The 57,671-nt window shown below is 70.7% G+C and carries 49 protein-coding genes, 2 pseudogenes and 1 riboswitch (1 of these 52 running past the window's edge); of the genes and pseudogenes, 19 read left to right on the top strand and 32 right to left on the bottom strand.

Annotation, left to right across the window (positions count from 1 at the left end; genetic code table 11):
• Positions 1–44 precede the first annotated feature (44 nt).
• Positions 45–338, top strand: a pseudogene (locus LZ604_RS36555) (IS1634 family transposase); the annotation flags it as partial.
• Between the two features lie 257 nt (positions 339–595).
• A complete protein-coding gene (locus LZ604_RS08255) occupies positions 596–1,804 on the top strand; it encodes a phospholipase D-like domain-containing protein (RefSeq protein ID WP_372482108.1) in 1,209 nt (402 codons plus the stop codon).
• 932 nt (positions 1,805–2,736) lie between these two features.
• On the opposite strand, the gene LZ604_RS08250 is transcribed toward LZ604_RS08255, so the two are convergent.
• Positions 2,737–2,907, bottom strand: coding sequence for a hypothetical protein (locus tag LZ604_RS08250; protein WP_037952753.1), 171 nt, complete (start codon positions 2,905–2,907; stop codon positions 2,737–2,739).
• A gap of 139 nt (positions 2,908–3,046) precedes the next feature.
• Between LZ604_RS08250 and LZ604_RS08245 the strand changes: the two genes are divergently transcribed.
• Together LZ604_RS08245 and LZ604_RS08240 are read left to right on the top strand one after the other, a co-directional pair.
• Positions 3,047–3,220, top strand: coding sequence for a CsbD family protein (locus tag LZ604_RS08245; protein WP_079102926.1), 174 nt, complete (start codon positions 3,047–3,049; stop codon positions 3,218–3,220).
• 421 nt (positions 3,221–3,641) lie between these two features.
• A pseudogene (locus LZ604_RS08240) lies at positions 3,642–4,532 on the top strand (YihY/virulence factor BrkB family protein).
• A gap of 374 nt (positions 4,533–4,906) precedes the next feature.
• On the opposite strand, the gene LZ604_RS08235 reads toward LZ604_RS08240, so the two are convergent.
• The 3 genes from LZ604_RS08235 to LZ604_RS08225 all read right to left on the bottom strand — a co-directional run bounded on the left by LZ604_RS08235 (position 4,907) and on the right by LZ604_RS08225 (position 9,208).
• A complete protein-coding gene (locus LZ604_RS08235) occupies positions 4,907–5,749 on the bottom strand; it encodes an RNA polymerase sigma factor SigF (protein ID WP_372482114.1) in 843 nt (280 codons plus the stop codon).
• 98 nt (positions 5,750–5,847) lie between these two features.
• Positions 5,848–7,611, bottom strand: a complete 1,764-nt coding sequence (locus tag LZ604_RS08230; RefSeq protein ID WP_234513763.1) for a thiamine pyrophosphate-dependent enzyme — start codon at positions 7,609–7,611, stop codon at positions 5,848–5,850.
• A gap of 13 nt (positions 7,612–7,624) precedes the next feature.
• Positions 7,625–9,208, bottom strand: a complete 1,584-nt coding sequence (locus LZ604_RS08225; RefSeq protein ID WP_234513760.1) for an FMN-binding glutamate synthase family protein — start codon at positions 9,206–9,208, stop codon at positions 7,625–7,627.
• 30 nt (positions 9,209–9,238) lie between these two features.
• On the opposite strand from LZ604_RS08225, the gene LZ604_RS08220 reads away from it, so the two are divergent.
• Positions 9,239–9,430, top strand: a complete 192-nt coding sequence (locus LZ604_RS08220; RefSeq protein ID WP_234513757.1) for a hypothetical protein — start codon at positions 9,239–9,241, stop codon at positions 9,428–9,430.
• Positions 9,431–9,712: 282 nt separating this feature from the next.
• Here the strand turns inward: LZ604_RS08220 and LZ604_RS08215 are convergent, their stop codons facing one another.
• Both LZ604_RS08215 and LZ604_RS08210 read right to left on the bottom strand, forming a co-directional pair.
• Positions 9,713–11,041, bottom strand: a complete 1,329-nt coding sequence (locus LZ604_RS08215; RefSeq protein ID WP_234513754.1) for a class I SAM-dependent RNA methyltransferase — start codon at positions 11,039–11,041, stop codon at positions 9,713–9,715.
• A 121-nt stretch (positions 11,042–11,162) separates the two neighbouring features.
• Entirely contained in the window at positions 11,163–13,214 is a 2,052-nt protein-coding gene (locus LZ604_RS08210) for an APC family permease (RefSeq protein ID WP_234513749.1), read from the bottom strand.
• Positions 13,215–13,408: 194 nt separating this feature from the next.
• On the opposite strand from LZ604_RS08210, the gene LZ604_RS08205 reads away from it, so the two are divergent.
• Both LZ604_RS08205 and LZ604_RS08200 read left to right on the top strand, forming a co-directional pair.
• The gene (locus LZ604_RS08205; protein ID WP_234513984.1) at positions 13,409–14,080 is read left to right on the top strand and encodes a potassium channel family protein; all 672 of its coding nucleotides are present in this window, start codon (positions 13,409–13,411) and stop codon (positions 14,078–14,080) included.
• Positions 14,080–14,757, top strand: a complete 678-nt coding sequence (locus tag LZ604_RS08200; RefSeq protein WP_234513746.1) for a potassium channel family protein — start codon at positions 14,080–14,082, stop codon at positions 14,755–14,757. The genes LZ604_RS08205 and LZ604_RS08200 overlap by 1 nt, the downstream gene beginning before the upstream one ends.
• Positions 14,758–14,972: 215 nt before the next feature.
• Here LZ604_RS08200 and LZ604_RS08195 read toward each other — a convergent pair whose 3' ends face one another.
• From LZ604_RS08195 to LZ604_RS08165, 7 genes are all read right to left on the bottom strand, one after another.
• Entirely contained in the window at positions 14,973–15,728 is a 756-nt protein-coding gene (locus LZ604_RS08195) for a DUF3159 domain-containing protein (RefSeq protein WP_234513743.1), read from the bottom strand.
• Between the two features lie 3 nt (positions 15,729–15,731).
• Positions 15,732–16,130, bottom strand: a complete 399-nt coding sequence (locus LZ604_RS08190; RefSeq protein WP_234513739.1) for an OB-fold nucleic acid binding domain-containing protein — start codon at positions 16,128–16,130, stop codon at positions 15,732–15,734.
• Positions 16,131–16,193: 63 nt separating this feature from the next.
• A complete protein-coding gene (locus LZ604_RS08185) occupies positions 16,194–16,877 on the bottom strand; it encodes a response regulator (protein WP_234513737.1) in 684 nt (227 codons plus the stop codon).
• On the bottom strand, positions 16,874–19,417 hold the full coding sequence (locus LZ604_RS08180; protein WP_234513735.1) for an ATP-binding protein: 2,544 nt from the start codon (positions 19,415–19,417) through the stop codon (positions 16,874–16,876). Before LZ604_RS08180 ends, LZ604_RS08185 begins: the two co-directional genes overlap by 4 nt.
• Positions 19,418–19,626: 209 nt before the next feature.
• A complete protein-coding gene (locus LZ604_RS08175; RefSeq protein ID WP_234513734.1) occupies positions 19,627–20,388 on the bottom strand; it encodes a DUF3710 domain-containing protein in 762 nt (253 codons plus the stop codon).
• A gap of 1 nt (position 20,389) precedes the next feature.
• Positions 20,390–20,905 (bottom strand): dUTP diphosphatase, encoded by a 516-nt coding sequence (gene dut / locus LZ604_RS08170; protein ID WP_234513732.1) that lies wholly within the window; start codon positions 20,903–20,905, stop codon positions 20,390–20,392.
• The gene (locus LZ604_RS08165; RefSeq protein WP_234513731.1) at positions 20,902–21,486 is read right to left on the bottom strand and encodes a PaaI family thioesterase; all 585 of its coding nucleotides are present in this window, start codon (positions 21,484–21,486) and stop codon (positions 20,902–20,904) included. Before LZ604_RS08165 ends, dut begins: the two co-directional genes overlap by 4 nt.
• 58 nt (positions 21,487–21,544) lie before the next feature.
• On the opposite strand from LZ604_RS08165, the gene LZ604_RS08160 reads away from it, so the two are divergent.
• The gene (locus LZ604_RS08160) at positions 21,545–22,006 is read left to right on the top strand and encodes a DUF3093 domain-containing protein (protein WP_234513727.1); all 462 of its coding nucleotides are present in this window, start codon (positions 21,545–21,547) and stop codon (positions 22,004–22,006) included.
• A 39-nt stretch (positions 22,007–22,045) separates the two neighbouring features.
• On the opposite strand, the gene LZ604_RS08155 is transcribed toward LZ604_RS08160, so the two are convergent.
• The 4 genes from LZ604_RS08155 to LZ604_RS08140 all read right to left on the bottom strand — a co-directional run bounded on the left by LZ604_RS08155 (position 22,046) and on the right by LZ604_RS08140 (position 25,542).
• Complete coding sequence (locus LZ604_RS08155) at positions 22,046–22,945, bottom strand: hypothetical protein (protein WP_234513725.1); 900 nt, start codon at positions 22,943–22,945, stop codon at positions 22,046–22,048.
• 13 nt (positions 22,946–22,958) lie between these two features.
• Positions 22,959–23,255 carry a DUF4193 domain-containing protein gene (locus LZ604_RS08150; RefSeq protein ID WP_003993510.1) on the bottom strand — a complete coding sequence of 99 codons (297 nt, stop codon included), beginning with the start codon at positions 23,253–23,255 and terminating at the stop codon, positions 22,959–22,961.
• 395 nt (positions 23,256–23,650) lie between these two features.
• Complete coding sequence (locus LZ604_RS08145; protein WP_234513982.1) at positions 23,651–24,883, bottom strand: sensor histidine kinase; 1,233 nt, start codon at positions 24,881–24,883, stop codon at positions 23,651–23,653.
• 5 nt (positions 24,884–24,888) lie between these two features.
• Entirely contained in the window at positions 24,889–25,542 is a 654-nt protein-coding gene (locus LZ604_RS08140) for a response regulator transcription factor (RefSeq protein ID WP_234513723.1), read from the bottom strand.
• A 429-nt stretch (positions 25,543–25,971) separates the two neighbouring features.
• Between LZ604_RS08140 and LZ604_RS08135 the strand changes: the two genes are divergently transcribed.
• Entirely contained in the window at positions 25,972–26,145 is a 174-nt protein-coding gene (locus LZ604_RS08135; protein ID WP_234513720.1) for a hypothetical protein, read from the top strand.
• Between the two features lie 135 nt (positions 26,146–26,280).
• Here the strand turns inward: LZ604_RS08135 and LZ604_RS08130 are convergent, their stop codons facing one another.
• Both LZ604_RS08130 and LZ604_RS08125 read right to left on the bottom strand, forming a co-directional pair.
• The gene (locus tag LZ604_RS08130; RefSeq protein ID WP_234513717.1) at positions 26,281–27,099 is read right to left on the bottom strand and encodes an inositol monophosphatase family protein; all 819 of its coding nucleotides are present in this window, start codon (positions 27,097–27,099) and stop codon (positions 26,281–26,283) included.
• Between the two features lie 8 nt (positions 27,100–27,107).
• A complete protein-coding gene (locus LZ604_RS08125; protein ID WP_234513715.1) occupies positions 27,108–28,235 on the bottom strand; it encodes a ferrochelatase in 1,128 nt (375 codons plus the stop codon).
• 293 nt (positions 28,236–28,528) lie between these two features.
• Between LZ604_RS08125 and LZ604_RS08120 the strand changes: the two genes are divergently transcribed.
• The 3 genes from LZ604_RS08120 to sepH all read left to right on the top strand — a co-directional run bounded on the left by LZ604_RS08120 (position 28,529) and on the right by sepH (position 32,667).
• The gene (locus LZ604_RS08120; RefSeq protein WP_234513712.1) at positions 28,529–29,767 is read left to right on the top strand and encodes an MFS transporter; all 1,239 of its coding nucleotides are present in this window, start codon (positions 28,529–28,531) and stop codon (positions 29,765–29,767) included.
• Positions 29,727–31,046, top strand: coding sequence for a D-arabinono-1,4-lactone oxidase (locus LZ604_RS08115; protein WP_234513710.1), 1,320 nt, complete (start codon positions 29,727–29,729; stop codon positions 31,044–31,046). The genes LZ604_RS08120 and LZ604_RS08115 overlap by 41 nt, the downstream gene beginning before the upstream one ends.
• Positions 31,047–31,629: 583 nt before the next feature.
• On the top strand, positions 31,630–32,667 hold the full coding sequence (gene sepH / locus LZ604_RS08110) for a septation protein SepH (RefSeq protein ID WP_234513707.1): 1,038 nt from the start codon (positions 31,630–31,632) through the stop codon (positions 32,665–32,667).
• Positions 32,668–32,863: 196 nt separating this feature from the next.
• On the opposite strand, the gene LZ604_RS08105 is transcribed toward sepH, so the two are convergent.
• Entirely contained in the window at positions 32,864–33,709 is an 846-nt protein-coding gene (locus tag LZ604_RS08105) for a sulfurtransferase (protein ID WP_234513705.1), read from the bottom strand.
• 318 nt (positions 33,710–34,027) lie between these two features.
• On the opposite strand from LZ604_RS08105, the gene LZ604_RS08100 reads away from it, so the two are divergent.
• Positions 34,028–34,831 carry a VOC family protein gene (locus LZ604_RS08100; protein WP_234513702.1) on the top strand — a complete coding sequence of 268 codons (804 nt, stop codon included), beginning with the start codon at positions 34,028–34,030 and terminating at the stop codon, positions 34,829–34,831.
• Positions 34,832–34,855: 24 nt separating this feature from the next.
• Here LZ604_RS08100 and LZ604_RS08095 read toward each other — a convergent pair whose 3' ends face one another.
• The 4 genes from LZ604_RS08095 to LZ604_RS08080 all read right to left on the bottom strand — a co-directional run bounded on the left by LZ604_RS08095 (position 34,856) and on the right by LZ604_RS08080 (position 40,221).
• A complete protein-coding gene (locus tag LZ604_RS08095) occupies positions 34,856–35,506 on the bottom strand; it encodes a thymidine kinase (RefSeq protein WP_234513701.1) in 651 nt (216 codons plus the stop codon).
• Positions 35,507–35,587: 81 nt separating this feature from the next.
• Positions 35,588–36,778, bottom strand: a complete 1,191-nt coding sequence (locus tag LZ604_RS08090; RefSeq protein ID WP_234513699.1) for an alkaline phosphatase family protein — start codon at positions 36,776–36,778, stop codon at positions 35,588–35,590.
• Positions 36,778–37,365 (bottom strand): DUF5998 family protein, encoded by a 588-nt coding sequence (locus LZ604_RS08085; RefSeq protein ID WP_234513697.1) that lies wholly within the window; start codon positions 37,363–37,365, stop codon positions 36,778–36,780. The genes LZ604_RS08090 and LZ604_RS08085 overlap by 1 nt, the downstream gene beginning before the upstream one ends.
• Before the next feature lie 51 nt (positions 37,366–37,416).
• Positions 37,417–40,221: a bifunctional acetate--CoA ligase family protein/GNAT family N-acetyltransferase gene (locus tag LZ604_RS08080; protein WP_234513695.1), complete on the bottom strand. Its 2,805-nt coding sequence runs from the start codon at positions 40,219–40,221 to the stop codon at positions 37,417–37,419.
• Positions 40,222–40,396: 175 nt separating this feature from the next.
• On the opposite strand from LZ604_RS08080, the gene LZ604_RS08075 reads away from it, so the two are divergent.
• Positions 40,397–40,678: an HPr family phosphocarrier protein gene (locus LZ604_RS08075; protein WP_234513693.1), complete on the top strand. Its 282-nt coding sequence runs from the start codon at positions 40,397–40,399 to the stop codon at positions 40,676–40,678.
• A gap of 237 nt (positions 40,679–40,915) precedes the next feature.
• Here the strand turns inward: LZ604_RS08075 and LZ604_RS08070 are convergent, their stop codons facing one another.
• The 4 genes from LZ604_RS08070 to LZ604_RS08055 all read right to left on the bottom strand — a co-directional run bounded on the left by LZ604_RS08070 (position 40,916) and on the right by LZ604_RS08055 (position 45,775).
• Complete coding sequence (locus LZ604_RS08070) at positions 40,916–41,614, bottom strand: GntR family transcriptional regulator (RefSeq protein ID WP_234513691.1); 699 nt, start codon at positions 41,612–41,614, stop codon at positions 40,916–40,918.
• A gap of 220 nt (positions 41,615–41,834) precedes the next feature.
• Entirely contained in the window at positions 41,835–42,587 is a 753-nt protein-coding gene (locus LZ604_RS08065; RefSeq protein WP_234513688.1) for a M23 family metallopeptidase, read from the bottom strand.
• A 12-nt stretch (positions 42,588–42,599) separates the two neighbouring features.
• Positions 42,600–42,778, bottom strand: a riboswitch (cyclic di-AMP (ydaO/yuaA leader).
• 235 nt (positions 42,779–43,013) lie between these two features.
• On the bottom strand, positions 43,014–44,402 hold the full coding sequence (locus LZ604_RS08060; protein ID WP_234513685.1) for a M16 family metallopeptidase: 1,389 nt from the start codon (positions 44,400–44,402) through the stop codon (positions 43,014–43,016).
• Positions 44,399–45,775, bottom strand: a complete 1,377-nt coding sequence (locus tag LZ604_RS08055) for a M16 family metallopeptidase (protein WP_234513683.1) — start codon at positions 45,773–45,775, stop codon at positions 44,399–44,401. Before LZ604_RS08055 ends, LZ604_RS08060 begins: the two co-directional genes overlap by 4 nt.
• Before the next feature lie 299 nt (positions 45,776–46,074).
• Here LZ604_RS08055 and LZ604_RS08050 point away from each other — a divergent pair, with 299 nt between their 5' ends.
• Positions 46,075–48,531 carry a DNA gyrase/topoisomerase IV subunit A gene (locus LZ604_RS08050; protein ID WP_234513680.1) on the top strand — a complete coding sequence of 819 codons (2,457 nt, stop codon included), beginning with the start codon at positions 46,075–46,077 and terminating at the stop codon, positions 48,529–48,531.
• Position 48,532: 1 nt separating this feature from the next.
• Here LZ604_RS08050 and LZ604_RS08045 read toward each other — a convergent pair whose 3' ends face one another.
• Positions 48,533–49,696, bottom strand: coding sequence for a CobW family GTP-binding protein (locus LZ604_RS08045; protein ID WP_234513676.1), 1,164 nt, complete (start codon positions 49,694–49,696; stop codon positions 48,533–48,535).
• 128 nt (positions 49,697–49,824) lie between these two features.
• Positions 49,825–50,988, bottom strand: coding sequence for a citrate synthase/methylcitrate synthase (locus LZ604_RS08040; RefSeq protein ID WP_234513673.1), 1,164 nt, complete (start codon positions 50,986–50,988; stop codon positions 49,825–49,827).
• Between the two features lie 96 nt (positions 50,989–51,084).
• Here LZ604_RS08040 and LZ604_RS08035 point away from each other — a divergent pair, with 96 nt between their 5' ends.
• From LZ604_RS08035 to LZ604_RS08020, 4 genes are all read left to right on the top strand, one after another.
• A complete protein-coding gene (locus LZ604_RS08035; RefSeq protein WP_234513670.1) occupies positions 51,085–52,341 on the top strand; it encodes a citrate synthase in 1,257 nt (418 codons plus the stop codon).
• Between the two features lie 157 nt (positions 52,342–52,498).
• The gene (locus tag LZ604_RS08030; RefSeq protein ID WP_234513665.1) at positions 52,499–53,449 is read left to right on the top strand and encodes a ferredoxin family protein; all 951 of its coding nucleotides are present in this window, start codon (positions 52,499–52,501) and stop codon (positions 53,447–53,449) included.
• Between the two features lie 115 nt (positions 53,450–53,564).
• A complete protein-coding gene (locus tag LZ604_RS08025) occupies positions 53,565–55,298 on the top strand; it encodes an ATP-binding protein (protein ID WP_234513663.1) in 1,734 nt (577 codons plus the stop codon).
• Entirely contained in the window at positions 55,295–55,984 is a 690-nt protein-coding gene (locus LZ604_RS08020; RefSeq protein ID WP_234513659.1) for a response regulator, read from the top strand. The genes LZ604_RS08025 and LZ604_RS08020 overlap by 4 nt, the downstream gene beginning before the upstream one ends.
• A 14-nt stretch (positions 55,985–55,998) precedes the next feature.
• On the opposite strand, the gene LZ604_RS08015 is transcribed toward LZ604_RS08020, so the two are convergent.
• Together LZ604_RS08015 and LZ604_RS08010 are read right to left on the bottom strand one after the other, a co-directional pair.
• Positions 55,999–57,060 carry an ABC transporter substrate-binding protein gene (locus tag LZ604_RS08015; protein WP_234513656.1) on the bottom strand — a complete coding sequence of 354 codons (1,062 nt, stop codon included), beginning with the start codon at positions 57,058–57,060 and terminating at the stop codon, positions 55,999–56,001.
• Between the two features lie 112 nt (positions 57,061–57,172).
• Positions 57,173–57,671, bottom strand: partial view of an ABC transporter permease gene (locus LZ604_RS08010; protein ID WP_234513655.1) — the 3' portion only. Its footprint extends 365 nt past the window's final position; 499 of the gene's 864 nt are visible here — the last part of the coding sequence; its start codon lies off the right edge, out of view; the stop codon is at positions 57,173–57,175.

The following is a 57,671-nucleotide window of genomic DNA, read 5'->3' as shown; positions in this document are numbered from 1 at the left end:
CACGCAAAATACTGAGCGCGGCCTCGCAGGCAACCGGCCGATTCCCGAAGGTGCTTTTCTCGTTAGGCCGTGAGGACGACCTCGACCGGGACGCGGTGAAGCGCCTGGTCGCGTCTCTTGCGAGGCTGCTGGAGCCGGGCGAGGCGCTGGCGTCGACCGCGGCGGGTGACCTGGAGTTCGTCTCCTCGGTCCCGTTCGGCGGAACCTATGTCCTCGATCATCTGTGGCGGCGGTTGAAGATCGACCGAATCGTCGGGCAGGTCGGGCAGCCCAAGCGGGGCCGGCGCCGGGACATGTCGGTGACCGAGCGGGTGCTGTACTCCCTGGAACAGCAGCGCCTAGAGAAACGCCTCTCAGGCGCCCTCACCCCTGTCCGCGCAGGTCAGGCCCCAGATTCGTGACTCTAGGCCGCTGAATTACGCGGAACGCAGGGAGTGACCTCCTCAGCAAGGACTGTGCGGCTGGCGTCGCGGTGTCGGTGGGCTCGGTCCAGGCAGACTGCTGGAGTGCCGCGGTGCCGGCCGGGAATGTGGTTGTTCGGGTTCGCCCAGCGGCCCGTGACGTTCTGTCTTCATGATCCAGTGGGAGATTCGGCGTGATACTCGACGGCATACCGGCACCCCCTGCGCGCGACACCGTGCCTGACGCAGCAGCGCGCAAGCAGCGCCTACGCCGTCGCCTGGAGCGACTGATCGGCGTGGCTGCCACCGAAGGCAATGACCTCGTGCCCCTGCGCAACGGTGATGAGATCTTCCCCGCAATGCTCGGGGCGATCCGTTCGGCTCGGCACACCGTCGACATGATGACGTTCGTGTATTGGCGGGGTCAGATCGCCCACGACTTCGCCGTCACTTTGGCCGACCGCGCCCGCGCGGGGGTGCGCGTGCGACTGCTGCTCGACGGCTTCGGCGCCAAGGAGATCGAGCGGCGGCTGCTGGACCTCATGAGCGCCGCGGGCGTGCAGGTGGCCTGGTTCCGCAAACCCGTGTGGCTGTCACCGTTCAAACAGAACCACCGTTGCCACCGCAAGGCCCTCATCGTCGACGAACACACCGCCTTCACCGGCGGCGTCGGCATCGCCGAGGAATGGAGCGGCAATGCCCGCAACCCTGCCGAGTGGCGCGACACCCACGTCCAGGTGCGCGGCCCGGCCGTGGACGGCATCGCCGCCGCGTTCGCGCAGAACTGGGCCGAGTGTCATGACGAACTCTTCGATGACCGCGACCGTTTCACGGAACACCCACAGGCCGGCTCGTCGGTGGTGCAGGTCGTGCGCGGCTCCGCAAGCATCGGCTGGCAGGACATGCAAACCCTCATCCGGGTCATGCTCACCTCCGCCGAGGAACGCTTCCGGCTGGCCACCGCCTACTTCGCCCCTGACGCCTACTTCATCGACCTGCTGTGCCAGACCGCACGTCGCGGCGTGCATGTCGAGATCCTGCTGCCCGGCCCCCACACCGACCAGCGCGCCTGCCAGCTCGCCGGTCAACACCACTACACGCGCCTGCTGCAGGCCGGCGTGCACATCCGCCAGTACCAGCCGACCATGATGCACGCCAAGATCATCACCGTGGACTCGGTCGCCTCCCTGATCGGATCCACCAATTTCAACCGCCGGTCCATGGACCACGACGAAGAGGTGATGCTCGCCGTCCTGGACGAGGAGTTCACTGCCTCCCTCGACCGCGACTACGAGGAGGACCTGCGCTACAGCGTGGGCATCGAGCTCACTCGATGGAGACGACGGGCAGTGCTGCAACGCGCCAAGGAAGCCGCCGTCACCCCGATCCGGCGCTTCCTGTGAGCCGACCGGCACCCCTGGCACAATGGCGAACCGCAGGATCCGCGCGAGCCAGCCAGCGCCGCACGCGTGAAGCGAAGACACGCCGTACCCGCGGTCCCACAGACCGATCGCCCCCCGACAGCACGCGAAAGCCGCTCACCGGGGCGGTTCCAGGGCCGGTCGGCGGGGCCGCTCGGCCCCAGGTAGGCGCCCCCCTGGCGACCCTGCCGCAGAACGAGACGTAGCGCACCGCGAGTTGCCGCATCTGGCCGCTGAGAACCGGAAACGGCTCCGGTCACCGGTGGACATGCTGCCGCGACGGCCCACCGCATGGTCGTCCGCGACCTTGCTCACCGCGATCCATGCCCAGATCTGTCGGGTCAAGCCGGCCCGCACGGGCGGCGTTGAGGACGGGCGCATACAAGAAGCCGGCCTCGTGGTACAGGAGCCCTGGAGGAGGAGGCCCCGCCCCTGCCCGGCTCTGAGCCGCTCTCCGCATCCAGGTATCGAAGCACTGTTACGTCTCCCCAGGGTCAGGCTTCGAACGGAAGCCGACGCTGAAAGACAACGGGAGGTCCGTACGGGCATGGTCGGGGCTGCGACGGATCAGCTCGGCCGTGGTCGCTTTCTGCCTGGCCACGTCCGTAGCCGCGTCCCGGTCGCCGGCCACTGCGTCCGGGAGTCGCGCCACGGGACCTCCGCACGTCGCCGCAGCCCGGCTGGGAGCACGGCCGCCGGTAACGCCGGAGGCGGGGACACGGCAGGAGGTCGCGCGGGTTCCATCGCGCGTGCGTGTCCCGCCCCCGACTGCAACACGCCTACCCCGCTGCCGTTTGGGACACCTATGGGCTGTACGGTCTCTTACGTCCCAGGTCGCCTCACGTCCGGCATGCGCACGGGGCCCGGCCGTCATATCGGCCGGACCCCGTGATGAAGGCGCGCTGCGGGTCAGATCACCATCGGTACCAACGACCTCGGCCGCCACCGGCGGTGGTGGAGCGCATGACGAAGCCGAGAAGCCACAGCACCAGGACGGCGACGGCGACCCACCAGAGGATCTTGATGGCGAAGCCGGCACCGAAGAGGAGCAGTGCAAGAAGCAGAACAAGCAGCAGGGGAACCATGTTTATCAACCTCCTGCACGCTCGTCTGCCCTGCAATTCCGTCGCCATTCACCGACTACGCTTTGTTTGTGAAAGGAACGCCGGGGCACAAGCGGGTTACCGCGACAGCGGTACACCAGCTATCAGGAGGTACTCTTCCATGACTGCCGGCGAGAAGGCCAAGGCAAAGAGCGAGCAGGCCGAGGGCAAGGCCAAGGAAGCCGTGGGAAGCGCCATCGGAAACGACCGTATGGCTGCTGAGGGGCAGACTGAGAAGAGCACGGGTGATGCCCGTGAGGCCAAGGAAAAGGCGAAGGACGCGTTCAAGCACTAAACCTGCGGTCTCCACCGAGAATTCGAAAGGGGCCTGCCCGGCGTGACTCCGGGAAGGCCCCTTTCGACGGATCGCCGAGGGCGGAACACGCAGGCACTGAGTCTCGCCTCAACTGCTCATCGACCTTCTCACCCGCCACCATGCCGACGATTTCCCGTCCATGGCCGTCGCCCAGGTCGCCACCAGGCCCGCACCCACAAGTCCCCGGCGGACACGGCCAACGTGCCGACGGCTCTGTTCACCGCACGGTGGCTGAGAGGGGCAAGGGGGCCGTGGCCCCCTGTGACCGTCCGCCGGCCAGAGCGGCTGCTCGAAAAGCGTGCCGGGCATGCGTACAGTGAGGGCCAGAGTGTCTCGGGCAGCAGGCACTTGGTGCGGTACGCGACACACGCGGCCGGGTGGTGTCGCACCGTAGTGCTGGATGAGGCGGCCCGAGGACGGGGGTGAGAGCGTCCGCGTCATGGATGATGCAGACGGTCACACGACTCGATGGTGGGCGGCGCTGCGCCGGACGCCGGTGGCCGTCTGGAACGACGACGTCACGGACTGGGCCGCTGCGCTGACCTACTACGCGGTCCTGGCCCTGTTCCCCTTGCTGCTGGTGATCCTCTCGATCCTGGGTCTGACCATGCCCACGGCCAAGCCGGAGGTCATCGACCGCATGTCGCAGGCCGCTCCGGTCGCGTCCCGCGCCCTGCTGCGCAGCACCCTGCGGCAGATGGCCGGACAGTCGTCGGCGGCATGGACGTTGATCGTCCTCGGAGGGGCGGGAGCGCTGTGGTCGGGGTCCAGCTATCTGAGCGTCTTCCGCCGGGCGTTGCACGCCATGCATCGGACCAGCGCGCACCGGCCGGTCTGGCGCACTGCTCCGCGTATCATCGCCACGGCCCTCCTCCTGATCTCCCTGCTTCTCGCGTCGACCCTCGCGCTGTTTCTCACTGGCAGCCTGGCCCGGCGTCTGGGCCGGGTGCTGTCTCTGGATACCTGGCCCCAGGCCGCCTGAGACACACTGCGGTGGCCGGTCGTGGCCGCCGTCGCCGTCGCCCTGGTACTCGTCCTGTACCGTTCGGGCCCGGCGCCCTCCCGCCCTGTAGGGAAGATGGCGCCCGGCGGCACATTGGCGGTAGTGCTCCTGTTGGGGGTCTCACTCGGATTCGCCGTCTACACCTCCCATGTCGGCACCTATCAGCGTCTGTACGGTTCACTGGCAGGCGTCGTGGTCTTCCTGGTCTGGCTATGGCTGTCCAACCTGTCCCTGCTGGTCGGCGCTCAGTTCAACGCAGAGCTGGCAAAGCCCGTGCACGGCGAATGAGCCGGTCTTCCAGTACCTGCGGCGGGACCGCCCGCAGCCTTCCCTTCGGCCGGTTCGCTCAGTACGGCACGCGCGCGCCGACACCGCACGAACCGTGAGCAGGCCGCTCGGTTGACCTGTGGCGGTATCTGCCCGTCGGCCGCGTGGGCAGTCGCGGCCGCCGGCCTCGCGCGGTGCGCCGCGTCTCGGGGCAGGAACGGTGCTCGGAGCGCCGTGTCTGTCATCGGCCCGTACCCGATCGCGGGGAGTGTGGAGGCGGGCCGCACCCCTCAGCCGCGGGGCCCCGCCCGATCGGCAGGACCTCGCGAAAGTGAGGCACTACACCCGGCATCTCCCCCGCTCCGCAGGACGCCCGGCTGCCGGGCCCCCGACCGTCAGACGGTGCTGAGCATGCCTTCACGCAGGCGGGCCAGGAGACGGGAGATCAGCCGGGAGACGTGCATCTGGGAGACACCGAGACGTTCACCGATCTGGGCCTGGGTGAGTTCCTCCACGAACCGCCAGTGGATGATCTTGCGGTCGCGTTCGTCGAGTTCGGCGATCATCGGGGCGAGGGCATGGAAGTCCTCGATCAGGCCGAGGGCGGCGTCCTCGTCGCCGATGAAGTCCGCCAGCGCAGCCTCGCCGTCCTCGCTGCCGTTGATCGCCGCGTCCAGGGAGGCGGACTTGTAGCCGTTGGAGGCCAGTTGGGCCTCGACGACCTCGTCCTCCGGAAGGCTCATCAGCTCGGAAAGCTCTTTGGTGGTCGGTGTCCGGCCCAGTCGGCTGCGCAGTTCCTCGTTGGCGCGGGCGAGTTGGACGCGGGCTTCCTGGAGCCGGCGCGGGACGTGTACGGCCCAGGAGGTGTCGCGGAAGAACCGCTTGATCTCGCCGACGATGTACGGCACGGCGAAGGAGGTGAACTCGACCTCCCGGGTCAGCTCGAAGCGGTCTATCGCCTTGATGAGTCCGATCATGCCGACCTGGACGATGTCCTCCATCTCCTCCGGCCCGCGGCTGCGGAACCGGCCGGCCGCGTAGCGGACCAGGGACATGTTCATCTCGATCAGCGTGTTGCGCGCGTACTGGTACTCGGGCGTTCCCTCCTCCAGGACGGCCAGCCGGTCGAAGAACGGCTTCGACAGCTCCCGCGCGTCCTTCGGCGCGACCTTGGAAGGGTCCGTGATCTCCGGCACATCCACCGTCTGCCCGGCGGTCTGCGCGGTCGTCGTCGGCATCATGGCGCCCTCCCAGTCGATCAGCCTCGCCTCGCCGGTCCATCGTCCGGCAGGCACGCGCCTGCCCCGTCCGCCGAGCGGCATTCCTCGAACTGCTGTCAGTCCCCGCCGGACTCTCCGTGGCTGCGTACGATTTCCTTCACCTTGGCGACCGCGAAACCCCAGCCCTGCTCGACGGTCGGCTTGGCCGGGACGGCGATCTCGTCGGGGTTGGTGAGGACGTCCAGCAGGACCGGGCCCGGACTGCCCAAGGCGCGTCGCACGGCGCCCTCCACGTCGGCCGGGTCGGTCACACGGATGCCGGTGATGCCCATGGCTTCGGCTACGGCGGCGAAGTCGGGGTTGTCGAGCACGGTGCCGAACTCGGGCAGGCCGGCCTGCTCCTGTTCGAGTTTCACCATGCCCAGCCGGCGGTTGTCGAAGACGACGAGCTTGACGGGAAGCCGGTACGTCTTCAGGGTCATGAGGTCGCCAAGGAGCATGCTCAGTCCGCCGTCGCCGCAGAAGGCCACGACCTGGCGCTCGCGGTCCAGGCACTGGGCGCCCAGGGCCTGGGGCATGGCGTTGGCCATCGAGCCGAGGTTGTAGGAGCCGATGAGGCGCCGCTCGCCGCGCATCTCGACGAAGCGCGAGAGCCACACGGTGGCCATGCCCGTGTCGGAGGTGAAGACGGCGTCATCGGCCGCGATCCGGTCGACGGCCGCGGCCAGCGCCTCGGGGCGGATGTCATGGGCCCGGTTGTCCAGCGCGGAGCGGATACGGCCCACCACGCCCCTGTCGTGCGACGGATCGGCGAGCCGGGCCTGACCGGTGCGCCACTGGTCGAAGCGTTCACGCGCCTTCTCCAGGTGAGAGCGGTCACGTGCGCCTTCGGACCCGGCGGGCGCGGCGGCGAGGTCATCCAGGAGGTCGCGTACGGTGGCGCCGGTGTCTCCCACGAGCCCGACGTCGACCGGTACCCGGCGTCCGATATGGGTGGCCTCGGTGTCCACCTGGATGACGGTCCGGCCCTCGGGATACCAGTCCCGGTAGGGGAAGTCCGTGCCGAGCAGCAGCAGGGTGTCCGCGTCCTGGAGGGCCGCAGCGGCGGCGGGGTTGCCGATCAGCCCCGTCTGGCCGACCTGGAAGGGGTTGTCGTCGCCTTCGAAGCCCGCCTTGGCCTTCAGGGTGAGCACCATCGGTGCGGCCAGGCGGTCGGCGAGGGTGAGGACGTCCTTGCGAGCGGCGCGGGCGCCCTCACCGACGAGCAGGGTGACCCGTTCCGAGCGGTCGAGGAGTTCCGCGGCGCGGTGGACGGCCGACCCGTCCGGCCGGCTCACCGGGGCGTTCAGGGAGAACCGGGCCGGCCGGTCGGCGGTCAGTTTCCGCTCGCCCAGGTCACCCGGCACCGTGAGAACGGCGACGCCCCTGCGGCCCAGTGCGTGACGCACCGCCGTCTCCAGCATCTGCGGAAGCTGGTCGGGAGAGGTGATGGTCGCGCGGAACACGGCCACGTCCCTGAAGAGGGCGTCGTTGTCCACCTCCTGGAAGTAGTCGCTGCCGAGTTCGGCGAGCGGCACCTGGCCGGCGATCGCCAGGACCGGGGCGTGGCTCTTGGCCGCGTCGTACAGCCCGTTGAGGAGGTGGACGGAACCGGGTCCGACCGTGCCCATGCACACGCCGAGGGTGCCGGTGAGCTGCGACTGGGCGCTCGCGGCGAAAGCCGCCGCCTCCTCGTGCCGGCAGCCCACCCATTCCAGGTTCTCGGTGGTGCGGATGGCGTCGGTCAGGGGATTGAGCGCGTCTCCCACGACGCCGAACACCTGGCGCACGCCGAGCTCGCTCAACGCGTCCACGATGACGCGGGCAACAGTACGGGTCACGTAGTCCTCCAGGTCACACGGTGAAACGGTCGGGGTCGGCGGCCTGCCAGTCGGCCGCCCAGGAGGCGGGCGGCTCGGCGAGCAGCTGCCCTGGCGCAAGCCACTCGTACAGCTCCTCGAAGGAGCGCTCGGTGAAGGGGTCGACGCGCCGGCGGAGCATGTGCGGACGCAGTTCCGCGGGATCGGTGACACCCATGGACGCCATGATCTGCAACGCGCTGGCCAGGGTCGCTTGCTGGAAGCGCTGGACGCGCGCCGTCTTGTCGCCTACGTCGAGGGCGCGGGCACGCCGCGGGTCCTGGGTCGTGACACCCGTGGGGCAGGTGTTGGTATGGCACCTCTGCGCTTGGATGCACCCGACGGCGAACATCATCGCCCGCGCAGCGTTGCCGTAGTCGGCGCCCTGCACCATGCGTTTGACCAGGTCGGTGCCGGTGGCGATCTTGCCGCTCGCCCCGATCTTGATCCGATCGCGCAGGCCCACGCCCACGAGGGCGTTGTGAACGGTGTGCAGACCCTCGGTGAGCGGGGTGCCCACATGGTCCGCGAACTCCAGCGGCGCCGCACCGGTCCCACCCTCGGCGCCGTCCACCACGATGAAATCAGGCGCAGTGCCCTCCTCCAGCATGGCCTTGCACACGGCCAGGAACTGCCGGCGAGAGCCCACACACAGCTTGAACCCGGCAGGCTTGCCACCGGACAACTCGCGCATGCGAGCGATGAAGCGCACTAGTTCGCGCGGGGTGGAGAACACCCGGTGGTACGGCGGGGAGACGACCGTCCGCCCCTCGGGCACGTCGCGGACCCGGGCGATCTCGGCGTTCACCTTGGCTCCCGGCAGAACACCGCCGATGCCGGGCTTCGCGCCTTGCGACAGTTTCAGGGACACACACCGGACGTGATCGTGTGCGGCCTTGTCGGCGAACTCGGCCGCGTCGAAATCGCCTTCCTCGGTACGGCAGCCGAAGTACCCTGTGCCGATCTCCCAAACGAGGTCGCCTCCCGGACGGAGGTGATACTCGGACAGCCCGCCCTCACCGGTGTCCTGGGCGAAACCCCCGGCCGCGGCACCCCCGTTGAGCGCGAGGACCGCGTTGGCGGAGAGCGAGCCGAAGCTCATCGCCGAGACGTTCAGCAGTGCCATGTCGTACGGACGGCTGCAGTCCGGTCCGCCGATCCTCACGCGCGGCGGGTCCTTCGGCACCGGACACGGCGCCATCGACGGGACCAGGAACTCGTAACCGGGCTGGTACACGTCCCGCTCGGTGCCGTACGGCTCCTCCGCGTCGGTGCCCTTGGCGCGCTCGTAGACGATGCTGCGCACATCCCGGTCGAAGGGGCGTCCGTCATAGTTCCGCTCGATGAAGTACTGCTGCAGCTCCGGGCGTACGCGCTCCAGGAGGTAGCGGGCATGGCCGAGGACGGGATAGTTGCGCAGCACCGAGTGCCGCCGCTGCACCAGGTCCCAGGCGCCCAGCACCCCCGTGAACATGAGCGGAACGGCCGCGAACCACCAGTAGGGCGAGATCCCGAGCGCCGCGGCCAAAGCCCCGAGAGCGGCCACCAGAGTCAGGAGGACGATTCCAACGCGTGTCACACCTGGCGCATTGCCCGGTTATCGATCGCCATGCGCGACAGCCGGGCACTGGACGCTCCCAGTCGCCGTGGCCGCCGGACGGGCCGCGAGCCCCCGGCCACGCTCGTCAGGTGGACCGCATGGGGCTTCTCCAACGCCCTCGCCCTCAGCGCCGTGTCCACACGGGAACACGACATCAGCCCCAGTGCGTACCGCATGGGCAAGACCCGGGCGGCAACCTGACGTCCGGCTCGGCGCGGAGATGGGACCGACCGAGGTTTCGACGGTCATCGGGCCGGCCACCCGGTCGGCCTGACACGCCATCAGAACATGCGTCGAATGAGCGTCGCGGTGACTTCGCACCGATCCTTACGGAGTAAGGGCAACACATCGTGATCGCTCACGCGGCCACGAGAAACAGCAGGTCAGCAGCACTGAGATATCCACCGCGGGGGAACCGTCCGCTCGACCCGGTGCAGGCGGGCAGACAGGTCGAGCGAACCACCCGGGCCGCAAACCCGCAGATCAGGAGCCCTTCGCAGCAGGCTCAAGAATCGCCACGCACTCCACATGATGCGTCATCGGAAAGAGATCGAACGCCCGCAGCGTCCGCACCCGGTACCCCCCGTCCCTGAAGTACGCCAGGTCCCGGGCGAGGGCCGCCGGGTCGCAGGCCACGTAGGCGATCCTGCGGGCGCCCAGCGACGACAGGTGCGTCACGGTTTCCCGGCCCGCGCCGGAGCGGGGCGGGTCCAGGACGATCAGGTCGACCTCCGTGATGCCCGTGCGCGGCAGGACCGACTCGACCTTGCCCTGTTCGATGCGTACACGGGGGAAGTCGGCGAGGTTGTGGCGGGCGTCCTCCACCGCGCGCTTGCCGGACTCGATGCCGAGCACCGCGCCCTTCTCGCCGAGCCGGTCCGCGAGCGCACCGGCGAAGAGGCCGACACCGCAGTACAGGTCGAGCGCCGTCTCCCCCTTGCGGGGCAGCAGGCCCTGCATCACCGCCGTCACCAGTGTGTCGGCAGCCTTCGGGTGGACCTGCCAGAAGCCGCCTCCCCCGACGCGGTGCGTACGGCCGTCGGCGCGTTCGCGGACGAAGGGACGGCCGTGGACCCGGTGCACACCCCCGGTCTTCTCGTCGACCCGCAGGACCGACACCGGCTTGTCCAGTTCGACCAGCGGCAGCCGAGCTCCCGGCTTCGGCGTCAGGACCACCTGACGGTCCTGCGACCCCGTCGCCGCGATCGCCTCCACGGAGTCCATACCGGTCCAGTCGCGCTTCTCGATGCCCAGCTCGCTGACGCCCTCGGCGGCGATCATGCAGTGGTCGACCGGTTCGACCTCGTGCGAGCGGTGCCGGCGCAGGCCCGCCCTGCCGGAGGGGTCCACCGCGTACTGGACCCGGGTACGCCACTGCGGCACCTCGCCCGCCGGAAGCTTGTCACCCTCGGCCGGCACCACCGTGCCGTCCCAGCCCGCCTCCTCGGGGGTCAGGCCCGCGAGCCGCCGCAACTGCTCGGCGATCACCTCCCCCTTCAGCCGGCGCTGCGCGCCCGGCTTCGCGTGCTGCCAGTCGCAGCCGCCGCAGCGACCGGGACCCGCGTACGGGCAGGGGGCTTCGATGCGGTCCTTGGACGCCTCCAGCACCCGCACCGCGTCGGCGCGCAGGAAGCGGGCTCCCTCCTCGCCCTCCGTGACCCGGGCCACCACCCGCTCCCCGGGCAGCGCGTGCCGGACGAAGAGGACCTGGCCGGCGTCCGTACGGGCGATGCAGTGACCGCCATGGGCGACGGGACCGATCTCGACCTCGTACTCCTGGCCCACCAGAGACTTCTTCGGTTCTGCCTGCATGGTGGGGTGACTCCAGGGTGAGAGGACGGGAGAGGGGGACGAGTGCACGGCCGGTCCGGCCGGACGACAGCCCACCAGTCTACGTGGCTGTCACCCGGCCGTTCACCATGAGACGGGGGCCTCAGCTCTGCGAGGCGGACGACTCCTTGGCCCGCGCCTCCGCCGGGCCGCGCCGCACCGCACCGGGTGCGTTCCAGTCCTGCCGCCTGCGGGCCCGCTGCTTCGCCAGCTCGGACGACTGCAGCTGGTACGGAACCGAGGTCACCATGACGCCCGGCGTGAACAGCAGCCGGCCCTTCAGCCTCAGTGCGCTCTGGTTGTGCAGCAGGTGCTCGTACCAGCGGCCGACGACGTACTCCGGGATGATCACGGACACGGCGTCGCGCGGGGACTCACGGCGCAGGCCCTTGACGTACTCGATCACTGGCCGCGTGATCTCGCGGTACGGCGAGTCGAGGATCTTCAGCGGTACGTCGATGCCGCGCCGCTCCCACTCGTCCTTGAGCTGCTTCGTCTCCGCCGGGTCGACGTTGACGCTGAGCGCCTCGAGGGTGTCCGTGCGCAGCAGTTTGGCGTAGGCCAGGGCGCGCAGTGTCGGGCGGTGGATCTTGGAGATGAGGACCACGGAGTGGACGCGGGACGGGCGCACGCTGTCGTCGCTGGGGCCCTCGGGTGCGGCCAGTTCCTCGGACACGCCGTCGTAGTGCCGGCGGATCGCGGTCATCGTCGCGTAGAAGATGCACATGCCGAGCAGGGCGACCCAGGCGCCGTGCGTGAACTTCGTGACCAGGACGACGACCAGGACCAGGCCGGTGAAGAAGGCGCCGAAGGCGTTGATGGCGCGCGAGCGCACCATGTGCCGGCGCTTGGCCTGGTCGCGCTCGGTGGCGAGGTGCCGGTTCCAGTGGCGGACCATGCCGGTCTGGCTCAGCGTGAACGACACGAACACGCCGACGATGTACAGCTGGATCAGCCGGGTCGAGTCGGCGCCGTAGATGAAGATCAGCATGGTGGCCGCGCCCGCGAGCAGCACGATGCCGTTGGAGAAGGCGAGGCGGTCGCCGCGGGTGTGCAGCTGGCGCGGCAGGTAGCGGTCCTGGGCGAGGATCGAGCCGAGCAGCGGGAAGCCGTTGTACGCGGTGTTCGCGGCGAGGAACAGCACGAGCGCGGTGGCCGCGGCCAGCACGATGAACAGCAGGCTGCCCTTGCCGAAGACGGCCTCGGCGACCTGCGAGATCACCGGGTTCTGGACGTATCCGGAGCCGAGCGCGACACCGTTGTGGAGCAGATCGGCGGCCGGGTTCTCGGCCATGCGGACCTTGGTCGTCATGGCGAGCACGATGATGCCGCAGAACATGGTGACGGCGAGCAGGCCCATCATCGCGAGCGTGGTCGCCGCGTTCTTCGACTTGGGCTTGCGGAAGGCCGGGACGCCGTTGGAGATCGCCTCGACACCGGTGAGCGCGGCACAGCCGGAGGAGAAGGCGCGCAGCAGCAGGAAGACCAGCGCGAATCCCGCTATGCCCTGGTGCTCGGCCCTGACCTGGTACGACGCCGTGGGCGCCCGCATGGTGTCCCCGAGGACCAGCCCGCGGAACGAGCCCCAAAGGATCATGATGAACACGCCCGCGACGAAGACATACGTCGGGATCGCGAACAGCGTGCCGGACTCCTTGACCCCGCGCAGGTTCATCAGCGTGAGCAGCACGACGACGGCGACCGCGCAGAGGACCTTGTGCTCGACCACGAAGGGGACGGCGGAGCCGAGGTTCTCGATGCCGGAGGAGATCGACACCGCGACCGTGAGGACGTAGTCGACGAGCAGAGCGCTGGCGACGGTCAGGCCCGCCTTGGGTCCGAGGTTGGTGGTGGCCACCTCGTAGTCGCCGCCGCCGCTCGGGTACGCGTGCACGTTCTGCCGGTAGGAGGCGACCACCGTGAACATCAGCACGACGACGGCGACCGCGATCCAGGGGCTGAAGTGGTAGGCCGACACGCCCGCGATGGACAGGACCAACAGCACCTCACCCGGGGCATAGGCCACGGAGGAGAGCGGGTCGGAGGCGAAGACGGGGAGTGCGATGCGCTTGGGCAGGAGGGTCTCCCCCAGCCGGTCACTGCGCAGTGCGCGCCCGATGAGGATGCGTTTGGGCACGTCGGTCAGTTTGGACACAAGAGAGGATCGTAAGGGTTCCTGCCGGGGGTCGCCCACCCGCCGGCAGAGATCTGCCTCACGAACGACACCCTGCGGCACACGCGCCCGGGGGTGCCCTACGCGCACCGCGCGTGTGTAGCTTGGGCGGCGGTCTGAGACCCTGTTCTTGGCGTTTCGACTGAGCCGTGACCATTGACATCGGAAGGACGGTCGTGCACATCGTCATCATGGGCTGCGGAAGAGTGGGCTCCGCTCTTGCCCAGACCTTGGAGCAACAGGGGCATACGGTCGCCGTGATCGACCAGGACCCCACCGCCTTCCGACGGCTGGGCTCCGGGTTCGGCGGCCGCCGTGTCACCGGAGTGGGCTTCGACCAGGACACCCTGCGCGAGGCGGGCATCGAGGAAGCCGGTGCCTTCGCCGCCGTCTCCAGCGGGGACAACTCGAACATCATCGCCGCGCGTGTGGCGCGTGAGATGTTCGGCATCGAGAATGTGGCGGCCCGTATCTACGACCCGCGCCGTGCGGAGGTCTACCAGCGCCTGGGCATCCCCACCGTGGCGACCGTCCGGTGGACGGCCGACCAGATGCTGCGCCGCCTGCTCCCGTCGGGTGCCGAGCCGTTGTGGCGGGACCCCACCGGCGGTGTACAGCTCGCCGAGGTGCACACCTCGGCGGCCTGGGTCGGGCACAGGATCAGCCGGCTCCAGGAGGAGACCGGTGTGCGCGTTGCATTCCTCACCCGGCTGGGCGAGACGATGCTGCCCACGTCGCAGACGGTGCTCCAGGAGGGCGACCTGGTGCACGTGATGATGCGGACGGACGACGTCGAGAAGGTCGAGGCGGCGTTCGCCAAGGGGCCTGAAGGAGAGGGCGGGCACTGATGAGGGTCGCCATTGCCGGTGCCGGTGCCGTGGGCCGCTCGATCGCGGGCGAGCTGCTGGAGAACGGGCACGAGGTCCTGCTGATCGACAAGGCACCGACCGCGATCTCGGTCGAGCGCGTGCCCCAGGCGGAGTGGCTGCTGGCCGACGCCTGCGAGATCACGTCCCTGGACGAGGCGGCGCTCCAGCGCTGCAATGTCGTGATCGCCGCGACGGGCGACGACAAGGTGAACCTGGTCGTGTCCCTGCTGGCGAAGACGGAGTACGCCGTTCCGCGCGTCGTCGCCCGTGTGAACAACCCGAAGAACGAGTGGCTGTTCAACGAGTCGTGGGGCGTGGACGTGGCCGTCTCCACCCCGCGTCTGATGTCCGCGCTGGTGGAGGAGGCGGTGAGCGTCGGCGATCTGGTCCGTCTGCTCCGCTTCAGCCACGGCGACGCGAACCTGGTCGAGCTGACCCTGCCTCCGGAGTCGGCTCTGGCCGGCACGCAGGTCGGTGATGTGGAGTGGCCGCAGGACACGTCCCTGGTGACCATCATCCGCGGCACCCGGGTGCTGACCCCGTCCCGGGAGGATTCCCTGGAGGCGGGCGACGAACTGCTGTTCGTGGCGGCCCAGGCACGCGAGGGACAGCTGGAGGACCTGCTGTCGGTACGCCGGGAGGACACGGCGGGCTAGTCCCGCTCCCCCTACCCGGACCGGGGCGCTCCGACCATGTCGGGGCGCCTCCGCTCTTTCCCGTGGGGCCCGGTTCCGGAGCTGGGACTTCCGGCGCTGGGGCTGCCGGAACGGGGGGCTACCGGCCCACTGCCGGAGCCGGGTCCGCCGGAGCCAGGACCGCCCGCGCCAGGACCCGCCGGCGCCAGGACCGTCGCAGCCAGCACAGCCGGACGCTAGGACTCCCGGCGGTGGCGGCCGGTCGAGGTCTCCCGGTCGGCGGCGCCGGCCGCCGCCTTCCGCTCCTCCTCGGCCTTCTCCTCCGCTTCCATCTCCGCGAACACGTCGATCGGCGCGGGCGCCTTCGCCAGGAACACCCAGGTGAGCCAGACGGCGAGCAGGAACGGCGGGATCTTGAGCGCGATCAGGACCCAGCCGAGCTGAGCGGTGTCGGCCCACCAGTACAGGGGGAAGAGGATCGCGCACTTGGCGAGCAGGATCAGACCCCAGGCCCAGCTGGCCTTGGTGTACGCCTTCTTGCGGCCGGGGTTGCGGGTGCGCCAGGAGAGGTTCTCCTTGAAGACCGGACCGAGCATCAGGCCGATCAGGGGCACTCCGGCAAGCGTGGTGACGATGTACGCCAGGGCCAGACCCAGCGTGTAGAGCATGCCCGGCAGATAGAAGTCCTTCGCGTTGCCGGTCATCATCGCGAAGACCACGCCGAACGCGACACCGAACACTCCGCTGAAGGCGTGCTTCACGGTGTCCCGCATCACGAGGCGGACGACCACGAGCAACAGGGACACGGCGAGGGCGGCGATCGCCGACCAGTGCAGGTTCTTGTTGATCGTGAAGATGGTGACGAAGAAGAGGCCGGGCACCACGGTCTCGACCATGCCTCGCACACCGCCGAACGCCTCGAACAGCGCGGCCTCGGTCACCGCCCGCGAATCGTGCTGGGCGTCTTCGGTCGGCTTCTCGAGTGACGTCACCGGCTACTCCCGTCCGAGCGGTCTGAGTTCGTACTTCGGATTGAACAGCACCCTGCGGCCCCGGCTCATGGAGATCCGGCCCGAAGCGATGAGCTTGCGTCCCGGTTCTATGCCGACGATGGAACGCCGGCCGAGCCAGACCAGGTCCAGCGCGGCCGAGCCGTCGAACAGCTCGGCTTCCAGGGCCGGCACACCGGCCCTCGGACGCAGCGTGACCGTGCGCAAGGTACCAGTAACCGTCACGATCTGCCGGTCGTGGCAGTCGCCGATGCGCGTACATCCCGCGGTATCGGCGTCCTCACGCAACTCCTCGGACTCCAGATCCTCCTGCGACGAGGAAAGCCGGTCGAGCATGCGCCGGAAACGGCTCACCGGCTTTTCGGAACGAGGAACAGCGCTCATACCGAAAAGCGTACCGGGGTGCCCCGACACCGACGCACACGCGCCATCCCCGGGACGTACGCCTCACTTCTCGAATCTGTACCCCATACCCGGCTCGGTGATGAAGTGCTTCGGATGCGACGGGTCCGCCTCGAGCTTCCGCCGCAGCTGGGCCATGTACACCCGCAGATAGTTCGTCTCCGTGCCGTACGACGGGCCCCACACCTCCTGGAGCAGCTGCTTCTGGCCGACCAGGCGGCCGGTGTTGCGCACGAGCACCTCCAGCAGATGCCACTCCGTGGGGGTGAGGCGTACGTCCTTCCCGGCCCGGTTGACCTTCTTCGCGGCCAGGTCGACGGTGAATCCCCCGGTCTCCACCAGCACGTCGTCCTCGTCGGCGCCGGTCGGCTCGGCACGGCGGATGGCGGCGCGGAGCCGGGCCAGCAGTTCGTCCATCCCGAACGGCTTGGTGACGTAGTCGTCGGCGCCGGCGTCCAGCGCCTCGACCTTCTCGTCGGAGGAGTGGCGGGCGGACAGCACGAGGATCGGCACCCGGGTCCAGCCCCGCAGGCCCTTGATCACCTCGACGCCGTCCATGTCGGGCAGTCCGAGGTCGAGCACCACGACGTCGGGGTGGCGGGCGGCGGCGAGCTGGAGCGCGGACGCGCCGTCGGGAGCAGCGTCCACCTCGTACTTGCGCGCCTTGAGGTTGATCACGAGGGCGCGCACGATCTGCGGCTCGTCGTCGACCACGAGCACCCGGGTCATGTGGTTTGCCTTTCTGGTTCGGCGATGCGTACGGGGCGGTGAGGGCTCTGCACGGCCCGGAGGGTGAGGACCATGGTGAGTCCGCCGCCGGGAGTGTCCTCGGCGTTCAGGGTGCCGCCCATGGCCTCGGCGAAGCCGCGGGCGACCGCGAGGCCCAGACCGACACCGGTGCCGCGCGGGGCGTCGCCGTAGCGCTGGAAGGGTTCGAAGATGCGGTCCTTGGCCTCGTCCGGGACGCCCGGCCCGCGGTCCACCACACGCACCTCGACCCGGGCGGCGAGAGCACTGGCGGAGACGAACACGGGCGTTCCGAGGGAGCTGTACTTGACCGCGTTCTCGACCAGGTTGGCGACCGTGCGCTCCAGCAGCCCGGCGTCGACGGCGACCATCGGCAGGCTCTCCGGGATGTCGAGGTCCACGCTGTCCTCGGGCACCCCGCCGAGCGCCATCGGCACCACCTCGTCCAGGTCGATCTCCCGGATGAGCGGGGTGACGGTGCCGGTCTGGAGGCGGGACATGTCCAGCAGGTTGCCCACCAGGTGGTCGAGCCGGTCGGCGCCCTCCTCGATCGCCGCGAGCAGCTCGGCGCGGTCCTCCTCCGACCACTCCACATCGTCCGACCTGAGGGACGTGACCGACGCCTTGATCCCCGCGAGCGGAGTGCGCAGGTCGTGGCTCACGGCGGCCAGCAGGGCGGTGCGGATGCGGTTGCCCTCGGCCAGCGTGCGGGCCTGTTCGGCCTCCTGCTGGAGGCGCCGGCGGTCGAGGACCACCGCGGCCTGTGCGGCGAACGCGGCCAGCACCCGGCGGTCCGAGGCGGGCAGGACCCGCCCGGACAGTGCCAGCGCCATGTGGTCGCCCACCGGCACGTCCACGTCGGCGTCCTCGGGCCGTTCGACCGCCTTGCCCGGGCCCACGCCGCCCGCGCAGGTCCACGGGTCCACGTCGCTGGTCCGCTCCAGCATGGCCGCGGACTCCATGCCGAAGGTCTCGCGCACCCGCTCCAGGAGCTCCTCGAGGCTGGTCTCCCCACGCAGGACGTTGCCCGCGAGGAAGGACAGGATCTCCGACTCGGCCCGCAGCCTCGCCGCCTGGTGGGTGCGTCGGGCGGCGAGGTCCACCACCGACGCCACGGACACGGCGACCCCGACGAAGATCGCGATGGCGACGATGTTCTTCGGGTCGGCGATCGTCAGCCGGTGCAGCGGGGGCGTGTAGTAGTAGTTCAGCAGCAAAGAGCCGAAGGCCGCCGAGGCGAGCGCGGGGAAGAGGCCGCCGAGCAGGGCCGCCGCGACCGTCAGGGTCAGGAACAGCAGCATGTCGTTGGCGAGACCGAGGTCGACGGTGTTCAGCAGGAACGCGAGGACCACGGGGCCGATGATGCCGACCAGCCAGCCCGCGATGATGCGGGTGCGGCCGAGCCGTGCGCCCCGGGCCACCGGCAGGCCGCGCCCCTTGGCGACCTCGTCGTGCGTGACGATGTGCACATCGAGGTCGGGCCCCGACTCACGGGCGACCGTGGCACCGACGCCGGGCCCGAAGACGTACTGCCACGCCTTGCGGCGCGAGGAGCCGAGCACGATCTGGGTGGCGTTCACGCCCCGGGCGAAGTCCAGCAGCGCCGCGGGGATGTCGTCGCCGACGACGTGGTGGAAGGTGCCGCCGAGGTCCTCCACCAGCGTGCGCTGGACCGCCAGCTCCTTCGGGGAGGCCGAGGTGAGCCCGTCGCTGCGGGAGATGTAGACGGCCATCACCTCACCGCCCGCACCCTTCTCCGCCAGACGCGCGGCACGCCGTATCAACGTCCGGCCCTCCGGACCCCCCGTCAGCCCGACCACGATCCGCTCCCGCGAACCCCAGATCGCCGACACCCGATGCTCACTGCGGTACTCGTTCAAATACTCGTCGACCCGGTCGGCCACCCACAGCAGAGCCAGCTCCCGCAACGCCGTCAGATTCCCGGGACGGAAATAGTTCGACAGCGCCGCATCGACCTTGTCCGACTTGTAGATGTTGCCGTGCGCCATACGCCGCCGCAGCGCCTGCGGCGACATGTCCACCAACTCGATCTGGTCCGCACGACGCACCACCTCATCGGGAACCGTCTCCCGCTGCCGCACACCCGTTATCGACTCCACCACATCACCCAGGGACTCCAGATGCTGGATGTTCACCGTCGACACCACGTCGATCCCGGCGGCCAGCAACTCCTCCACGTCCTGCCACCGCTTGGCATGACGCGAGCCCGGCACATTGGTATGAGCCAGTTCATCCACCAGGGCGACCGCGGGCGCACGGCGCAGCACCGCGTCCACATCCATCTCACCGAAGCGGGCGTCCCGGTACTCGATCTCCCGGCGCGCAATCTGCTCCAGACCGTGCAACATCACCTCGGTGCGCGACCGGCCGTGAGGCTCCACGAACGCCACCACACAGTCCGTCCCACGCTCGATACGGCGGTGCGCCTCCGACAGCATCGCGTAGGTCTTGCCGACACCCGGTGCCGCACCGAGGTAGATCCGAAGCTTGCCGCGTCCCATGGCCCCATTGTCTTCCCAAGCACACTTGCGTACGCTGCGTCGACCTTACGGCCATGAATCGCGGCGAATGCGCCGGGATGCGCCCGGACGTGTGACTTTGACGGAACCCTGATACGGGACTCTGATCCGGATCGGTCTGGCATGCTCACACGGCCGAGGCCGCACCCACGGCGGGGTACGGCCTCGGAACGGTGGTGTCAGCGGAGCGGTCAGCGCACCTCGGTGATCTCGGGGCCGCGCTGCAACTGGCCCATGCCGCCGGAGAAACGGGACCCTCCGTCCTCCTGCTGCACACCCTCGGGCACCATCTGCGCGTCATTCGGCAGCTGAAGGACGATCGGGTCGCGCGGCGCCATCGGGGCCTCGCCCCGCACCACGACGGTGTCCCGGAAGATCTGCTCGAGCAGCCCGGCGGCCTGCGGCTGCACGGCTCCCTGGCCCGAGATCACACCTCGCAGGAACCAGCGGGGACCGTCCACGCCGACGAACCGCACGACCTGGAAACCGCTCGTGCCGTCCGGCAGCTGCACCGGCACCTGGGCCCGCAGCTCCCAGCCGAGCGGCCCCTCGACCTCGTCGACGATGCCACCCTGCTGGGTGATACCGCTGGCGATCTCCTCGCGGACCTCGCCCCAGATGCCCTCGCGCTTGGGCGCGGCGAAGGCCTGCAACTGGACGGCGCTGTCCCGCAGCACGACGGTCGCCGCGACGATCGCGTCACCCGCGACCTCCACGCGCAGCTCCATGCCCTCGACCCCGGGCACGAACATACCGCCCAGGTCCACCCGGCCCTCTCCGGGCTCGCGGACCTCGGACGCGTCCCAGGGGCCGTCGGGACGCGGCTCCGGTTCGAGCCTCACACGCTCACGCTCAACCTCTTCGTCCGCCTCAGTGTCGACACCGTCGACGACCTGCTCGGCCTCGCCGGCCGCGTCCTCGGCGGCACCCTTCTTCTTGCGACGTCCGAACACGTCACTGTCCTTCCCGGTCGGATACGACCGAAGCGTATCGATTCCCACCCGTTGCCCCGCCCACGGCGGCGTGACCGCCGGTGGACCCGAAGCCCCCCTCGGCCCGCGTCGAGTCGGGAAGCTCCGCGACCTCCTGGAAGCGGACCCTCTCGACCTGCTGGACGACCAGTTGGGCAATCCGGTCGAAGCGCTCGAACCGCACGGACTCGCGCGGGTCGAGATTCACCACGATCACCTTGATCTCCCCACGGTACCCGGCATCAACCGTCCCCGGGGCATTCACGAGGGCGACACCGCAGCGCGCGGCGAGCCCCGAACGCGGATGCACGAAGGCCGCGTACCCCTCGGGCAGCGCGACAGACACTCCCGTCGGCAGAACGGCCCGTTCACCGGGGCCGAGTTCGCAGCTCTCGGTGGTGCGCAGGTCCGCTCCCGCGTCACCGGGGTGTGCGTACGCCGGAAGTGGTACGTCGGGGTCGACGCGCCGGATCAGCACGTTCACGGGGTCGCTGCTCACGGGTTCACCTCGAAGGCTCGTGCGCGCCGAAGCTGGTCCGGGTCGCTCATGGCCGCCTTGATCTCCTGCGGACGGCCGTTGTCGACGAAGTGGTCGACCTTGACCTCGATGAAGAGGGCCTCGGCACGGATGGCGACGGGTCCGTCCGGTCCGCCGATCCGGCCGGCGGCCCTCGAGTAGATCTTGCGCCCGGCCACCGCCGTCACCTCGGCCTCCAGGTACAGCACGGTACCCACGGGAACCGGCCGTACGAAGTCGGTCTCCAGCCGCCCGGTCACCGCGATCGTGCGCAGCAGCCAGTTCAGCGAGCCGAGGGTCTCGTCGAGGGCGGTGGCGAGCACGCCCCCGTGGGCGAGGCCGGGTGCTCCCTGATGGGCGGGCTGGACCGTGAATTCCGCGGTGAGGGACACGCCCTCACCCGCCCGCGCCTGGAGGTGCAGTCCATGGGGCTGGTCCTCCCCGCATCCGAAGCACTGTCCGTAGTGCGCGCCGAGCAGCTCTCCGGGAGCGGGCGCGTCGGGGTGCCGCACGGCCGCCACGGCGTCGGCGGGGGGCGTCAGGGATGCGGAAATACCACTCACAGCCGCAGACCTTACCCGCGCGTGAACGCCTCGCGGACACCGTGCCAAGCTTGGCTCCATGCAGCCCTCCGCGTCGCCGTACGAAGAACGCCTCACCGCGCCCCGCTCCTGGTGGCTGATGTGCCTCCTGGTCGGTGTCGCCCTGGCCCTCGTCCTGGTCCCCTTCGGCACGCTGCCGCTGCTCGGCGGCCTGGTCGGCGGCACCGCGGCCTCGGCCGTGGTGGCCAGCTCGTACGGCTCCGTCCGCATCCGCGTGGTCGGGGACTCGCTCCTCGCCGGCGAGGCGAGGATCCCGCTGTCGGCGCTCGGCGACGCGGAGGTCCTGGACCAGGAGGAGGCCCGCGCGTGGCGCACGTACAAGGCGGACACGCGTGCCTTCATGCTGCTGCGCGCGTACATTCCGAGGGCCCTGAAGGTGGAGGTCACGGATCCGGCCGACCCGACGCCGTATCTGTATCTGTCGACGCGGGAGCCCGAGCGGCTGGCGGCGGCGCTCAAAGCGGCCCGGGCTCAGGCGTAGGGGGCGCACCGGCGGCCCCTGGGTGGTCTGTCCCCACGGTCAGCCGTCGAGCTCCAGGGGGTGCTTCGGCTTCTCCAGGGGCGGCAGTTCCGGGAGCGCCTCCCAGGGCACCTGGTGCCGTCGCAGATCCCTGCGGATCCGGGCCGCGAGCCGCCTGGTGTCGCGTCGGTTCATGACCGCTCCGACCGCGGCCCCGACCATGAACGGCATGAGGGTCGGCAGGTCCCGAACGACCCGCCTCATGATCTGCTGCCGCAGTTCCCGCTTCATCTGGCCGCCCAGGGCCGCGTCTATCGTCGACGGCTTGGTCACGTCGATCCCGCGCTCCCCGGACCAGGACCTCAGATAGGCGGTGCTGCGCTGAGTGAGGCTCCCGGGCGGTCGCAGGCCGTACACCTCGTGCAGCTCGGCGATCAGCTTCAGTTCGACCGCCGCGACACCGGTGATCTCCGCGGCCAGCTCGGTGGGCATGGCCGGCGGCACCGGCAGCATCGCGGCGGCGCCGACCCCGGCTCCGACGGTGGCCGTCGCCCTCGACGCGCCCGCCACGAGCTTGTCGGCCAGCGCCTCGGGCCCGAGCCCGGGGAACTGTCTGCGGAGGGTCTCCAGGTCCCGTACGGGGACCCGCGGGGCCAACTCGATGATCCGGTCGGCGAGGTATGCCAGGCCCGCCCTGGCCTGGCTGCCACCCTTGCGGACGCCTTCCCGGATACCGGCCCGGACGGCGGCCGCATGGCGACGTGCGAGGGGTGCCGGGGGGTCGGTCGGCACCTCGGGCCCCTCAGGGGCCGCTGAGGCGGGTGCCGGTTCGAGCGAGGCTGTTCCCTCGTCGGAAGAGCCCCGCTCGTCGTCACGCACGCCGTGAGAGCCGCCTGGCGGCTCGAGGTCCGCCCCCTTGCGGGGGAAGCGGCGCTTCCAAGGAGGGGTCGAGCCGATCACGGCCGACCCCGCCTCAGTCGCAGTCGCGGCAGATCGGCTGGCCGTTCTTCTCGCGGGCCAGCTGGCTGCGGTGGTGCACCAGGAAGCAGCTCATGCAGGTGAACTCGTCCTGCTGCTTGGGGAGCACACGGACGGCCAGTTCCTCGTTCGAGAGGTCGGCGCCCGGCAGCTCCAGGCCCTCGGCGGCCTCGAACTCGTCGACGTCGACAGCCGAAGCGGACTTGTCGTTCCGGCGGGCCTTCAGCTCTTCCAGGCTGTCGGAGTCGACATCGTCGTCGGTCTTGCGTGGAGTGTCGTAATCGGTTGCCATTTCGCTCTCCCCCTCTGGGTGTCTGCGGGTGTCTCCAGCGCACGTAACGCGTGAGAGGCCGGACTTGTGCCCGCCTCGAGGCGGAGATTTTGCCTCACATCAAGGTCTGTTACTCAATCGACACCCAACCGGACTCCTCAAGAGTGATCGGGTTGGATGGCGAAGCGGACCGTACACGGTCTCGCCGCCCCACTTCAAAGCCGTACCACCGTGTACTTCCCGTGATCAAGGCCCTGGAAAACCCGCATTTTCCCGGCTTTACGGGAGTCGCGGGATCACGGAGAGTAGATGGCCGGAAAGCTGCGCCTGTGATCGATCACACATGCGCCGCCGGGATCCGGCCCCCGAAAATTCCGCCCAAAGCGAACACGGTCGGCTGCCGCGGACACCGGGCCTCAGATCGGCAGCATGACGCGCATCACCAGGCCACCCCCTTCGCGGGGTTCTGCGCTGATGTGGCCGCCATGGGCGCGTGCCACGGACCGCGCGATGGACAGACCGAGCCCGACGCCCTTGTCGCTGCCCGTACGCTCCGTCCGCAGCCGGGTGAACGGCTCGAACAGATTGTCGATCTCATAGGCGGGGACGACCGGTCCGGTGTTCGCGACGACCAGGACCGCCTGGCCGTGCTGGATCAGTGTGGTCACGTCCACCCAGCCGCCCTCCGGGATGTTGTAACGCACCGCGTTCTGGACGAGGTTCAGGGCGATCCGCTCCAGCAGCACGCCGTTGCCCTGCACGACCACGGGAGCGCGCTCGCCGCGGATCTCCACGCCCTTGGCCTCCGCCTCGGCATGCACCTGGTCGACGGCCTGCGAGGCCACCTCGGCCAGATCGACGGGCTTGCGTTCCACGATCTGGTTGTCGCTGCGGGCGAGCAGCAGCAGGCCCTCGACGAGCTGCTCGCTGCGCTCGTTGGTGGCGAGCAGCGTCTTGCCGAGCTGCTGCAACTCCACGGGCGCCCCGGGGTCGGACAGGTGGACCTCCAGCAGCGTGCGGTTGATCGCGAGCGGGGTGCGCAGCTCGTGCGAGGCGTTGCCGACGAACCGCTGCTGGGCCGTGAAGGCCCGCTGGAGCCGCTCCAGCATGTCGTCGAAGGTGTCCGCCAGCTCCTTCAGCTCGTCGTCCGGGCCGTCCAGCTCGATCCGGCGGGACAGGTCCGAGCCGGCCACCGCACGCGCGGTACGGGTGATCCGGCCGAGCGGCGAGAGCACGCGGCCCGCCATCGCATAACCGAAGGCGAAGGCGATCACAGCGAGGCCGAGCAGGGCCAGCAGCGAGCGGCTGAGCAGATTGTCCAGGGCGTGCTGGCGCTGCTCGTTCACACAGGCGTTCATCGCGTCGTTGAGCTCGCTCGCCGACGGGCGGGACGGGAAGTTGCAGGTGTCACTCGCGACCTGCCCCGAGAGGATCTTGAACGGCAGCTCGCTGCCCACGTTGAGCGCGTGTGCCGCGAACAGATAGATGATCGACAGCAGCAGGATGCCGGCGATCAGGAACATGCCGCCGTACAGCAGCGTGAGCCGTATCCGGATGGTCGGGCGCAGCCAGGGGAAGGGGGGCTCCGGCCTGCGCGGGTCCCAGGTGGGCTTGGGCGGTGCCGTGGGCGGTGCGGGTGTCGTGGCCACGGTCATCAGATCCGGTATCCGGAACCGGGCACGGTGACGATGACCGGGGGCTCGCCGAGCTTGCGGCGCAGGGTCATGACGGTCACGCGCACGACATTGGTGAACGGGTCCGTGTTCTCGTCCCAGGCCTTCTCCAGGAGCTGCTCCGCCGAGACGACGGCGCCCTCGCTGCGCATGAGGACCTCCAGTACGGCGAACTCCTTGGGCGCGAGCTGGACCTCCCTGCCCTCGCGGAAGACCTCCCGGCGGTTGGGGTCGAGCTTGATCCCGGCGCGCTCCAGAACGGGCGGCAGCGGCACGCTCGTACGCCGTCCGAGGGCCCGTACACGGGCGATCAGCTCGCTGAACGCGAACGGCTTGGGGAGATAGTCGTCGGCGCCGATCTCCAGGCCCTCCACGCGGTCGCTGACATCGCCGGAGGCGGTGAGCATCAGGACGCGCGTGGGCATCCCGAGCTCGACCAGCTTGCGGCAGACGTCGTCGCCGTGCACGAGTGGGAGGTCGCGGTCCAGGACGACCACGTCGTAGTCGTTGACGCCGATGCGCTCCAGGGCGGCCGCACCGTCGTACACGACGTCGACGGCCATGGCCTCCCGGCGCAGTCCGGTGGCCACCGCATCGGCGAGCAGTTGCTCGTCCTCGACGACGAGTACGCGCACGTCGCTTGTCCTTCCTGTGTCCGCCCGTGCCGCCCGGGTGAAGGCAGCCCACGGGCGGGTCCGTTCGTGGGTGAGACCTCCATCCTGCCCTTTTCGGCCGTAAACCGGCTGTAAGACGGGGGGAAGGGAGTCCTGGGCGAGGGTCCCCGCGCAACGGCCCGGCGCGGGGAATGAAAAATTTTCTCGTCCGGTTGAGGTTTCCGCGGAAGGACGCTGGGGGAGGACGGCTTTACACCCCGCGATCACGCTCTGCATATGCCACACCACCATGTGGTCGGCTGCTCACCGCTTCCCGTAGAGCGGGCGTGGGTGTCCGGCACCGCCGCCGCCCAGCCAGGGCTGCGCTGGGCACCCAGGAGCTGTGATCGTCCCTTCTCAACGGCACACCCCCGTGCCACCGACCCACGACCCAGGACGAGGGGGCGCAGCATGGACGCATTCACCGCAGGACTTCTGCAGCGCATACGGGCAACCGAGTCCGACCTGACGCGTGCCCGCGAAACCGGCGACGACTTCCTTGCGGACGTCGAACAGTCGGAGCTCGACGACCTGCACCGCCTTGCCGCCGAGCACGGTGTGGAAGTCGGCGCGACGCGCGTCTGATCAGCTCGCTCGAAGCGGGGCCCCGGCAGATCCAGACCGGGGCCCCGCTTTGCGTTCGGCGCCGGGCGCACCGCAGCGGGTGACGGCTGTGCGGCGGCCGCTCCGCGTGACCACCGGCCGTGCCCGGCGGGCCGGTCAGTCGTGCCAGGCCCCCAGTTCGTCCAGCCTGGCCTGGAGCTGTTCGAACAGGCCCGGAGGGGCCGCGATCGTCAGGGCCGGGGAGAGCGGCTCGCCGGGGCGGCCGCCGGTCAGGGCGCCCGCCTCCCGGGCGATCAGGTCGCCGGCGGCGTAGTCCCAGGGGTTCAGGCCCCGTTCGTAGTACGCGTCCATGCGCCCCGCCGCCACATCGCACAGGTCGATCGCGGCGGAACCGCCCCGGCGGATGTCCCGCACCTCCGGGATCAGCCGCCGGGCCACCTCGGCCTGCCGGGCCTTGCGCTCGGCGAGATAGCCGAAGCCGGTGCCCACCAGGGCGAGCCCCAGCTCGGGCGCGGGGCGCACCCGGGCGGGGCGGTCGTTCACGAACGCGCCCTCGCCCCGGACGGCCCGGAAGATCTCCCCGCGCATCGGCGCATGCACCACTCCGACCAGAGTCTCCCCGTCCTGGCGGGCCGCGATGGAGATCGCCCAGCTCGGCAGCCCGTAGAGGTAGTTGACCGTGCCGTCGATCGGGTCGATCACCCATTCGACACCGCTGCGGGTCTCGACGCTGGCCCCCTCCTCACCGAGGAGGCCGTCCTCCGGCCTGCGGTCGGTGATCAACCCGGTGATCAGCTTTTCGGCGGCGATGTCCATCTCGGTGACGACATCGATGGCGCTGGACTTGGTCGCGGCCACCCCGAGGTCGTCGGGGCGCCCGTCGCGCAGAAAGGCCCCCGCACGGGTGGCGGCCTCCAGGGCGAGCTCCAGGAGTTCGGCCTTCAGCCGGCCGGACGGCTCTGACTGCTCGGTCACGGTGCTCCTCACACGTACGGGCTGTCGGCGCCCGCGGCGGCGGGCTTGGGGGTGCGGGCCGCACAGCAGCCCACCGGGCAGACGTTGTGGCTCGGGCCGAGCGCGCCGAGGGCGCACGGGGTCACCTGCTGCCCGCGCTCGGTCGCGGCGCGCTCGACGACCAGGTCGCGAATCGCGGCGGCGAACCGCGGGTCGGCTCCGACCGTGGCCGAACGGCGCACCGGCAGGCCCAGCTCCCCGGCCTTCGCCTTGGCCTCCGTGTCCAGGTCGTAGAGGACCTCCATGTGGTCCGAGACGAACCCGATCGGCGCCATCACGACAGCCGGGGCCCCGGCGCCGTGCAGCTCCTCCAGGTGGTCGCAGATGTCCGGCTCGAGCCACGGGATGTGCTGGGCGCCCGAGCGCGACTGGTAGACGAGCCGCCAGGGGTGGTCGACGCCGGTCCGCTCGCGCACGGCGTCGGCGATCAGCCGGGCCACGTCCAGGTGCTGCTTCACATACGCCCCGCCGTCCCCGTGATCCTCGACCGGACCGGAGGTGTCCGCCGCGGAGTCCGGGATGGAATGCGTGGTGAAGGCGATGTGGGCGCCGGCCCTGACGTCCCCGGGGAGGTCGGCCAGGGACTCGAGGACGCCCTCGATCATCGGCTCCACGAAGCCGGGGTGGTTGAAGTAGTGCCGCAGCTTGTCGATCCGCGGCAGCTCCAGGCCCTCGGCCTCCAGGGCGGCCAGAGCCCCCGCGAGGTCCTCGCGGTACTGACGGCAGCCCGAGTAGGAGGCGTAGGCGCTGGTCGCGAGGACCAGGACGCGGCGGTGACCATCCGTGACGATCTCACGCAGGGTGTCGGTCACATAGGGTGCCCAGTTGCGGTTGCCCCAGTAGACGGGCAGGTCGAGGCCGTGTCCGGCGAAGTCCTTGCGGAGGGCGTCGAGGAGCACGCGGTTCTGGCCGTTGATGGGGCTGACCCCGCCGAAGAGGAAGTAGTGCTGCCCCACCTCCTTCAGGCGCTCCTTGGGGATGCCCCGGCCCCGCGTCACGTTCTCCAGGAACGGGACCACGTCGTCCGGACCCTCCGGGCCTCCGAACGAAAGGAGCAGCAGGGCGTCGTACGGGCTGGCGTCTAGTGCGTCGGGCATGTCTACGATCCTGCCACCCACCGCCGACAACGCTTCCGCCACCCGCCCGCGCCCCGACGCTTCATCCGCGATCGACCGGGTGTTCAGGGTGAGGCAATCCCCGCGGCCCGGCCGGCGCCGGAGCGACGGCATGTGCGCCCCCCTGCTCCGGACGCCTCCCTCCGGACACCCTGGGCGTCCGAAGACCATGTCCGAACACTGGTGCGTCCATGGCATCCCGAATACGTTAGCGTTGCCTAACTCGTAAGGTACATGCTCCTATTTCACGCCTTACCGGACGCATCGGAGACTCCGTGCCCAGCCCCTACCGCGCCCTTTTCACCGCCCCCGGCTCCAAGAGCTTCTCCGCCGCAGGCTTCCTCGGCCGGATGCCGCTGTCGATGATGGGCATCGGCGTGGTCACGATGGTCTCCCAGCTCACCGGACGCTATGGGCTCGCGGGCGCCCTCTCGGCCACCGTCGCGCTGTCCGCCGCCGTCGTCGGCCCCCAGATATCGCGCCTGGTCGACCGGTTCGGGCAACGCCGGGTGCTGCGCCCCGCGACGCTCTGCGCGCTGACCGCGGCCGCGGGGCTGCTCCTGGCCGCCCATCTCGCCTGGCCGGACTGGGTCCTCTTCGGGTGCGCCGCGGGCATCGGCACGGTGCCGAGCCTGGGCGCGATGGTCAGGGCGCGCTGGGCGGCCCTGTACCGGGGCACCCCGCAGCTGCACACCGCCTACTCGTTCGAGTCGGTGGTCGACGAGGTGTGCTTCATCTTCGGGCCGATCATCTCCATCGGCCTGTCCACGAGCTGGTTCCCGGAGGCGGGGCCCCTCCTCGCCGCGTGCTTCCTCGCGACCGGCGTCCTCTGGCTCACCGCACAGCGCGGCACCGAGCCGGAGCCGCACCCGCGCGACCACCACACCGGTGGCACCGCGCTGCGCTCACCGGGACTCCAGGTGCTGGTCGCCACGTTCGTGGCCACGGGAACGATCTTCGGGGCGGTCGACGTGGTGACCGTGGCCTTCGCCGACGAGCAGGGTCACAAGGCGGCCGCCAGCGTCGTCCTGGCGCTCTACGCGGCGGGCTCCTGCGTCGCCGGCCTCGTCTTCGGGCTGCTGCGCTTCACGGGCGCCCCGGAACGCCGGTGGCTGCTGGGCGTATGTGGGATGGCCGTGAGTATGATCCCCCTCCTACTGGTCGGGAACTTGCCGTTTCTGGCCGTGGCGTTGTTCGTTGCGGGCCTGACCATCGCTCCCACCATGATCACGACGATGGCCCTCATCGAGCGGCACGTACCACGCGCGCATCTGACCGAGGGAATGACCTGGGTGTCCACCGGGCTCGCGGTCGGGGTCGCGATCGGCTCCTCCGTGGCCGGCTGGGTGATCGACGCGGCCGGCGCGAGGACGGGGTACGGGGTTCCGGCCGTGTCCGGGACCGTCGCGGTCGCGGTCGGTTTCCTCGGGTATCGCCGGCTCTGCAGGCCGGTTCCGCAGCGGGGAGGGTCCCATGAGCACCACAGCGAGCGGGAAGAGCGGCACATGGCGTAACTGGGCCGGGAACGTCACCGCCCGGCCCCTGCGGGAGATCACCCCCGCCTCGGTCGAGGAGCTGTCCGCCGCCGTACGCAGGGCGGCCGAGGACGGCCTGCAGGTGAAGGCCGTCGGCACGGGGCACTCCTTCACGGCCGCCGCTGCCACCGACGGCGTATTGATACGCCCTCAACTGTTGACCGGCATACGCAATATCGATCGTGAGGCCGGAACGGTCACCGTCGAGGCGGGCACCCCCCTCAAGAGACTCAATGTGGCCCTCGCGCGCGAGGGACTGTCGCTCACGAACATGGGCGACATCATGGATCAGACCGTGTCCGGAGCCACCAGCACCGGCACCCACGGCACCGGCCGCGACTCGGGTTCGATCGCCGCCCAGATCAGGGCACTCGAACTGGTGACGGCGGACGGCTCGGTGCTCACCTGCTCCGAGAAGGAGAACCCGGAGATCTTCGCGGCCGCGCGCGTCGGCCTCGGCGCCCTGGGGATCATCACCGCGATCACCTTCGCGGTGGAGCCGGTCTTCCTGCTCACGGCCCGCGAGGAGCCGATGCCCTTCGAGAAGGTCCTCGCCGAGTTCGACGAACTGTGGGCCGAGAACGAGCACTTCGAGTTCTACTGGTTCCCGCACACCGGGAGCACCAACACCAAGCGCAACAACCGCAGCGCCGGCCCCGAGAGGCCGGTGGGGCGACTGAGCGGCTGGTTCGAGGACGAGTTCCTCTCCAACGGCGTCTTCCAGGCGGCCAACTGGGTCGGCCGCGCCGCCCCCGCCACCATCCCGGCGATCGCCCGGATCTCCAGCCGCGCCCTGTCGGCCCGTACCTACACCGACATCCCCTACAAGGTCTTCACCTCTCCGCGGCGAGTGCGGTTCGTGGAGATGGAGTACGCCGTCCCGCGCGCGGCCCTGGTGGAGACACTGCGCGAGCTGAAGGCCATGGTCGAACGCTCGAACCTGCGCATCAGCTTCCCCGTGGAGGTCCGCACCGCCCCGGCCGACGACATCACCCTGTCCACGGCGTCCGGGCGGGACAGCGCGTACATCGCCGTACACATGTTCCGCGGTACCCCTTATCAGGCATACTTCACGGCCGCCGAGCGGATCTTCACCGCCCACGAGGGACGGCCGCACTGGGGGAAGGTGCACACGCGCGACGCGGAGTACTTCGCCCGGGCCTATCCGCGCTTCGGCGAGTTCACCGCCGTGCGGGATCGGCTCGACCCGGACCGGCGTTTCGCGAACGACTACCTCCGCCGCGTCTTGGGCTCGTGACGGGCGCTCATATCCAGCCGCTTCGCCCGGGTTTGCCGCTCGGATTCCGCTTCGGCACCCACATCCGCTTCCGCGCGTCCACCGCGCACGGCAACCGTCCCCCCTCGGCCGCCCGTACAGGCTCGCCCGACTCCTCAGAGGTGATCGTCCGCACGCGCGGACAGGGGGCGGGGGCCCTCACCATTGGTTCCGTTTCAGGCGGTTGGGTGAGGTGTGCCACGTTTGACGGCCATGAAAACGGCGCATCGGGCGGCCAACTCGCGCAGCTTGCCAGAAGTTGGGCGGCGCGCCGATCCACGGAGGTGGCCCGAATGGAGTACTGTTGCGAGCCCTGGGTCCGGCCTCCCGCCAGGGTGTCCGAGGCCTTGCTGGACCGCCGGGAGGGGGCTAGTTGCACAGGGTGACGCAGTTGGTCACTTAGCGTTGCGAATAGGTAACCGTGCCATAACGGCGATCCAGGGCCCGTGCCCGACACGCCGGGCAACTCGGCAAGGTTGTGGCAGGCTGCACCCGGGCAGGCCACACTCGACTAGCGGAAGCAGCGACGCACGTGACGTCGGCAGGCACCACCCGGGAGGTCCCCATGCCCGAACTGCGTGTCGTGGCCGTCTCCAATGACGGCACACGGCTGGTGCTGAAGGCTGCGGACAGCACGGAGTACACGCTTCCGATCGACGAACGGCTCCGCGCCGCCGTGCGCGGCGACCGTCCCCGCCTCGGCCAGATCGAGATCGAGGTGGAGAGCCACCTCCGCCCCCGAGACATCCAGGCGCGGATACGGGCCGGTGCGTCCGCGGAAGAGGTCGCGCAGCTCGCCGGGATTCCGGTCGACCGCGTGCGCCGCTTCGAGGGCCCGGTCCTCGCCGAGCGCGCCTTCATGGCCGAGCGTGCCCGCAAGACGCCCGTGCGCCGGCCCGGGGAGAACACCGGCCCGCAGCTGGGCGAGGCAGTCCAGGAGCGGCTGCTGCTGCGCGGCGCCGAGAAGGACACGGTCCAGTGGGACTCCTGGCGCCGCGACGACGGCACCTGGGAGGTCCTGCTCGTCTACCGGGTCGCGGGCGAGACCCACTCGGCCAGCTGGACGTACGATCCGCCCCGGCGACTCGTCCAGGCCGTCGACGACGAGGCGCGTTCACTGATCGGGGAGTCCGACGACCTCGCGGCGCCCGAACCCAGCTACCCCTTCGTACCGCGGATCGCGCGTCTGCCCCGCGAAGGCCGGCTGGACCGCGCCCTGGACCGCCCGGCGGAACGGCCCGTCCTGCCCTCGCAGGCACCCGAGCCCGCGGAGGAGAGCACCGGTGAGCGGGACTCGCTCACCAGCCTCCTGGAAGCGGTACCGAGCTTCCGCGGCGACATGGTCGTGCCCGAACGGCCCACGGAACCGCAGGAGGAGGCCGCCGAGGAGCCCGCGGCGGAGGAACCGCCGGCGCCCGCGGCCTCGGCCGGTTCGGCGTACGCCGACGTCCTCATGCCCCGCACGGTCGCCAGCCACCGCGATCGCCTCATCGGCGCGACGGACCGCCAGGCCGAGGCGGACGGGGTCCGTCCCGGTCGCAGGGCGGCGGTCCCCAGCTGGGACGAGATCGTGTTCGGGACGCGGCGCAAGAAGCAGGAGTAGGCGGCGCACCGCCGGGAGCAAGCGGACGCGCGGTCAGGGAGCAAAGCCGACGCGCCGTCGGAAGCGGTGGCCGCACCGTCGGAAGCGGTGGCCGCACCGTCCGGGGCGGTGACCACTCCGGCGCGGGGCCCGCGCGGTCGCGCGGCTACCGCACCGGTGTGGCCGTCCTGAGGCGGTCGCGCCGGCTACCCGGCGGTCATTGCGGGTCGGGGCCCACCGCGACCGGCCGGCTGCCGTTCGATGACCACTCCGACCACGAGCCCGCGTACAGTGCGGCGGGGGTCCCCGCGAGCGTCAGCGCCAGGACCTCTTGCGCGGCGGAGACGCCCGATCCGCAGTACACGCCGACCTCGGTGCCCTCCGTCACCCCGAGCGCCTTGAAGCGCTCGGCGAGTTCGGCGGCCGGCCGGAAGTGCCCGGTCTCCGTCAGGTTCTCCGTCGTCGGCGCGGACACCGCGCCCGGGATGTGACCGCCCACGGGGTCGATCGGCTCGACCTCGCCCCGGTAGCGCTCACCGGCCCGCGCGTCCAGCAGCAGTCCCGTGCGGGCGAGCGCCGCGGCGCCGTCGGCGTCGAGCACCCGCAGGGCACCCGGAACGGGCCGGAAGTCGCCGGGAGCGGACTCCTCGGTTCCGGAGGCCAGGGGCCCCTCCCAGGCGGGCAGTCCGCCGTCGAGCACCCGCACATCCGGGTGACCTGTCCAGCGCAGCAGCCACCATGCGCGCGCGGCGGCCCAGCCGGGTCCGCCGTCGTAGACGACGACCGGCCGGTCCGAGGAGACGCCAGCGGCCCGCATGGCCGTGCCGAAACGATCCGTGTCGGGCAGCGGATGCCGGCCCGCGGGACCGGGCGGATCCGCGAGATCGGCGTCCAGGTCCACGAAGACGGCACCCGGGATGTGCCCGGCCGCGTGAGCGGCGCGGCCGTCGAAGGGAGTGGAGCCGGCCGCGGCGGTGAGCTGCCAGCGGACGTCCAGGAGCGTCGGCGGACGCGGTCCCGCAAGGTCACTGGCGAGTTCGGATGCGGAGATGATGGCCTTCATGCCCCCATCCTTGCGTACGGGGTGGCCGCCCGGCCCGGCTCCGGCTACTCTGCTCCGCCGAACGGCCCGATCACTGATCGTGCGGGATCGGGCACACGCCGTACACCCGATCGACCGCACCCGGCCCTCACGCCGACACGGCAAGGACACACGGCTTCCGGCCGCCGCCTACCCGGGCGTCGTACCTCGGCGCGGCCGGGGCGCATGACGCGGACCGTGGTGCGAGCATCGGCACGGGCGTGCATCTGCGCGTGCGCGGAACATGCGCACGCGCTGGAAGCCGAGCGGCCACCACGAGGGGCCGAGAAGAGAGTGACGATGACCGAGGCGCGGAGACCGGCCGGCCCGAACGACACGACACATGCGCGGCACTCGCCCGGCACACCCTGCTGGGCGAGTCTGATGGTGCACGGGATGGCCGTGACCCAGGAGTTCTACGGGGCTCTGTTCGGCTGGGAGTTCCGGCCGGGACCCCGGCCGCTGGGACCTTATGTACGGGCCGTGCTCAACGGTCACGAGGTGGCCGGCATCGGCCGGCTGCCGCCGGACCGCCATCTGCCGGTCGCCTGGACGCCGTACTTCGCCTCGGACGACGTGGACGCGACCGCCGAGACGATCCGCAGTTGCGGCGGTACGGTCGCGGTCGGTCCGCTGGACGCGGCCGGGGCCGGACGTCTCGCGATCGCCTCGGACCCGATGGGCGCGGTGTTCGGCATCTGGCAGGCGGCCGGACACCTCGGCAGGGGCCTGACGGGCGTACCCGGGACACCGGCCTGGAACGAACTGCTCACCTACGACACTGAGGGCGTCGCCAAGTTCTACCGGACCGTGTTCGCCTCCGGACAGGAGCCGGTCCTGAGCGGCGGCCCCGACCGGGTCACCGTGTACATCGAGGGACGTCCGGTCGCCGGCATCCACGGCTTCGGCTCCGCCCTGCCTCCTGACCGTGGCCCGCACTGGATGACGTACTTCCAGGTCACGGATGTCGACGCGGCGGCCGTGCAGGTCGCGGCACTGGGCGGGCATGTGGTGCGGCCCTGGTTCGACACGGCCCTCGGACGTGTGGTCACCGTTGCGGACCCGGAGGGCGCGACGTTCTCGGTGGTCAGCCGGGCCGACTGAGCCTTCGGGTGAACCGGTGGGCCGTCAGGTGGACGACACGGGCAGGACGTCGGGGGAGAGAGCGGCCGCGCGGGCCGTGGCCGCCGTCATGCGGCGCCGGTGGTGGCGGCGGCACAGCACCTCGTAGCCGACCTCGTCCGCGGACTGGTTGACATCGCCGACGACCACCTGGGCGCCCTCGACCACCATCGCGCCGCCGACCGTGCGGGCGTTGTGGGTGGCGCGGGCGCCGCACCAGCACAGGGCCTCCACCTGGAGGACCTCGATCCGGTCCGCCAGCTCCACCAGGCGCTGGGAGCCGGGGAAGAGCTTGGTGCGGAAGTCGGTCGTGATGCCGAAGGCGTAGACGTCGAGGCCGAGGTCGTCCACCACGCGGGCCAGTTGGTCGATCTGTTCCGGCACCAGGAACTGGGCCTCGTCCGCGATCACATAGTCGGCGCGGCCGCCCTGTGAGAGACGGTCGACCAGGTAGGCGTAGAGATCCTGCCCGTCCGCGACCTCCACCGCGTCCGTCACCAGGCCGAGCCGTGAGGACAACTTCCCCTCGCCGGCCCGGTCGTTCCGTGTGAAGATCACGCCCTGCAGACCCCGCGCGGAACGGTTGTGTTCGATCTGGAGAGCCAGTGTCGACTTCCCGCAGTCCATCGTTCCGGAGAAGAACACCAGCTCGGGCATGGGAAATGGCGGCCTTTCGGGGCAGTGCGGAGGCAGGGCGGGATCGACGGGAGAGTGGGGGCGCGGGTGGGCGCCCCGCTCTCAGGTGCGGACTTCGAGCAGGGGCACGAGCTGTTCCACGGCCGTCATCGAGCCGTGGTTGCCGACCATCGACGACTCCTTCGGCTCCCGCTGCGACGCGATGAGGAGCACGTCGTCGTGGGCGGCCGCGACCACGTCACCGATGCGCGCGTACACCCGTTCGTCGATGTGGGGGCCGAACCAGCCGGCCGCGATCGCCTCGTCCCGCGAGGCGACCCAGAACTGCTCGCCGAGCACCTCGCGCCAGCAGGTCAGGACGTCGTTCTGGGCGCCGGGCACGGCGTAGACGTGCCGGGCGCGTCCCTCACCGCCGAGCAGGGCGACTCCGGCGCGCAGCTCCCAGTCCTCGTCGAAGTCGATGCGGTGCCGCTCGTCGAACGGGATGTCGAGCATGCCGTGGTCGGCGGTGACGTACAGCGCGGCGCGCGGAGGCAGCTGCTCCGCCAGGCGCTGGGCGAGCCGGTCGACGTACATGAGCTGGCCGCGCCAGGTGTCCGAGTCGACGCCGTAGCGGTGGCCGGCCCCGTCGAGCTCGGCGTAGTACGTGTACACCAGCGATCGGTCGCCGGCGGCCAGTTGCTCGGCCGCCAGGTCCATGCGCTCTTCGCCGGTCAGCCGGCCGTGGAAGGTGCCGCCGCTGAGCGCGACCACGGTGAGGGGGGTGTGCTCGAAGGTGGGGGAGGTGACCTGGGCGGTGTGCACACCGGCCGCGTCGGCGAGCTGGAAGACGGTCGGGTAGGGCTGCCAGGCGTGCGGGTCGGTCCAGGGCTGCCAGCGGAGCTGGTTCATCAGCTCGCCGGTCGCCGGGTTGCGGACCGTGTATCCGGGCAGGCCGTGCGCGCCCGGCGGCAGACCGGTGCCGACCGAGGCCAGCGAGGTCGCGGTGGTCGCCGGGTAGCCCGCGGTGAGGGGGCGGCCGGTGCCGCCGCGGGAGGACGCCAGCAGCGAGGTGAGGAACGGCGCCTCGTCGGGGTGCGCCTTCAGCTGCTCCCAGCCGAGACCGTCGATCAGGAAGACGCAGTTGCGGTCGGCGGCGGCCAGTTCCGTTATCGCGGGGGTCTGGCCCGCCACTCCCATGCCCGCGGCCAGGGTGGGCAGGAGGTCGGCGAGGGAACCGGATCCGTACTGGGGCAGGGGCGCGGACCCGGCGGCGAGCGGCTCCGGGTCGTCCTCCCAGGTGGGCAGCGCCATCAGCGGGTCGTATCCGCGGTCGCCTCGGAGAGGGACTGCGCGAAGGCGAGCGCCTGGCGCACCGTCTCCGGGCCGTCCCCGGCCTCGCTCACGCGCAGGCTGAGGTCGTCCGCCGTCGAGCTGCCCGTGTAACCGTGGTCCGCCTCGCAGTTGGGGTCGCCGCAGGCGGCGGGCTCCAGGTCGATGCGGGAGACGGCGCCCCAGCCGATGGTCAGGACGACCTCGCGGGGCAGGGCGCCCGGGGTGTAGGACTCCGGGTTGGCGACCACGCGGCTGACGACGACCGACGAGATCCGGCCGAGCTTCACCGACTCCGTCGACGTGGTGGCGTACGGCGTCGGGGAGGTGTCGTCCGCGGCCTGTTCGTCGGTGTGGCTGACGATGAAACGGGTGCCGGTGAGGACCAGCACGGTCACGTGGCGACGCACCTCGTTCGCGTCGAACGTGGTCTCCTGGTGGACCAGGTACGACCGGATCGGCTCGCCGCCTACCGCGGCTTCCACCGCTTCGGCCACGAGAGCCGGGTAGTAGCCGCTGCGCTCGATCGCCGCGCGCAGCCCCTGGGTCGTCGTACTGGTCTTGGCCATGACGTCCATCCTACGGGGGCGCACTGACTGCGAGGCACCGCTTGCCGCCGCTCAGTACGGCGGGAGCGTCCTCGGCCCGAGGTCACCGCGGGCGGGCGGCGGGGCGAGCCGCACGGTGGCACCGAGCACGCTCAGACCGCGGGGGGCGACGACGACGGGTTCCAGGGTGACGGCGACGACCTCGCGATGGTCGTCTACCAGGCGTGACACGCGCAGCATCAGCTCTTCGAGGGCGGGAGTGTCGACGGGGGCGGAGCCGCGCCAGCCGAACAGGAGCGGGGCAGTCCGGATCGATCGGACCAGGGAGGTGGCGTCACGGTCGGTGACCGGAATCAAGCGGTGCGCCATGTCGCCGAGCAGTTGCGAGGCGGCGCCCGCGAGCCCGAACGACAGCACGGCCCCGGCCGCCGGGTCGATCACGGCCCGTACGAGCGTGTCCACGCCGCGTGGCGCCATACCCTGCACGACCGGCCGTACCTCCTCGGGCCTTCCGAACAGTTCGGTCAACTCGGTGTACGCGCGCAGCAGTTGCTCCTCGTCGGCCAGGTCGAGGCGGACCCCGCCCAGGTCGGCGCGGTGCCTCAGGTGGGGTGCGGTGGCCTTGAGGGCGACCGGGTAGCCGATCGCGCGGGCGGCCCGGGCGGCGGCCTCGGAAGTGGGCGCGGGCAGTGCGCTGCGGACATGGATGCCGTAGCGCGCGAGCAGGTCGCAGGTCTCGTCCGTGCCGAGCGTGAGGCCCTGGCCCCGGGCGAGCAGCCTGCCGATCAGCGCGGCGGCGCCCTTCTCGTCGATGTCGTCGTACTCGGGCACCTTGCCGGGGTCGGCGGAGTCCCGTCGCCACTGGGCGTATCGGACCGCCTCCGCCAGAGCCCGGACGGCGCGTTCGGCGGCGGGGTAGGCGGGGATCAGGCGGGCGTCCGCCGGGGTCTGAACCGTGGCGGGCGGTGGTTCCGCCGGGCGCCGGGGGTCGCTGCGCTGGGCCTGGGGCGAGGTGCTGGCCGCGGCGGACAGCGCCTCGGCGAGACCGCCCAGCTCGACGTGGACCACGAGCACCGGCTTGGCGGGGGCAGCCGCGGCGGCCGAACGGAGGGCCTGCGCCAGCGCGGCGTCCCCGGCCGAGGTCTCCCCCACCGCCGGTATGGCCGTCACGACGACGGCATCGCACGCGTCGTCGGCCAGCGCCGCGGTCAGCGCCCCGCGGAAGTCCTCGGCCGACGCCTCCGTCGTCAGGTCGAGCGGCGGCAACGGGCGCAGCCCTTCCGTCAGACACGCGTCGTAGGTCAGCAGGCCCAGCGACTCGGAGTTGCCGAGGATCGCCACCCGCGGCCCGGCGGGCAGCGGCTGGCGGGCCAGCAGCAGCCCCGCGTCCACCAGTTCCGTGATCGTGTCCACCCGGATCACCCCGGCCTGCCGCAGCAAGGCGGAGACCGTGGCGTGCGGCAGGCGCGTGGCCCGTACGGCATGGCCCTGGGGGGCGCTTCCGTGCCGCGCGCCCTGCACCACGACCAGCGGCTTGGCCGCCGCCGTGCGCCGTGCGAGCCGGTTGAACTTGCGCGGGCTGCCGATGGTTTCCAGATACATCAGGGCGACGTCGGTGTCCGCGTCCTCGTACCAGTACTGCAGGACGTCGTTGCCCGAGACGTCCGACCGGTTTCCGGAGGAGACGAACGTCGACACCCCGGTCACCCCGGTGACGCCTCCGCCGCGGCGGTGCAGCCGGGAGAGCAGTGCGATGCCGATGGCGCCGGACTGGGCGAACAGCCCTATGCGCCCGGTGCGCGGCATCTCGGGCGCGAGGGAGGCGTTGAGCCGGACGTCCGGCGAGGTGTTGATGATCCCGAAGGCGTTGGGCCCGATGATCCGCATCCCGTACGACCGCGCCTGCCGCACCAGCTCCCGCTGGCGCTTGCGTCCGTCCGGCCCGCTCTCGGCGTATCCCGCGGAGATCACCACGAGCCCCTGCACCCCGTGCTCGCCGCACTCGGCGACGACCTCGGGGACGTGCTCCGCGGGGACGGCGACGACCGCGAGGTCCACCGGCTCGGGGATCTCGCGGACGGAGCGGTGCGCGGGCACCCCGTCGAGTTCCCTCCGGTCGGCCTCGAAGGCCTTGTTCACCGCGTACAGGTGGCCGGTGTAGCCGCCGTCCCTGAGGTTGCCCAGGAGGCTGCGGCCCACTCCCCCGGGTGTGCGGCCCGCGCCGATCACGGCGACCGAGCCTGGCGCGAGCAGCCGCTGCACCGACCGCGCCTCGGCCCGCTGCTCCCGCGCCCGCTGCACGGCCAGCGACCGGTCCGTGGGCTCCAGGTCGAACTCCAGGCGTACGACACCGTCCTCGAAGCTGCGCTTCTGCTGATACCCGGCGTCCGTGAACACCTTGATCATCTTGGTGTTGGCGGGCAGCACCTCGGCGGCGAACCGGCGGATTCCGCGCTCCCTGGCGACCGCCGCGATGTGTTCGAGGAGGGCGGAGGCGACCCCGCGCCCCTGGTGCGCGTCCTGCACGAGGAAGGCGACCTCGGCCTCGTCGGCCGGCGCGGAGGCGGCCATGCCGTCGGCCCCGATGCGGTCGTAGCGCACGGTGGCGATGAACTCACCGCCGATCGTGGCCGCAAGTCCCACCCGGTCCACGAAGTCGTGGTGTGTGAAGCGGTGGACGTCCCGGGCGGACAGACGGGGGTACGGCGCGAAGAAGCGGTAGTACTTCGACTCGTCCGAGACCTGCTCGTAGAAGCTGACGAGGCGCTCGGCGTCGTCGGCGGTGATGGGTCTGATGCGCGCGGTGCCGCCGTCGCGCAGCACCACGTCGGCCTCCCAGTGGGTGGGGTACTCCTGCCGGTCCGACGCGGTCTGCATGGGCCCCAGAGTACGGCTCGCGTCCGACAACGGCGCGAGGCAGGCTGGGGGAACCGAGCGGGCACCGTCCAGGATGCGGACCCGCACGGGGAGGGGGCTTCCACCCGGTCCGGGAACGCTTCATCATATGGAAAACTGGTCTAGACAACCCTGAACTCCTGAAGGGCAGCAACACATGGCTGAGCGCCGCGTCAACGTCGGCTGGGCCGAGGGCCTCCACGCCCGCCCCGCTTCCATCTTCGTCCGGGCAGCCACGGCCTCCGGGATCCCCGTGACCATCGCCAAGGCCGGCGGCAACCCCGTCAACGCCGCGTCCATGCTGGCGGTTCTCGGCCTGGGCGCCCAGGGCGGCGAGGAGATCGTCCTGGCCTCCGACGCGGAAGGCGCGGACGCCGCGCTGGACCGCCTGGCCAAGCTGGTCGCCGAGGGGCTCGAGGAGCTTCCCGAGACGGTCTGACCCTTCGCACACCACGGTCACGGAAGCCGCGCCGCCCTCGGGGCGGACGCGGCTTCCGCCATCTTTGGGCGCCACCGAATTGCGCCTCGCTCCGGGCGCGCACGAGAAATACGGCACCGTCGTGAGAATTACGCGCGACACACCGAAATCACGCACGCCGATTTCACCGTGCGCATGAGAACGAGGGCGGAGGAAATAGGCTCCACCGAATATCCCTCTTTGTATACGGCGTCCGTGTTAATGCCGGGCCGCCGACAGGTTTACCGCATGTTGCGAAGTCCTCACACGCTCCGCGCGGTCGCCGCCCGCGCCGGGAAGGCGCAGCCGGTGCCCGGCCGTCGCGCGCTCGACGTGCAGCGCCGTGAGGGCGCGCGCCCGCTCACTGTCCCCGCGTGCGACGGCGTCCACGATGCCGCCGTGCTCGGCCCAGGACTCCACGGGGTTGGCCGGCATCTCGACCGAGTACATCCAGGCGATCTTGTGCCGCAGCTGGCCCAGCGTCGACGTGAGCGCGGGGCTCCGGCAGGCCTGCGCCAGCGTCTCGTGGAACCATCCGCCCAGAGAGCGCAGGTCCTCGCCGGCACCCCTCCTGGCACGCTCCTGTCCCAGCCTGACCAGGCCGCGCAGCACCTTGAGATGGCCCTCGGTGCGGCGCTGGGCGGCCCGGGCGGCCCCCAGCGGCTCCAGCAGCATCCGCATCTCGAGCAGGTCGGCGGCCTCTTGCGCGCTGGGCTCCGCGACACACGCGCCGGCGTGTCTGCGGGTGACGACGAAGCCCTCGGCCTCCAGGGTCCGCAGGGCCTCGCGCACGGGGACGCGAGAGACGCCGTAGCGGCGGGCGAGGAGCTCCTCGGTGAGCCGGCTGCCGCGCTCGTAGACACCCGCGACGATGTCATCACGGATCGCCGTGCATACCGAGTGCGCCGGAATACGCATGACCGACCTCCGCCTTAAACCCCGTGAAACGTCGACGGTTGACGTGTGTTCTGTCGACTCTATTGCAGCGGGGCCGAATTTCCGACGGCGGGCCGGAATCCATGGATATTTTTTGGACAGACAACAGTTCGACACAGCGATGACCCCGGCCGAGGAGCCGGGGTCATCACATCCGAACACGCCGCACGCCGGGCGGCGGCCGGCGGCCGCCGTGCGGCGGTCAGACGTTCACGCCGTGCGACCTGAGGTAGGCGACGGGGTCGATGTCGGAGCCGTACTCCTGGCTCGTGCGCGCCTCGAAGTGGAGGTGCGGCCCGGTGGTGTTGCCGGTGGCCCCGGACAGGCCGATCTGCCGGCCGGGAGTCACACTCTGGCCCACCGAGACACCGATGTACGACAGGTGACCGTACTGCGTGTAGGTGCCGTCGTTCATCTTGATGACGATCTGGTTGCCGTACGCGCCGCCCCAGCCGGTCTCGACGACGGTGCCCGAGCCCACGGCGTGTACGGGCGTGCCCGTACCGGCGTGGAAGTCAATGCCGGTGTGGGCGCCGGAGGACCACAGCGAGCCGCCGGACTTGTAGCCGGTGGAGACATAGGAGTGCAGGACGGGCGCCACATACGCGTTGAGGCGCTCGCGCTCGGCCTCGCGGGCGGCGCGCTCCTTGGCCTCGCGCTCCTTGCGCGCCTTCTCCGCGGCCTGCCTGCGCGCGGCCTCCGCGGCCTTCTTCTGCTCGGCGGCCTGCTTCTGGGCGGCGGCCTGGGCGTCGATCTTCGCCGCGACCGAGTCGCCGAGGGTGACGGCCTGGAGCAGTCCGGTCTCCTCGACGGCGTGCCCGGCGGCGAAGGCCGGGGCGGCGAGGGTGCCGATGACGCCGGTGGTGGTGAGCGCCGCGACACCCACGGCGTTCGTGGTCGTACGCCGCATGCGGCTCGGACGGCGGTGCTTCCCGGTGGCGCAGGTGAACGCCATGAAGTGGCTGGTCCTTTCCTTCCCTCTCGCCTACCGGGTTAGCTGACGGGTTCGGAGCAGGAAGGTCTCCTACGGGCTGACGCCCGATTCACCCCAGGGACTGCATGAGCCCCGGCCGCGAAGGCGCGAGGGCAAGGTGGGTCCCCGGCTCCCCTGGCTCGCGCCGTACGGGGACTCGGCGATGGCTGTCCGGTGCCGCGGGTGCGGCGCACTGCCTGACGGACAGCCCGACAGACGCTAGAAGCGCTCCGTTTCGCTCGGCAAACCGATCAGGGGGTTTGTAGCGCATCCCACAGGGCAGAGCGGCAGCCTCTGTGGCAATACGGACAAACTCGCGAATGAGCCCGAAAGAACGGGCCCTGGTGGCGGAAGACGTCACCAGGGCCCCTTCGGAACGTCGCCGCCCCGGACGCGTACGACGCGTCCCTACTCGGCCCGGACGACGCGGACTTCACCGATGCCGAGCGCCTTGACGGGCTCCTCGATCTGCGCGGCGTCGCCCACCAGGACGGTCACCAGACGGTCCACCGGGAAGGCGTTCACGACGGCGGCCGTGGCCTCCACCGTGCCCGTCTCGGCGAGCTTCTGATACAGCGTCGACTGGTAGTCGTCCGGCAGGTGCTGTTCGACCTGGTCGGCGAGGGTGCTCGCGACGGCTGCCGCGGTCTCGAACTTGAGCGGTGCCACACCCACCAGGTTCTGCACGGCGACGTCACGCTCGGCGTCCGTCAGCCCCTCGGCGGCGAGGGTGCGCAGCACCTTCCAGAGGTCGTCGAGCGCCGGGCCGGTGTTCGGCGTGTCGACGGAACCGCTGATGGCCAGCATCGCGGCGCCGGTGCCGTCGGGCGCGGAACGCAGCACCTGGCCGAACGCCCGCACACCGTAGGTGTAGCCCTTCTCCTCGCGCAGGACGCGGTCCAGGCGGGAGGTGAGCGTGCCGCCGAGGCAGTACGTACCGAGCACCTGTGCGGGCCACACCCGGTCGTGACGGTCGGCGCCCACGCGCCCGATGAGCAGCTGCGTCTGGACGGCGCCGGGGCGGTCGACGATGACCACGCGGCCGCTGTCGTCGGCGGTCACCGGGGGCGCGGGACGCGGCTTGGCGGGCGCCGCCGTCCAGGCCCCGAGCGTCTCGCCGAGAAGCGCGTCGAGGTCGACGCCGGTGAGGTCGCCCACCACGACGGCGGTGGCCGTCGAGGGCCGCACATGCCGTTCGTAGAAGGCCCGGACCGCCGCGGCGTCGATGTGCGCCACCGTCTCCTCGGTGCCCTGGCGCGGGCGCGACATCCGCGAGGACGCCGGGAACAGCTCCTTGGAGAGCTCCTTGGCGGCGCGGCGGGCCGGGTTGGCGGTCTCGTGCGGGATCTCGTCGAGGCGGTTGCGCACCAGGCGCTCGACCTCACCGGCGTCGAACGCCGGTGACCTCAGGGCGTCGGCGAGCAGTCCGAGCGCCCTCGGGAGGCGGGAGACCGGCACTTCGAGGGACAGGCGCACACCGGGGTGGTCGGCGTGCGAGTCCAGGGTGGCGCCGCAGCGCTCCAGCTCGGCGGCGAACTCCTCGGCCGAGTGCTTGTCGGTGCCCTCGGAGAAGGCACGCGCCATGATCGTGGCGACGCCGTCGAGGCCGGCCGGCTCGGCGTCCAGGGGCGCGTCGAGGAGCACCTCGACGGCGACGACCTGCTGGCCGGGGCGGTGGCAGCGCAGCACCGTCAGGCCGTTGTCCAGGGCACCGCGTTCGGGCGCGGGGAACGCCCAGGGCCGAGCCGTGCCCGGCCGGGGCTGCGGGTGGAAGTCCATGGTCGCGAGCTCGGTCACTTCGCCGACTCCTCGTCGTTGCTGGTGCCTTCGGCGGTGGTCTCGGCGGCTTCCGGGGTCTCGGCCTCGGCCGCCACCGGCTCGTACACGAGCACCGCGCGGTTGTCGGGGCGCAGGCGGGCCTTCGCGATCTCCCGCACCTCCTCGGCGGTCACGTCGAGCACCCGTCGCACGGCGGTCAGGGCGAGCTGCGGGTCGCCGAACAGCACGGCGTACCGGCACAGTTCGTCGGCGCGGCCGGCGACCGTGCCGAGCCGGTCGAGCCACTCGCGCTCCAACTGGGCCTGGGCACGCTCCATTTCCTCGGCCGTGGGGCCCTCCTCGGCGAACCGGGCGAGCTCCTCGTCGATGGCGGACTCGATGACGGGCACCTCCACGTCGCCGGAGGCCTTCACGTCCAGCCAGCCCAGCGAGGGCGCTCCGGCGAGCCGGAGCAGGCCGAATCCGGCGGCGACGGCGGTGCGGTCACGTCGGACGAGCCGGTTGTAGAGCCGGGAGGACTCGCCGCCGCCCAGGATGGTGAGGGCCAGATCCGCCGCGTCGCACGCGCGCGTGCCGTCCTGCGGCAGCCGGTAGGCGCCCATCAGGGCGCGCGCCGGGACCTCCTCCTCGACGACCTCGCGCAGCTGCTCGCCGATGGTGTCGGGCAGCGAGCCGTCGCGCGGCTCGGGCTTGCCGTCGTGGGAGGGAATCGACCCGAAGTACTTCTCGACCCAGGCGAGGGTCTGCTTCGGGTCGATGTCGCCGACGACCGACAGAACGGCGTTGTTGGGCGCGTAGTACGTGCGGAAGAAGGCGCGCGCGTCCTCCAGGGTGGCCGCGTCCAGGTCCGCCATCGAGCCGATGGGCGTGTGGTGGTAGGGGTGGCCCTCCGGGTAGGCGAGCGCGGTCAGTTTTTCGAACGCGGTGCCGTACGGAACGTTGTCGTAGCGCTGGCGGCGCTCGTTCTTCACGACGTCCCGCTGGTTCTCCATGGACTCGTCGTCGAGGGCGGCGAGCAGCGAGCCCATGCGGTCGGCCTCCAGCCAGAGGGCGAGCTCCAACTGGTGGGTCGGCATGGTCTCGAAGTAGTTCGTGCGCTCGAAGCTCGTGGTGCCGTTCAGCGAGCCGCCCGCGCCCTGCACCAGTTCGAAGTGGCCGTTGCCCTTCACCTGCCCCGAGCCCTGGAACATCAGGTGCTCGAAGAGGTGGGCGAGGCCGGTGCGGCCCTCGACCTCGTGACGCGATCCGACGTCGTACCAGAGGCACACCGCCGCGACCGGGGTCAGGTGGTCCTCGGAGAGCACCACGCGCAAGCCGTTGGCCAGGCGGTGCTCGGTCGCTGTCAGGCCCCCGGAGCCTGCCTCGGCTGTGGCCGTGTGACCCATGGGCATGTACGTCCCTTCGATCGCGGAAACTGTCGCGGAAATCAGCGGTTTCCCGCCGGTCCTGTCACTGTATGCAAGCGTGCGGACGAGTGGCCAAGTTCCCGGGCTGCGTACGCCGAGAGCGAGACCCTGATTACGGGGGGTGGCGGACACCATACGGTGTTGACGGCTCGGAAGCACGGGCGTCCCCCGCGCCGGGCCCCCAGGGGACGGGTCCTGGTCCACGTTGTCGGTGCGGCGGTCCACAATGGTCGGCGTCAGACTTCCGTTCATGCCCAGCACAGACTGTGAAGGAGCCGGCAGCAATGGCCCGCCGCAGCACGAAGACCCCGCCGCCCGACGATCCGTACGAGGAGAAGATCCTCGACATCGACGTCGTCGACGAGATGCAGGGCTCCTTCCTCGAGTACGCGTACTCGGTCATCTACTCCAGGGCCCTGCCGGACGCCCGCGACGGCCTCAAGCCGGTGCACCGGCGGATCGTCTACCAGATGAACGAGATGGGCCTGCGCCCCGAGCGCGGCTATGTGAAGTGCGCCCGCGTCGTCGGCGAGGTCATGGGCAAGCTGCACCCGCACGGCGACGCGTCGATCTACGACGCCCTGGTGCGCATGGCCCAGCCCTTCTCGATGCGCGTCCCCCTGGTCGACGGCCACGGCAACTTCGGCTCGCTGGGCAACGACGACCCGCCGGCCGCGATGCGGTACACCGAGTGCCGCATGGCCGAGGCGACCGGCCTCATGACCGAGTCCATCGACGAGGACACGGTCGACTTCACGCCCAACTACGACGGCCAGGAGCAGGAGCCGGTGGCGCTCCCGGCCGCCTTCCCGAACCTGCTGGTGAACGGCTCCTCGGGAATCGCGGTCGGCATGGCCACGAACATGCCGCCGCACAACCTGGGCGAGGTCATCGCGGCCGCCCGCCATCTGATCCGCCACCCGAACGCGGACCTGGACACGCTGATGAAGCACGTCCCGGGACCGGACCTGCCGACCGGCGGCCGCATCGTGGGCCTCTCGGGCATCCGGGACGCGTACGAGACGGGCCGCGGCACCTTCAAGATCCGCGCCACGGTCTCGGTGGAGGACGTGACCGCGCGCCGCAAGGGCCTCGTCGTCACGGAGCTGCCCTTCACGGTCGGCCCGGAGAAGGTGATCGGCAAGATCAAGGACCTGGTCGGCTCGAAGAAGCTCCAGGGCATCGCCGACGTGAAGGACCTCACCGACCGCGAGCACGGTCTGCGCCTGGTCATCGAGATCAAGAACGGCTTCGTGCCGGAGGCGGTCCTGGAGCAGCTCTACAAGCTGACGCCCATGGAGGAGTCCTTCGGCATCAACAACGTGGCGCTGGTCGACGGGCAGCCGCTCACCCTGGGCCTGAAGGAGCTGCTGGAGGTCTACCTCGACCACCGCTTCGAGGTGGTCCGCCGCCGCTCGGAGTTCCGCCGCGGCAAGAAGCGCGACCGCCTGCATCTGGTGGAGGGCCTGCTCACGGCGCTGGTGGACATCGACGAGGTCATCCGCCTGATCCGGTCCAGCGACAACTCCGCGCAGGCCAAGCAGCGCCTGATGGAGCGCTTCTCGCTGAGTGAGATCCAGACGCAGTACATCCTCGACACCCCGCTGCGCCGTCTGACCAAGTACGACCGCATCGAACTGGAGACGGAGAAGGAGCGGCTCAACGCCGAGATCGCGGAGCTGACCCGGATCCTGGAGTCGGACGCGGAGCTGCGCAAGCTGGTCTCGGCCGAACTGGCCGCGGTCGCCAAGAAGTTCGGCACGGAGCGGCGCACGGTGCTGCTGGAGTCCTCCGGCGCCCCGGCCCCGACGGTCCCGCTGCAGGTCGAGGACGCCCCGTGCCGGGTGCTGATGTCGTCCACGGGCCTGCTGGCGCGCACGGCGAACGGCGACCCGTTCGCGGAGGACACCGAGGGCAGGCGCGCGAAGCACGACGTGATCGTCTCCGCGGTGCCGGCGACGGCCCGCGGCGAGGTGGGCGCGGTGACGTCCGCCGGCCGGCTGCTGCGGCTGAACGTGATCGACCTGCCGCAGCTTCCCGAGACGGCCACGCGGCCGAGCCTGTCCGGGGGCGCGCCGGTCTCGGAGTTCGTCTCCCTGGCACCGGACGAGACGGTGGTCTGCCTGACGACGCTGGACGAGTCCTCCCCCGGCCTCGCGCTCGGTACGGAGCAGGGCGTCGTCAAGCGTGTGGTCCCCGACTACCCCGCGAACAGGGAAGAGCTGGAGGTCATCACCCTCAAGGAGGGTGACCGGATCGTCGGCGCGACCGAGCTGCGCACCGGCGAGGAGGATCTGGTCTTCATCACGGACGACGCGCAGCTGCTGCGCTACCAGGCGTCCCAGGTGCGTCCGCAGGGCCGCCCGGCGGGAGGCATGGCGGGCATCAAGCTCACGGACGGCGCGAAGGTCATCTCCTTCACGGCGGTGGACCCGGCGGTCGATGCGGTGGTCTTCACCGTCGCGGGCTCGCGCGGCACGCTCGACGACTCGGTGCAGACGACCGCCAAGCTGACCCCGTTCGACCAGTACCCGCGCAAGGGCCGGGCCACGGGCGGTGTCCGCTGCCAGCGGTTCCTCAAGGGCGAGGACTGCCTGTCACTGGCGTGGGCGGGTGCGATGCCGGCCCGGGCCGCGCAGAAGAACGGCATGCCGGCCGAGCTGCCCGAGATCGACCCGCGGCGTGACGGTTCGGGTGTGTCACTGCCCAAGACGGTCGCGGTGGTGGCGGGACCGGTGTAGGTCAGCGCGCGAGGTCATCGAGGTCATCGAGGTCCCCGAAGGGGTCGACGACCTCAGGGACTTCAGGGACATCGGCGACCTCGGCGATCTCGGTTGCCCCGGGGACCTCGGTTGCCTCGCCGTCCTTGTCCTGGACGTAGCGAAGGACGCCCCACATGCCGCGCTCGTCGGCGTGTGGGGTGTCGTCCGCGCACGCCTGGAGCTCCTCGCGGAGGGCGGCGGTGTCGATGCCGGACCCGATGAGGACGAGTTGGGTGAGCCGGTCGTCGTCCGCGCTCCACGGCTCCGGGTAGAAGCGCAGAAACCGGCCGACGGCGTGCACGGCGTACCGGTTGCGCCGGTCGGCGGCGCCGAAGTCGACATATCCCTTGATCCGGTAGAGCCCCTCCGGCCTGGTGTCCAGGAAGTCCAGCAGTCGCCCGGGGTTCATGGGCACGCGGGAATCGAAGGAGAGGGTGTCGTAGGCCGTGTGCAGATGGGCATGGTGCGGGCCGTCGTGCTCGTGCTCGTGGTGCCGGTGGAGGTCGTCGAAGGACAGCTGCCCGATCCGCTCCTCGGCCGGCCGGCAGTCGAACAGGAATCCGGGGTCGATGCGCCCGTAGACGGCCGGTACGACCGCGGCCCCGTCGGTGAGCGTACGTACGAGCCGGAGGACCCGTTCGCCGTCGTCGGCCCGGTCGGTCTTGTTGACGACGACGAGGTCGGCGAGGGCGAGATGCCGGTCGAGTCCGGGGTGCCTCTCGCGGGTGGCGTCGAACTCGACCGCGTCGACGACCTCCACGAGTCCGCCGTAGACGACACGCGGCTGCTCGCTGGCGAGCACCATGCGGACGAGTTCCTGAGGTTCGGCGAGCCCGCTGGCCTCGATGACGATGACGTCGATGCCGGCGGAGGGATGGGCGAGCCGGTCGAGATAGCCGTCGAGTTCGCCGGCGTCGACGGCGCAGCACAGACATCCGTTGCCGAGGGAGACCGTGGAGTCCCCGAGCGCGCCGGCGACCGCCATCGCATCGATCTCGATGGCCCCGAAGTCGTTGACGATGGCGCCGATGCGGCTGCCTCCGCTGTGGTGGAGGAGGTGGTTGAGCAAGGTGGTCTTGCCCGACCCCAGGAATCCGGCGAGGACCACGACCGGAATCTGCTGCGGACCCGACGACCGACTCACCGTGTGCCCCTTCTCGTACGACGTCCAGACGCGACGAACGCCGCCCCAGGATACGAGGGGCGGCCCCACGAGATGACCGTCGGTCGGCGGCGCTCGCGGGGCTGCGTGGAGCCGGGCCTCGGCGGAGGTCAGGCAGCCGGCACGGCCACCGGTGGGACGGCGCCCACATACCGGGCGGCCGGGCGGATGATCTTCGGGTCTTCCGCCTGCTCCAGAATGTGGGCGCTCCAGCCGACCACGCGCGCCGTCGCGAAGGTCGGGGTGAACATCTCACGCGGGAGACCGCAGAGTTGCATGACCACGCCCGCGTAGAACTCCACATTGGTGTGGAGTTCGCGGCCGGGCTTCAGTTCGGCCAGGAGGGCCTCCACACGGCGCTCGACCCGGATCGCGAAGTCGACCAGCGGACCGCCCAACTGCTCCGCGATGCCCCGAAGCATCCGTGAGCGCGGATCCTCCGTGCGGTAGACGGGGTGACCGAAGCCCATGATGCGGTCGCCGGCGAGGACGCGTTCGCGGATCCAGGAGTCGATACGGTCCGGTGTGCCGATCGCGTCGAGGGCGTCGAGGGCCCGGCTCGGTGCACCGCCGTGGAGCGGACCGGACAGGGCACCGACGGCACCCGACAAAGCAGCCGCCACATCCGCGCCGGTCGATGCGATCACCCGCGCCGTGAACGTTGACGCATTGAATCCATGGTCAATGGTCGAGATCAAGTACTGCTCTACAGCTCGCGCCCGCGCTTCGTCGGGTTCCGAACCCGTCAGCATGTACAGGTAGTTGGCGGCGTGCGGCAGGTCCTCGCGCGGCTCGACCGGTTCCAGGCCCCGGCCCAGCCGGTACAGCGCCGTCAGCAGCGTGGGGATGGCCGCGGCCGCCGCGAGGGTGTCCTCACGGCGGCGCTCCGCGGCGATGTCGTAGACCGGCCGGAAGTCCTTGGCCGCGCCGAGCAGGGACAACGCGGTGCGAAGCCCCGACAGCGGTCCGGACCGGCCGCCGGCCGCCGCCACCGCGGGGAGCACGGCCCGCACCTCGTCGGGCAGGCGGCGCAGTGCGGCGGTCCGGGCGGCGAACGCGGACGCCTGCGCCGCGTCCGGCAGTTCGCCGTGGACCATCAGATGCCAGACGTCCTCGAAGCCACGGGTCCGCGCGAGTTCGACGGCCGAGTACTGCCGGTAGTGGTAGAACCCCTCGAGCCCCCTGACGTCACCCAATGCGGTGTCGGTGACGACGACGCCCGCGAGTCCCCGCGGCACGTCGGTGGAGGCCGTTGCGGCCCTGTTGATCGCCATGTGTCCTCCTTGTAGTTGACTCGACTGTCTATGCTTGACTCATCTACTGTCAATATTGATTGAATCAATACATCGTCCATGGATACGGTTGCGACCATGAGGGATCAGGAAGCGGCTCACGGTCAGGACGGGACTCGGCTCTCCACCAGGGAGGCGGCCGAGCTGCTCGGCGTGAAGCCCGAGACCGTGTACGCCTACGTGAGCCGCGGACAGCTCAGCAGCAGGCGCGAGCCGGGAGACCGCGGCAGCACCTTCGACGCCAAGGAGGTGGCGGCACTCGCGCGACGCAACAGGCGTGAGCCGGGAGGGAGCTCACCCACCGGCGGAGATCTGTCGGTCCGTACGGGCATCACCCTGATCGACAAGGACCGCTACTACTTCCGCGGCGTCGACGCGGCCGAGCTGGCCGCGCGCCACTCCTACGAAGAGATCGCCGAGTGGCTGTGGACCGGGCAGCTGCGCCCCGGAGTGACCTTCACGGCCCCGGACACCGCGGTCACCGTCGCCCGCCGCGCGGTGAACGCGCTACCCGAGCACAGTGGCCCCACGGACCGACTGCGGGTGGCCGCGGTGGCGGCGGCCACCGTCGATCCGCTCCGCTTCGACCTGTCGCCGGACGCGGTCCTCGGCGTCGCCCGCGCACTCATCCCCACCCTCGTCGCCGCCCTCCCGCCGCGGCGGCGCGACCATCGCGACGAGGGTCCGCTGGCGCGGCGCCTGTGGGGGCGGCTCACCGGCAGGAACCCCGACGAGGCGTCACTTCGGGTGCTGGACACGGCACTGGGGCTGCTCGTCGACCACGACCTGGCCGCCTCGACCCTCGCTGTCCGCGTCGCCGCATCCGCCCGCGCGCACGCGTACGCCGCCGTCTCCGCGGGCCTCGGCGTGCTGGAGGGACCCCTGCACGGGGCGGCCAGCGGCCTTGCGCACCGGATGCTGCTGGATGTCCTTGACCGGGGCACCGCGGGCCCCGTGATCGCCGACGAACTGCGCGCCGGACGCCGGATTCCCGGGCTGGGCCACCGGCTGTATCCCGGCGAGGACCCGCGCGCCGGTGCGCTGTTCGCCCTTCTCAAGGACGTGCCGGGTGCGGAACCGGCCCTGGCCGCCGCCCGGGACATCGTGTCGACGACGGCCCGCCACACGCCCCTGCACGCCAATGTCGACCTGGCACTGGCCGTTCTCACGGTGGCCTCGGGCATGGACGCCACGGCGGGCGAGACGGTCTTCGCCGTAGCGCGTACGGCGGGCTGGATCGCCCACACCCTGGAGGAGTACGAGGAACGCCCGCTGCGTATGCGCCCGAGCGGCCGTTACGTGGGACCGCGTCCGCCCCAGCCGCTCCCCCGCTGAGCCCGGGGGCGCCCGGCGTCCGCACCGCGCCGCCGGGCAAGCGGGCGTCCATCCGCCCGCGGCGCGCTCCCCCACTGCCGCCCGCCGGCCCCGTCGCACCCCGCTCCCTGCGCTCGGTGGAAGTGACCATGGGGCAAGTCAGGTTAGGCTCACCTCTGTGAGTACGTGCACGAGCGCGTCCCGGGACCTCGACGAGCCCCTCGCGGGGACCGCGGCGACCGCGAGGACATGGCTGCTCCTGGAGCAGCCCGGGCCCTGGGGTCCCAAGGCGCTCACCTCGAGCCATCTGGACCCCGGGCTCGGCCGTGCCCTCGAGGCGGCCGCGGAGGGCACCGGTGTGCGCATCGCGCTCATCCGCCGCCCCGGCAGGCACGCCGACTGCGGCACGACTTCCGTACGGCAGGTGTATGCGGCCCACACCGTCCCCGGAAAGACATGGCTGCACGCCGCCACGACATCCGAGCCGGAACAGCTGCTCGATCTGGACTTCGCGGCGCTCGGCAGAGGCGATCACTTCACCTTCGACGCATCGCTCCAGGGCAGGCCCCACACAGGTGATCCCCTCGCGCTCGTCTGCACCAACGGCAGACGGGACCGCTGCTGCGCCCTTCTCGGCCGCCCGCTCGCGTCCGAGCTGACGGCCTCCGGAGTCGACGGTGTCTGGGAGGTCACCCATCTCGGCGGCCACCGCTTCTCCCCCACGCTCCTCGTCCTCCCGTTCGGCTACGCCTACGGCAGGGCCCAGGCGCCGCACGTCAAGGAGGTCCTCCACGGTGTGCGCGAAGGGCGGGTCGTGCTCGAGGGCTGTCGCGGCAGCTCCGCCTGGGAACGGCCCGCGCAGGCGGCGGAACTCGCGGTGCGCACATCGGCCCACGAGTACACGGCGGACGCGCTGACCGTCGTCCGCACGGACGGTGCCGCGCCGCGCTGGGAGGTCACCGTCGCCCACACCGACGGCCGGCTGTGGCGCGTCCTCGTGGCGCGGGGCGCCTCCCTGCCGCCGCGCCCGGAGAGCTGCGGTTCGGAACTGGGTGCGCCGGCCCGCATGGACGTCGTATCGGTACGGGAGCTGCACTGCGCGGCGGTGGCCGACCGCGCGCACTGCTGAGACACACCCCCGCGCGGTGGCGCTCCGGCCCTCGTCAGGGCCCCTACGCGCCCCCACAGGAGATCCACGCCACACCCCTACGGCAGGGCACGCCCATGCCCGTACCGTCGTACGCATGAGCCCCTCTCCCCCTGCGCGACGGCTGCGCCTCGGCCTGCCGCGGCGGATGTTCTCGCAGCTCCTGCTCATGCAGGTGGCGATCGCCGCGGGCGTCGCCGTGCTCGCGACCGGGCTGTTCCTGGCCCCGCTCGGTCACACGCTGGACGACCAGGCGATGCGCCAGGCCCTGGCGATCGCGCAGTCCACGGCGGCCCAGCCACAGATCGCCAAGGACCTGCAGTCGACACGGCCGTCGCCCGACGGGCCCGTGCAGGCCGAGGCGGAACGCATCCGCAAGGCCAGCGGGGCCGAGTACGTCGTGGTGATGAACATGCAGCATGTGCGCTGGTCGCACCGGGACCCCTCACAGATCGGCAAGCCGGTCTCGACCGATCCGAGCGAGGCCCTGGCCGGCAAGGAGGTCATGCAGATCGACAGCGGCACCCTGGGGCGTTCGGCCCGCGGCAAGGTGCCGCTGCGGGACGCGCACGGCCGGATCATCGGCGCGGTCTCCGTGGGCATCGAGTACAACAGCGTGCGGGCCCGGCTGATCCACGCGATACCGGGACTGTTCGCGTACGCGGGCGCGGCCCTCGCCATCGGCGCACTGGCCGCCTATGTGATCTCGCGCAGGGTTCAGCGGCAGACCCGCGATCTCGCCTTCTCCGACATCTCCGCGCTGCTCGCGGAACGGGAGGCGATGCTGCACGGCATCCGGGAGGGCGTCGTCGCCCTGGACCGCGAGGGCCGGGTGCGGCTCCTCAACGACGAGGCACAGCGGCTGCTGGGCATCGGCGACGAGGTCGTCGGCCGGTCCCTCGACGAGGCGCTCGGCCAGGGCCGTACGACCGATGTGCTCGCCGGACGGGTCACGGGCACGGATCTGCTCACCGTGCGCGGTCACCGGGTCCTGGTCGCCAACCGCATGCCCACCGACGACGGTGGCGCCGTCGCCACCCTGCGCGACCGGACGGAGCTGGAACAGCTGGGCCGCGAGCTGGACTCCACACGCGGTCTGATCGACGCCCTGCGCGCACAGGACCACGAGCACGCCAACCGGATGCACACGCTCCTGGGCCTGCTCGAACTGGAGATGTACGAGGACGCCGTGGAGTTCGTCGGCGAGGTGGTGGGCGACCACCGGGCCACCGCGGAACAGGTGACCGAGAAGATCCACGATCCGCTGCTCGCCGCCCTGCTGGTGGGCAAGGCCACGGTCGCCGCGGAGCGCGGTGTGGCCCTGTGGATCGCGGATCGCACGCTGCTGCCGGACCGGTTGATCGACCCTAGGGGGCTGGTCACGGTGGTGGGCAACCTGGTCGACAACGCACTGGACGCCGTCGCGGGCACTCCGCACGCGCGCGTGGAGGTCGAACTGCGCGCCGAGGGGCGCACGGCGGTCCTCCGTGTGCGCGACACGGGACCCGGAGTCCCGGCCGAGCGCCGGGAGTTGGTCTTCACGGACGGATGGTCGACCAAGCAGCCCCCGGCCCACGGCAAACGCGGGATCGGCCTGTCGATGGTGCGCCGTCTCGCCGAACGCCAGGGAGGCAGTGCCCACGTGGACGAGGCGGAGGGCGGGGGCGCGGAGTTCACCGTCGTCCTGCCGGAGGCGCTCGAGGAGCCTGGCCCGGCGTCCCAGCCCGATGCCGGGGAGCGCCGGGGCCTCGTTCCCGCCCCACAGGCGCCCGCGGGCGGCGCGTCCGGCAAGGTGACACCTGTCCAGGGCCTCGAGGAGGAGTCGCGGTGAACCGGCGCATCGACGTACTGGTCGTGGACGACGACACCCGGGTCGCGCGGGTCAACGCCGCGTACGTGGAGAAGGTCCCCGGCTTCCGGGTGGCCGCCGAGGCGCACAGCGCGGGCGAGGCACTGCGCCGGATGGAGAGCCTGCCCCGTCCGGGCCTGGTGCTGATGGACCACTATCTGCCCGACCACACGGGGATCGCGGTCGTCCAGGAGATGCGCCGCCGTGGTCACGACACCGATGTGATCATGGTGACGGCGGCCCGTGATGTGCGGACCGTGCAGGCTGCGATGCGGCACGGGGTTCTTCACTACCTGGTCAAGCCGTTCACGTTCGCGGGCCTGCGCGCCAAGCTGGAGGCGTACGCCGAACTGCGCCGCACGCTCGACGGCGGTGGTGAGGCCGAGCAGAGGGAGGTCGACCGGATCTTCCGTGCCCTGGCGGCCGGTCCGGAGACGGGGTTCCCCAAGGGGCACTCCCCCATCACGGCGGACCTCGTGCGCCGTGCTCTGGTGGGCGCCGAGGGGGCGCTGTCCGCGCAGGAGATCGCCGATCGGACCGGACTGAGCCGCCAGACCGCCCAGCGCTATCTGAAGCTTCTGGAGCGCACGGGTCGGGCCACGCTGACTCTCAAATACGGCGACGCGGGCCGCCCGGAGCATCGCTACGTCTGGGCGGCCCGCGTCTGAGGGCACGGCTGGGGTCAGCCGGTTGCCTTCTTGACGAACTCGGTGGTGTACGTCTTGCCGAGGTCGATGGTGGCGTTCTTGATGTTGGGGTTGAACGCCTTGAGGACCTTCTCGACGGTCTGGGGGCCGTCCTGGGGCATCACGCCGTCGGTGGTGAACATCGGCAGGGTGCTCTTGATGGCGCTCGCGTAGAGCGTCTTGTCGCCCTGGGAGTAGTCGGCGGGCATCTTCGCGGCGATCTCGTCCGCGGAGTGCGTGGACATCCACTTCAAGGTCTTCACAAAGGCGTTGGCCAGCTTCTGGACCGTGTCCTTGTGGCTGTTCACCCAGTCGGTCTGCATGTAGAGGCTGGACGACGGGTACGGGCCGCCGAGCGCCTGCTGTGAGCCCTGCGGGGTCCGCATGTCGACGAGCACCTGCCCGAGCTTCTTCTTCAGGACCGTGGCGACGGTGGGGTCCGTGGTCATGCCGGCGTCGATGGAGCCCTTCTGGAGGGCGGAGACGAAGGTGGGGCCGGCCCCGACGGCGACCGGGCTGAACTCGCTGACCTGCACGCCGTTCTTGACCGCCAGGTACTTGGTGAGGAAGTCGGTCGAGGAACCGAGACCCGTGATGCCGAGCTTCCTGCCCTTGAAGTCCTTGGGCGAGGTGATGTCCTTGGCGCTCTTGCCGGAGACGATCTCCACCTCACCGGGCGCGTGCGAGAACTGCACCACGGACTCCACGTGCTTGCCCTTGGTCTGCAGGTCGAGCGTGTGGTCGTAGAAACCCACGGCTCCCTGCACCTGGCCGGAGACGAGCGCCGTCTCGGCCTGTACGCCGGCCGGCTCGCTCAGCAGTTCCACGTCGAGGCCCTCGGCGTCGAAGTAGCCGAGCCGCTGGGTCAGCATGGCGGGCAGGTAGATGACCTTGTCCAGGCCACCCACCATGATCTTGACCTTCTCGCCCTTGCCGTCTCCCTTGCTGCCGGAATCCGAGGAGGCGTTGCCGGCGGCTTCGTTGGCGCAGGCGGTGAGGGAGGTGGCGGCGAGCAGGCCGGCCGCGGCGAGAGCGGCGATTCTGGCGGTCTTGCGCATGGTGGTTCACGTCCTTGTGAGATGGCGGTGCGGGGGGAGGAACAGGGGTCCCGGAGGAAGGAGCGACGGCTCCTCTCTGGGGGAGACGGCTCCTCTGTGGGGGAAGGGTGGATCAGTGCCCCGAGTCCGACGGCTTCCAGCGGAAGATGCGGCGCTCGGCGAAGGTGAGCAGTCCCTCGGCGACCAGCGCGACGACCGCGAGGATGACCATCGCGGCGTACACACCGGCTGCGTTGAAAGTGCCCTGGGACTGGGCGACGAGCAGACCGACGCCCTTGGTGGCACCGATGTACTCCCCGACGATGGCGCCGATGAGGGCGAAGCCGAAGCTGACGTGGAGGCTGGTGAAGATCCACGAGGTGGCCGAGGGGATGACGACCTGAAGGGTCACACGGCGATCGCCGGCGCCCAGGATGCGGGCGTTGGCGACCAGGTTGCGGTCGACTTCGCGGGCACCCTGGAAGGCGTTGAAGAACACGGGGAAGAAGACCAGGACGACGGCCGACGCCACCTTGGAGGACGGCCCGAGCCCGAACCAGATCACGAAGATCGGCGCCAGGACGATCCTGGGGATGGAGTTGAGCACCTTGATGTATGGACCAAGGACATCG

Source organism: Streptomyces glomeratus (assembly GCF_021462825.1).
In the GTDB taxonomy this organism is placed as follows: domain Bacteria; phylum Actinomycetota; class Actinomycetes; order Streptomycetales; family Streptomycetaceae; genus Streptomyces; species Streptomyces glomeratus.
The sequence above is the reverse complement of the archived record's forward strand: the minus strand, read 5'-3'. Positions and strand labels throughout refer to the sequence as shown.

Bases quoted from the DNA above. Each gene is read 5' to 3' on its own strand.
- LZ604_RS08250 (WP_037952753.1), bottom strand. From the start codon at position 2,907: ATGGTTCCCCTGCTGCTTGTTCTGCTTCTTGCACTGCTCCTCTTCGGT.
- LZ604_RS08245 (WP_079102926.1), top strand. From the start codon at position 3,047: ATGACTGCCGGCGAGAAGGCCAAGGCAAAGAGCGAGCAGGCCGAGGGC.
- LZ604_RS08235 (WP_372482114.1), bottom strand. From the start codon at position 5,749: ATGCCGACGACGACCGCGCAGACCGCCGGGCAGACGGTGGATGTGCCG.
- LZ604_RS08220 (WP_234513757.1), top strand. From the start codon at position 9,239: ATGCGCGACAGCCGGGCACTGGACGCTCCCAGTCGCCGTGGCCGCCGG.
- LZ604_RS08215 (WP_234513754.1), bottom strand. From the start codon at position 11,041: ATGCAGGCAGAACCGAAGAAGTCTCTGGTGGGCCAGGAGTACGAGGTC.
- LZ604_RS08200 (WP_234513746.1), top strand. From the start codon at position 14,080: ATGAGGGTCGCCATTGCCGGTGCCGGTGCCGTGGGCCGCTCGATCGCG.
- LZ604_RS08190 (WP_234513739.1), bottom strand. From the start codon at position 16,130: ATGAGCGCTGTTCCTCGTTCCGAAAAGCCGGTGAGCCGTTTCCGGCGC.
- LZ604_RS08185 (WP_234513737.1), bottom strand. From the start codon at position 16,877: ATGACCCGGGTGCTCGTGGTCGACGACGAGCCGCAGATCGTGCGCGCC.
- LZ604_RS08180 (WP_234513735.1), bottom strand. From the start codon at position 19,417: ATGGGACGCGGCAAGCTTCGGATCTACCTCGGTGCGGCACCGGGTGTC.
- LZ604_RS08160 (WP_234513727.1), top strand. From the start codon at position 21,545: ATGCAGCCCTCCGCGTCGCCGTACGAAGAACGCCTCACCGCGCCCCGC.
- LZ604_RS08150 (WP_003993510.1), bottom strand. From the start codon at position 23,255: ATGGCAACCGATTACGACACTCCACGCAAGACCGACGACGATGTCGAC.
- LZ604_RS08135 (WP_234513720.1), top strand. From the start codon at position 25,972: ATGGACGCATTCACCGCAGGACTTCTGCAGCGCATACGGGCAACCGAG.
- LZ604_RS08125 (WP_234513715.1), bottom strand. From the start codon at position 28,235: ATGCCCGACGCACTAGACGCCAGCCCGTACGACGCCCTGCTGCTCCTT.
- LZ604_RS08115 (WP_234513710.1), top strand. From the start codon at position 29,727: ATGAGCACCACAGCGAGCGGGAAGAGCGGCACATGGCGTAACTGGGCC.
- sepH (WP_234513707.1), top strand. From the start codon at position 31,630: ATGCCCGAACTGCGTGTCGTGGCCGTCTCCAATGACGGCACACGGCTG.
- LZ604_RS08105 (WP_234513705.1), bottom strand. From the start codon at position 33,709: ATGAAGGCCATCATCTCCGCATCCGAACTCGCCAGTGACCTTGCGGGA.
- LZ604_RS08100 (WP_234513702.1), top strand. From the start codon at position 34,028: ATGACCGAGGCGCGGAGACCGGCCGGCCCGAACGACACGACACATGCG.
- LZ604_RS08095 (WP_234513701.1), bottom strand. From the start codon at position 35,506: ATGCCCGAGCTGGTGTTCTTCTCCGGAACGATGGACTGCGGGAAGTCG.
- LZ604_RS08090 (WP_234513699.1), bottom strand. From the start codon at position 36,778: ATGGCGCTGCCCACCTGGGAGGACGACCCGGAGCCGCTCGCCGCCGGG.
- LZ604_RS08085 (WP_234513697.1), bottom strand. From the start codon at position 37,365: ATGGCCAAGACCAGTACGACGACCCAGGGGCTGCGCGCGGCGATCGAG.
- LZ604_RS08080 (WP_234513695.1), bottom strand. From the start codon at position 40,221: ATGCAGACCGCGTCGGACCGGCAGGAGTACCCCACCCACTGGGAGGCC.
- LZ604_RS08075 (WP_234513693.1), top strand. From the start codon at position 40,397: ATGGCTGAGCGCCGCGTCAACGTCGGCTGGGCCGAGGGCCTCCACGCC.
- LZ604_RS08070 (WP_234513691.1), bottom strand. From the start codon at position 41,614: ATGCGTATTCCGGCGCACTCGGTATGCACGGCGATCCGTGATGACATC.
- LZ604_RS08065 (WP_234513688.1), bottom strand. From the start codon at position 42,587: ATGGCGTTCACCTGCGCCACCGGGAAGCACCGCCGTCCGAGCCGCATG.
- LZ604_RS08055 (WP_234513683.1), bottom strand. From the start codon at position 45,775: ATGCCCATGGGTCACACGGCCACAGCCGAGGCAGGCTCCGGGGGCCTG.
- LZ604_RS08050 (WP_234513680.1), top strand. From the start codon at position 46,075: ATGGCCCGCCGCAGCACGAAGACCCCGCCGCCCGACGATCCGTACGAG.
- LZ604_RS08040 (WP_234513673.1), bottom strand. From the start codon at position 50,988: ATGGCGATCAACAGGGCCGCAACGGCCTCCACCGACGTGCCGCGGGGA.
- LZ604_RS08035 (WP_234513670.1), top strand. From the start codon at position 51,085: ATGAGGGATCAGGAAGCGGCTCACGGTCAGGACGGGACTCGGCTCTCC.
- LZ604_RS08025 (WP_234513663.1), top strand. From the start codon at position 53,565: ATGAGCCCCTCTCCCCCTGCGCGACGGCTGCGCCTCGGCCTGCCGCGG.
- LZ604_RS08015 (WP_234513656.1), bottom strand. From the start codon at position 57,060: ATGCGCAAGACCGCCAGAATCGCCGCTCTCGCCGCGGCCGGCCTGCTC.